We start from the raw sequence: 57,671 nt of genomic DNA on the forward strand, positions 1-57,671 counted from the left end.
CAGGTTACGATAATACCTTTAGTTTACGTCCTAACCGCCTTGGCGGTTGCTATATCTACTTTGGGCTTCGTTTACTTCCTGCAACAGGACTGGAGAAGTCGGCAACAAGACCAGTCCACAGGCGCGAGCTCCGTCTAACTGACGACTTTTGACAAATTGATTGCAGCGTTCAAGTCTCTGTCTAAACTGAATCCGCACTCGGAACATTCAAACACTCGCTCATCCAAAGTGAGTGTTTCTTTTTTAGTTCCGCAGTTTGAACATGTCTTGCTAGACGGAAACCAACGGTCAACTACGACAAGCTTTGAGCCATACAACTCACATTTGTAGGTCAACTGGCGACGAAACTCAAATAAAGATCGATCCGTATATCAGATGAAAACTGACGAAAGCATCCCTCGCTTCGCCCTCAGGACTGAATTTAATGCACAAAAGAAAGCAGCAAGAATATAGTATAAAGTATTTTATACTTCACGGTATACTCCATTTTTGAGAAGATATTATAGCACTTTTCGTTTAAATAAAGTAATTATTTATCTGTGTCCCATGACTGTCCGATGAGCGGTTCTTATTTCTTGATGTATTCCACTCAACTAAAAATTGCTATATCTTTTCCTTAGGTTTTAAAAAAGAAGTGGCAAAGCCACTTCTAAGTAATTCCCAGGTAGAACCTAAAAACTAGTATAACTTTTCTAAAAACTTTAAATAGTATAGTTATACACTTATTCAGTGTTAGTGATATGTTAGTTTTATTTACCTTGGTAATATTGCTGAGGCTGAATGCGGCGGATCATAGACTTAGTTTATTTTGGTTAAAGAGTCAACTAGACTGGCTGTTGGATGTTATTATTCTATTTTGTTAGGGAATTCTCATTACTCTTGTTCAAAGATATCAATTGTTGAAGGGGGAAGGGAGACAAGGGAGACAAGGGTAAGATATATGAACGCAACTTGGTATCAGAACCACAGAAGTCAGAATTGCTGCATGAATTTACAGATCTGGCTAGAGAGTCGGGGTTTGAAGCCCATTGCCGTTTGCATACACGAAGGTGAATCCCGAAGCACTGTCTCCCCAATTCATTCGTGGGCTGCTTAGGAACCTCTAGCGTTCCAAGACTCGCTTTGTTGTCTACCCTATTGTTTGAAAGTTGGCGCACAAGTCCAACAGCTTATTTCATGACTGTAGTGGCGCTGAAGATGAGCAAAAGTTTATGGTTATTATTCTCATTTTATTAACTTTAATTTGACAAAATTGTAGAAATAAAATTTAGCTTGCTTTGTGCTATATAAGGAAAAGTTTATTGGTTGAAAAAATCAGAAGAATTGTTGGTATTCCTGATAAAAAGTTTCTTGACCTGTAACAGTGAATTAGATTATCTTAGCGGTCAGGAAAATTTGCTAAGGACACGAAGGAAATTGATGAACAGAAAACTTATACTTAATTTGCTGTCTAGTTCCTCTATTTTTGTATCGCTGATGTCTACTTTGGCAGCCATTCATCCCGCACACGCTGCTCCTAGCTAGGGATTGATCCACAAAGACGGTCAAACCTGTATAGTTAGTCCCCACGCTGTTAACAAGTTAGTGTGCATCCGGGATTCACAGAGGAAGCAACAATCTCCTTCTACACCTGCATCAACCGTGACGACAGGGGAGGCTGGGCGGAATATTGCTTCGGTAGAATTTACTGAAGAAGAAAGTGATGCTGCGATCGCCAAGTTTGGCTGCGACTGTCCAGCTTGTATAAACTCTTTACGCCAGCTGCGCAACACTGGAAACTTGGTGTATTAAGCTGTTTCCCTTGCCGCAATAACTGTAACTTTGAAATGAAAATTTAGTATTTAGGACTTAGGACTCAGGACTAAAAACTCCCAATTCCTAACTCCTAACTTATTCCACTACTTCATTAACTGGGAACCTATCAATAAGCTGCATAGCACGATGGGCATTACGCTGCAAGGAGTTTGATAAATGCGGTACGTGAGGAATTTGCGACAGTAAATCTAAGGTTCGACGTAATATTCGCACCACATCACCTTCATCCAAACTGGTATTTTCGCAAAGTTCTACCCACTCCATACCCAGCGCCCACTGTTCTACTAGGGCAATTAACTCAAACTCCAACCATATCGGTAAAGCCACATTATAACGACGTTGCAACTGAAACATCTTGCGGCGAATTCCCCGCAATCGTGACAAACCTTCTAGCACTTCCTCACTCAGATCAAAGCGAACCATGCTATCTGGACGTGGAGTTTCTGTCACCAAAGCCGCGATCGCCGCTGCTAAATGGTGTGGATCTAGGTTATCCAATTCTCCACTGGCAAATGCTAACCCCAACCACAATTCATTTTCTCCCCGAATCGCTGCTGCAATTTGCCCTAGCCGCGTGGGAACTAAGTTATCCAGACATTCAAAGTACTGCAAAATTTCAATTAAATTGAGAAACTCTTCCCAATTGCGCTGCGACTGTTGCTCTACTTGTGCCTGCATCTGTTGAATTTCGGCTTCAAGTTCAGCAACCTGTGTTCTGCGTTTGAAAATATTGCTAGCATTGCCTGATTGATGCAGGGGGTGAGCTTCTAATTGCTCTTGCACAGCAACAACACGACGCAGCTGTTCTGCGACTTCTGGAGCCATATATGCAGCTTCCGTGGGATCGGGAATCTGTTGGGCGATCGCTGCTGTTTCCTCGTTACCAGGAACTGACTGTCCCCGTTTTAAAGGCATCTCTGGTGGTGGTACCAGCTGCTCTGGCAGGTCAATTCGCGGCAGTTCTGCATACAAATCCATGACATCAGCGGCTGTCGTGACATACCAGCGATTATCTCGCCCTAAGCATACCAAGTAACAAGTTTGACCAGGATTTGGCGTTTTCCCCACTAACACCGCTGTTATGGGTGCAGGCATTGTGAAGTTTTTACTTTTGAGACTCAAAAGCGTTCCCGACACTGCAAAGTCTAACATCATGCCCAATTCCTCTTGTCGGGCATCCTGCGCTTGCTCTTGCAGCGTTTTCAACAGCTGGCGTTCGACTCGCAGGCGTTGCCGCAATTTCTCATAAACAGCCAATTCGCCTTCGTCAATGGCGGCGATTTGCGCTTGAAGCTGAGCGAGTTGTGTTTGCAAATGAGCTACATACTCGTACTGCGGTCGTAAGTGCAAGGTTGCCAAGTACTGTCCAAAGCTGCGTTCTATCAGTTCCCTGGCTTGCTCCAAAGTGTGGGTTTGCAGTAAGTTCAACACCATGCCGTAACTTGGTGTAAACTGGCTCACTAGGGGATCTGCTTTCGATGTTGCCAAATACGCCGCTTCTTTCGCTCCTTCAAAGGGGGTTTGCAGCGTCACCACATGACCCCGTTCATCCATCCCCCTACGACCAGCCCTTCCTGCCATTTGCAGAAATTCGGAAGCATTCAACAGACGATGCCCGGTATCGGTACGCTTGGAAAGGGTGGAAATGACCGTTGTCCTGGCTGGCATATTAATTCCAGCTGCCAAGGTTTCGGTGGCAAACACGACTTTAATTAACCCTTGCTGAAAGAGTTCTTCGACCAGCACTTTCCACGCAGGTAAAATTCCAGCATGGTGTGCTGCTATTCCCCGGTACAACGGTGCAATCTGTCCAGAACGTCCTGCTTCAGGGTTGCGGGTTAAAAATTCATCAATTTGCCGACGCAACTGCTGCGCCTCTTCCTTATTCACCAACGGAAAATCACCAACATCCGCCACGGATTTATCACATCCCCGGCGGCTGAAGATGAAGTAAATTGCAGGCAGCATATCCCGTTCTTGTAGCTGGCTCAAAACCTGAAGAATGCTGGGAGTCTCGGCTTTTACATTCGCTTTGCTCTTTTCTTTATCTCCTTTTTTCCTCTTTTTCAACAGACGGTGGTTAATTTGGGTTTTGTCATCATTAAGCAGGGGAAATAACCCTTTGACATTGCCAAAGTGAAACTCCAAAGGCACTGGGCGATGATCCGAGTATATGAGGTCGGTAGGACCGTGAACTTGATTTAACCAGTCGGTCAGTTCATCACTATTGGCAACAGTTGCTGACAGGGCTACAAGTTGAACCTCACGGGGACAATAAATGATCGATTCTTCCCAAACTGTTCCCCGTTGACGGTCGTTCATGTAATGGCACTCATCGAGCACCACCGCCTCAACGTCTACTAAAGAAATCCCGATTTGCCCTATCGGTGTGCCATAGAGCATATTACGGAAAATTTCTGTGGTCATCACCAGAATTGGTGCATCTCGGTTAATGGAGGCATCTCCAGTTAACAGTCCAACATGGTCAAAGCCAAATTTTTCGCGAAAGTCACGTAGTTTCTGATTGGAAAGCGCCTTTAGGGGAGTGGTGTAAAACACTCTCTTTCCTCGCGACAGGGCGCGATATATGGCGTATTCCCCTACTAATGTTTTGCCTGAACCTGTGGGTGCACACACCACTACGGAATTTCCAGCATTCAGCGAAGCGATCGCATCTTTCTGGAACTGATCCAGTTGAAAAGGAAATACAGAACTTGGGTCAAGTTCTGGAGACAGCGCAGGGTAATTCACTCAATTACATTTGCAACCAAAACTGTTTACTATATTAACGACTCTTTTGTCAACTTAGTTATTTGTTATTAGCGATTAGGGATTCGGGATTTGGGATTGGGTAATAATCATTACGCATGAAAAAATTCAGCATTGATGAAACACCTAGTTCCTAGTCGCTAATCTCCAATTTCTCACTTTCCCAATTCTTGTGAGCGGGCTGTTGCTGCTTTGACTGCTTCTATTAAAGCTGAGCGAAACCCTGCTCTTTCTAGTTGAGCAATCCCAGCGATTGTCGTACCGCCTGGACTGGTGACGCGATCTTTAAGTTCTGCTGGGTGTAATTTGGTTTCATGTAAAAGCTTTGCTGTTCCTAGTACAGTTTGCAAAGCCAGTTGATTGGCGATCGCCCGAGGTAACCCTGTGGCGACTCCTCCATCAGCAAGTGCTTCCACAAGCAGTGCTACGTAAGCTGGACCTGATCCTGATAGTCCTGTCACCGCATCCATTAAGCTTTCTGAAACTTCCACCACTTCTCCCACTGCTGAGAAAAGTTGCTTGGCGGTTTCCTGGTGACTTGGTTTGGTATAAGCACCTAGAGATATCGCAGTTATCCCCGCCCCTACGGTTGCTGGAGTGTTAGGCATTGCCCGAATCACTGGTAAGTGTCCAAAAGTCGCTTCCAACTGACTCAAAGTCACACCTGCTAATATAGATATTATGAGTGGCTTTGAATCGCCAGCGATGACATCTGCCAATTCTTGGGCGATCGCACTAAACACCTGAGGTTTCACTGCCAAAAACACGACTTCCGTTGTTGGTGTGAATACCACACGATTATCCGCTGTGATCCCAACCCCGTATTCGTCTTCCAAAAAACTTTGCCGTGAGGTTTGCGGTTCACTAACTAGGACTTCTGATGGTTGGTAAATTTTTCGAGCAATAAGGCGGGATAAGAGCGCTTCTCCCATTACCCCGCCACCAATCAAGCCAAATTTAGTAGTCATTACTCATAAGTCATAACTCAAGAGGAGACAGCGCCCTTTGGAGGGTTTCCCGCTCTCACGGCGACTGGCGTTCAAAATTCAAAAGTCAAGAGTCAATGCCTTTGGACTTTAGACTCTTGACTCTTGACTTATCACTAATTTATATTTATTGTGCCATCCTGTTACCTTCATTTCCCCACGCTGGATTTGGTCCTGTGGAACGTGAGGGACGCACTGTAGGTTGAGGTACTTCATGAAGAACTCCTGACTGAGTGCTAACTTGCACACAGCTTGGTGTAAACAAAAATATGCTTTCGCCGATGCGTTCTTGGTGTCCATCAAGTGCGTAAGTGCCACCCGCTACAAAATCTACGGCACGCTGTGCTTGATCCGGATCCATTATTGTCAAATTTAATACTACTGACTTGCGTTCTCGCAACGCTTGAATTGCTTGGGGCATTTCTTCAAAGGTGCGTGGTTCTAGCACCAATACTTCTGAGATCCCATTTATTGCTCCTGGCATACCAATAACATTACTCATCGGCTTTGATCCCGCTGCACTTACATCTCCCATTGTATTCATGGGTTCACGCCACCGTCGATTTTGAGCAGCAGCTTCTTGCTGTGCCCCTTGGGCATTTTGTTCCTGATACACATTTTGGTAATTTTCTGTATCAGGTTCTTCTTCATAATATTCGTATTCTACTTGCTCATTTAGACCTACGAAGTCTCTCAGTTTAGAAAAAATATTGTTCATGGTTTACCCTCCTAGTCCCAATCACTGTAACCAATATGGCAAAAACTGATTCAATTTATTTTTACTCCTGTAAAGACCAGACAATTCAGCCATTTTTTCGCTGTTTGTACTATCTCCTACAGGTTTTCGTTTGAATAAACGCTCCTGGTAAGACCTGTATATGTTTTCTAGGCAACAATGAGTCAAGATTATATCTTAACCACTTGGCTTGGGGAAGTGCTTTCCCCCAATATTCTGTTTACTTTTACTTTTGTCAATACTATATCCTTTGTGACCGATTGAACCAGTATGTTCTGATTTTTTTTCTACAATATTTTATTAAGGAGTTTAAAAGTTCACAATCTCAGTAACTATTGTGATTTATATAACTTTTGAACTCCTTAATTTCTCTGTTTGCGTCGCTAAAGGAGCAAACGCTCTCCAAACAAGATAGTTCCTAATCTCACCATTGTTGCACCCGCTTGCACTGCCAGTTTGTAGTCCCCTGACATCCCCATCGAAAGGTGTTTCATTTGAATATGAGACCAATTTTGTTCTTGGATCTCTTTTGCGAGTTCATGGGTGCGATTGAAGACATTTAGAATCTCTGAATCATTCAATCCCAAAGGTGGAATTGTCATTAAACCCTGAATTTGTAAATTTTTGCATTCATTTAAGGCGCTTAAGTCAGCTAAGAGTTGTGATATGCTCCAACCCGACTTGTTAGGATCGCTAAGTATTTTGACTTGCAGACAAACCTGAGGACTCACTTGTAACTGTTGCGCCAATTGGTTTAAGCGTTGAGCGAGTTTTAAATTATCTACAGAGTGAATCCACTGGAATTGTTCAATGACTTTTTTGGCTTTATTGCTTTGCAAATGTCCAATAAAGTGCCAAGTCAAATCTGATAAGTCTTGCAATTGAGCCTGTTTGCTAGCTGCTTCTTGGATGCGACTCTCGCCAAAATCCCGAATTCCTGCAGCATAAGCACAGCGCATGACTTCAGGGGATACTTGCTTGGTAACAGCAATTAACCGGACTGAATCTGGTAGGGAGGAACGAAGGGCGATAATACGTTCGTGAATCGAACTGTTCATTGGAAGGTGCGTTGGAAAACACTCTGAAGCTGATCGTACTCCTGAGATTGTCCTGTACGGCGCAAATTACGCAAGCGATTTTCCAGCATCATTCTAGCCTCAGTACGTCCAATAGGCTGGAACTTCATACCTTTAATGTCACTTGCTACTAAAAAGAATAAGCGTTGGGCATACAGTGTTGTGAACAACTCTTGGTTCTCATCTACCATACAAATCCTATAGAGCAAACCCCAAGTTGGATGATTTATGTAAGTTTCCGAGTTGTCTGAGTTCATTTAATATCAAGGGATGAGTATAAATATTTTTGCAGTTGAATAGAAAAATTTTGACGATAATGGACACATTTCGCCAAAATCTTGACTGAAAATCCTAAAAAGCCCCAAACCAAGAGCCATCAGTTAATAGCTCTGAACTACAAACTCAGGATTCAGGACTGATGCACTGTTGACTCATAACCATTGTCAGTGCCTTAAGTTGTGCCTGCGCTTTGTGCAAAGACTCATACCATTCTCTCTCGGGATCGCTATCTGCAACAATACCTGCTCCAACCTGTCCCCAAACGGTGTTAAGTAGGGAGTAGGAAGTGGGGGTTGTAGGACAAGGCGTTGCGCCCGTACGGGTGTGGGGAGTCCTCAGATGGGGAAACACAGGAGAATTCCTTATTGTCTTCCTTGTCCCCAAGTCTACCTTATCCCCCCTGTCTCGTCCTGTAGAGGGAGATAATAGCAGGGTGCGGATCAAGATATTTAAGTCTAAGTTACCCCGCCAATCTAAATAACCGCAGGAACCATAGAACAAACTACGCCGCATCGGTTCTAGTTCTTCAATAATTTCCATGCAGCGGACTTTAGGGCAACCTGTGATCGTGCCACCAGGGAACATGGCGCGAATCAAGTCAACGGCGTTGCAATCAGATTTTAAGCTACCTTTGATGTTGCTGACAAGGTGCATAACGTGGCTGTAACGCTCAATTGTTAGCAATTCGTCAACAGCAACACTTCCCCATTCGCACACTCGCCCTAAATCGTTGCGTTCTAGGTCAACTAGCATAATATGTTCAGCGCGTTCTTTGGTGCTGCCCACTAAATCTTGTGCTAGTTGTTGATCGGCGTTTGGAGTGATCCCACGCGATCGCGTCCCAGCAATCGGTCTTGTCGAGACGTGCGATTTCCCGTCTGGACATCTTTGTAATTGCACCAACCTTTCTGGAGAACAGCTCATAACCTCTCCCCAAGGAGTTTGCCAATAGCTTGCAAAAGGAGAAGGATTTATCTGTTGCAAAGCACCATAAATTTCCCAACCAGAAGCAGCAGTCTGTGCTTCAAACCGTAGTGACAGATTCGCCTGAAAGATGTCTCCAGCCTGAATGTATTTTTTGGCACGCTTTACAAGAGTTTCATACTCCTCTTGAGAAGTCCAGAAATGGGGAGGTGGGGGGGATAAGGGAGATGAGGGGGATGAGGGAGATGAGGGGGATGAGGAAAAGATTTTTTCCTGGTGATCTTGTCGTTGCAGCTTGTTCTCCAACTCATCCAATTGTGCAAAGTTACTGGCGGCTAGCCAGAGAATTTGCTCCCAGTGATCTAAGATGGTAAAACAATCGGGTTCGTACCAAAACGCAACTGGAAACGGGAGAGTATCATATTTGGAACGCGGTAGCTGTTCAATTTCCCATGCAATGTCGTAACCTAGCCAACCCAGCCAACCACCAGTGAAGGGAAGGTGGGGAGGAATTTCTGTGCGTCCCGCGATCGCACTGTCGGAGTGTCCTCTTGTGTGTAACAACTGTTCCAGAAACGGTAAAACTTGTCCAAGTGGTGGTGTCCACATTTGCACAACTCCATCGACGAGCCGAGGAGCGCCTGCACAGATAGAATATCGAGCTAGTTGGGAACGGTCAAATTTTGCGTGGGGACTTTCTAACAGAGTGGCAATTTTAGGCAAAGAGGTAGAAGTATGGCGAAATAAGGCTGCAAAAACATCACAGCCAGTACGATTTTTTAAGGGGAGCGATCGCCAATACCAAGGCTTTGTCATCTAAAATCTTCCGGTAGTGTAGAAACCGTGGCGCGACCACGGAGGGTGTTGACAGTGTTTTCTATGCTAAACAAACATTTGTGGACAAAAACGTGCGCCACGTCCCTTGAAACTTAATATCATAGCGGTTTTTCCTTGAGTCAACACATGACCCTATTTTTTCCCTCTGCCCCTTATGCACAAGCTTCTACAACTCCAAATCCACAGAACGCCTATGTCTTCATTAGGTTCTTGTACTTTCGGATTTACCGCTACTTGTGTTATATTAGATAGAATTGGGCGATTAGCACAGTGGTAGCGCACTTCCTTCACACGGAAGGGGTCACTGGTTCGAGTCCAGTATCGCCCATTGATTTATGTGAAATAACTTTATGTTAAATAACAAGTAATTTGTTAGGAGCTTACGAATTGCGGCGATAGCCGTGGTCGTACCCGCTGGGCATAGGAGATATCTGTGCCTCTTGCTCCCTTCGGGAGAGCTTCGCGCTCCAGAGGAGCTAAGTGGAATCAGGCATACGCGCAGCGTCTGGGCAGGAGATACGCTAACGCCCTTGGCATACCGCAGGCTAGAACGCGCCCGAATTCGTAGAGTGTGCGTAAGTCCTAATAATATTGAGGAGTGACAAGCCTGGCTTATGCAAATCTAAGGTTTGGTTCTCATAAGGCTCATAAACGAATGTAGTTTCGTCAACTCATATTTTCAAATAGCAACAAAAGACTGATAAAAAATTAAATCTTTCCATCACTAGCAGATTAATCACTTGAAATAGCGATAATCAAAATGTCTTTAGTTTGAGAAATTATCTGAAATTATCATTTAATAATGAAAACCATTATTTTACGACGTATTTTGCTCATCCAGTTCCTAGTACTTATTGGGTTACTAGGAACTGGATGTAATAATGAAAAAGAAGACATTAGATCAGAAAGACTGACTATAGGTGTGGTAAGTTACGGCGAAGGAGCCGTTTCTCTAGACAAGTACGAGCGCTTCAAAGACTACATAGCAAAACAAACTCAGTCGATTGTAGAACTTGAACCAGCTTATAACGAATTACAAGCTCTAGAGCAAATTCAACACAAAAATTGGGAAATTGTTTTTGCACCTCCGGGCTTAGCAGCAATTGCTATAAGCAAAGAACTCTACACGCCTCTGTTCTCTATGGAGGGAACCACTGGTAGACAACGCTCTTTGCTTATAGTCCGAGATGATAAACCAATAAAAACAATGGCAGACCTAGCTAATAAAACCCTTGCTTTAGGAGCAGCTGGTTCTGCTGCTGGCTATTATGTTCCTTTGTACGATTTGTACGGTTTAACCCTTGCTCAAATCCGTTTTGCTCCCACTCCCAAAACAGTACTACAGTGGCTCAATGACGGTAGCGTTGATGCTGGCGCATTATCGGAAACAGATTTTGAGCTTTATCAGCGAGAGTTTAGGACAACAAAGTTTAGGGTTTTACACACTAGCCGATGGATTCCTCCTGCAGTTGTTATCTTGGCACCGTCCATAGAGCGCAATCAACAGCAGCAAATTCAAAAAGCGATGAGCCAAGCGCCTGGAGATATTACAGCAGATGCTGGTTATGTCCCTCTAGCAAAAGTACCTAACTACGAGCAGTTCATTAAATTAGTCGAGAAAGTCAGACCTATTGAGGCGCAGGTCAAGAAAACACCCGCCGTCTTACTCAATCAACAATCTGCCAATCAACAGAAGGTTGGTGGACAAGCGGTTAATTAATACCACTTGATAAAATTTCATCCTTTCTTTGCGTTTTTTTTGTAAATTCTACCGATAAGTCATTAGAGTCTCAACAGGCTGACCTGATAAGCAATAAACTCGTAAGAAAGAGGTGGTCTATTTTGTAACAGAGTGCTACTAAGCAAAGATACGGGTTGTTATATAGTTATGATAGAAAATCTAGGCTCTGTAAGTCTATTAAAGTTTTTACCTAATAGAGTTTTTTACCTTAAAAAACTCAAAATTATTGATAAACGAAATAGTTAGGATAGTTAGGAGTGCAATGTTATGTCTCAGTCTTTCTTAATCAAACCAGAAATTCCTTCGGGAACGATGATTGATAACCGTTATATCATTCAACAACTCTTGGGACATGGAGGGCTGGGAAGAACATACTTGGCGTTTGATACTCGTCGCTTCAATGAACCATGCGTCCTCAAAGAATTTGCACCCACTGGTTCAGGGGAAAATGCTCTAGAAAAATGTCGCAACTTGTTTAAAAGAGAGGCAAAAATTCTCCACCAGTTGGAACATCCTCAGATTCCTCGTTTCTTGGCTTGCTTTGAAGGAGATGGTCGGCTGTTTTTAGTACAAGAATTTGTTGATGGTAAAACATATTCAGCGCTGTTGCGAGAACGGCAAAACCAAGGACGAGCTTTTTCGGAAGGCGAAGTTATACAGTGGCTAAAAAATCTGTTGCCTGTGTTGGACTATGTTCACCAGCACAACATTATCCATCGAGATATTTCTCCTGATAACATCATGTTGCCTCAGGGCAAAAATTTGCCCGTGCTCATTGATTTCGGTGTCGGAAAGCAGATAGCTGACGTTAACGAAGGTAGCAATGCCTACCACATGAGTTTTGTTGGCAAAATGTCACTTGTGGGCAAAGTGGGATATGCTCCCCGCGAGCAAATTAGCTTAGGATTGTGTTCTCCGAGTAGTGACCTTTATGCTCTAGGTGTGACTGCAGTCGTACTGCTCACAGGTAGAGATCCGTCGTTCCTTATGGATCAGTATTCTTTAGAGTGGAAATGGCATTTTTACACCAATGTTAGCAATGATTTTGCTCAAATACTCGATAAATTGCTAGCCGATACGCCAAAGCAGCGATATCAATCCTCAAAGCAAGTTCTCGCCGAATTACAGCGTCTTGGACAGCCTCAAGTTATACCACAATCAACAATACTTGATTTACCTACGACTGTCATTGCAAATGCATCTGGGCCTGGAGTCACAAGAGGGTACTCACACAACCAAAATTCAGAAACAATAGTGAGTTCGGCTATATCATCTAGCCAGCAACAAACTCCTCAAATGAAGCCACAAGCACAACCACAACAATCCTCACTCAATCCAACTTTCATACAACGTTGTCAGCAAGAGCTAGCTTACTACATTGGACCAATAGCAAGTTTAGTTGTAGAAGAGACATTGGCTGAAACTCCTCACGTCTCACCCTACCAATTTGTTGAATCTTTGGCAGCGGAAATTCCCGATGCAGCAGCAGCTTTTGAATTTAGAAAACGCTTGTTTTCATGAGCCATATCAAGTTGCGTTCATACATATTAACAACAAAGAACTCAGAACACAGTTGTCAGAACTTAGGAGAATCTTCAACCTGAAGTTTGTACGAACTAGGTGGAGAGTAGAAGATCTGAAGTTTTCCACCAAAATCTAGGAATTGATGGTTAACAAAATTGGTAGGCTCATGCATTCCCACCCAATTGCATTCTGTGTTCTTCTTTAAAGCTTAATATCCTGCTGAGCCTCCTGTATTTCCTCCCTGAGTACGTCTGATTCTTTTCATTGCCATTTCTAAACTTAACTTCATTCGTTTGAAAGCTTTGGCAAGATTACCAATTTCATCATTAGAAATCTGTTCAAAGTCAACTTCCATATGCCCCGTGCTGACTTCCTCAGCTACACGGGTTATACGCTTGAGAGGAAGAATAACTTGTCGATTCAAAAAGACGTTGACTAAAAAGATAACAGCTATAAAAACAGTAGAAACCAGTCCCACTATTAATAAAGAAGATTGATAGGCTTTTTCGATGACTTTGCTCGCCGGTAGGGAAACAAATTGAGCAGCTACAATTTCATTCAAATGCCACCCAAATCCATTGACTGCGCCAAAACGCTCAATCATCGTTTTTGGTGCAGCCTCAGGAGTGCTATGACACTGAAGACAGCTTTCTTGGCTAATTGTTAACGGACGAGCAATGTAAAAGATTTCACCACCAGGAAGTGAGCGAAATCCGTTCACCTGTTTTAAATCTTTTTCTTTTCTAAAACGCTCTAAAACTTGTGCTTCAAAACTATCAGCCTTGTCCCGAAGATTAGTGGGATTTATGGCTGCTTCTTTATAAAATAAGTCGCGATATTCTGGTTTTTTTCGTAGGATTTCAAAGACTTGCCGCGCTGAGTATGCGGATACAACTTGGGGCAGAAACTTCTCTTCCAGTTTAAAAGAGAGTTCTGGATAGATTTGAGTAAGTGTGTACTCACGTAGAGAAGTCATTGTGTCAATGAGTGTTAAAGCTCTTGAGGCAATTTCATTTGTGGCGTTCTGCCTCAGTAAAGCAGAAAGAACTAATCCACTTAAGCTTAAACCTACTACAAGAATTACGAGTAGCAAAATTGTAAATTTTTGTTTCAATTTTAAATTTTTTAACATAACCCCAGATTATGTGAAAATAAAAGTACAAGGAGCAAATAATTAAACTCATGCATAACCCGTTGTATGGATGGGCTGAGGGTGAATCTTACTTTACATAATCTTACTTTACATAAGAATATAGGTAGTTACAAAATAACTTGGTGGCATTCCGGATTCTATCCTAACATTTTTGAAACAATTAGATGGCTAGCAAATTATTCTTAATTATTAAATTAATTAAGGCATCTTTCTCGTCATAATTTTGAAGAATTATGTATTGTTCAACCTACAACCTTTTACTTTTGCTAATTGGAACTTTTTCATGTACTTTATTCTTCAGTTTCATAATGAAAACGTAGCTAGTCTTAAAGTTCATTTGTTCAACAAATTTAAGATGCTACCAACTTGCTAGTCAGCTGTTTTTCGAGTTGAGTAAGACGGCTGTTGGCAGTGGGAGAATAAAAGAAGGGGATAAAGTGACAAATAGCCTTGGGGACAGGGGAAGAGAAAAAGTCATTAAAGCCCACCTCCTCATCTTGTCTCCATTGCCTACTCCCCTCCGACCCAGCTTTCATAGCGTGGCAAAATAAATAGCATAATTTAGCAATAAATCTAATGGTCTGGAATCCAGGACAGCCGTTATTTGGGGGACGTTACATCATCGAAAGAAAACTAGGCGAAGGTGGAATTGGTATCACCTATCTCGCCAGAAACGAACGGGATGAATTGCGGGTCATTAAAACTCTTAGAGAAGACATCCTCAATGATTCTACCTGGAAACCTCATCAAACTAAATTAAAGCAAGACTTCCGCGATGAAGCTGTTCGGCTTGCCGTGTGTCGCCATCCTCATATAGTGCAGATAGAAAACATTTTTGATGAAGGAAATTTGCCTTGCATGGTGATAGAGTATATCGAAGGTGAAGACTTAGGCGATCGCCTTCGGCGTATGGGGGTGTTATCAGAAGTTGAAGCGCTTTTGTACATCCGGCAAATTGGCGATGCTTTGAAGGTCATTCACTCTAAAGGCTTGCTGCATCGCGACATCAAACCGCGCAATATCATGATTCGCGCTGGCAAATCAGAAGCTGTGCTCATTGACTTTGGGATTGCCAGAGAATTTATCCCGAATGTTATCCAAAGACATACAGTGTATCGCACTCCTGGTTTTGCTCCTCCGGAACAGTATGAATTGGAAGCAGCACGGGGAGCATACATTGATGTATATGCGCTAGCTGCCACCTTGTATACTTTACTTACCGGATTAATTCCAAGGAATGCTGATGACAGACGACGGCGCAACATTCCCCTAGAACCACCAAAACACTTCAATCCTAATATCAGCGACACAGTCAATCAAGCAATTATGAGGGGGATGGATTTGCAAGCTGATCTCCGCCCCCAGTCCATACAGGAGTGGCTGGATTTATTGGATGGTAAGGTTGAGGAGGTTCCTGTCACGCAGGTGATAACACCCCACTCACCACTCCCGACTCAGCACTTCCCACAGCCCAACCCGCAATCACTCCAACCATCTGTTGTCACTTCTCAAAAGTGGCAAAAGTGGCAATGCGTACATACCCTCAAAGGTCATTCCAGCATGGTTTTTGCCGTTGCTATTAGCTTGGATGGGCAGACTCTAGCTAGTGGTAGCAATGACAACACAATCAAACTGTGGCAACTAGAAACTGGTAAACAACTGCGTACCTTTGGTCGTTGGTTTTCTGGTCATTCCAACATTGTTTATACCGTCGCCTTTAGCCCAGACGGAAAGTTGCTTGCCAGTGGCAGCTGGGATGAAAGCATCAAACTGTGGCAGGTTGCTACAGGAAAAGAAATTTACACACTGACTAGTAATGGCAACTGGATTAATTCCGTAGCCTTTAGTCCAATATTCCCAAACCCCTCTGATCAAGAAGAAGAAACTTACCTGCGGAGATTGCCCTCATCGAGCAAAGGTTCTATAAGGCTAGGGTGGATCTTAGCGAGTGGCAGTGCTGACAGCACAGTTAAGCTTTGGCAAGTGAATACAGGCAGAGAAATTCGCACCTTCACAGGTCATTCCGACTCAGTATGGTCAGTAGCCTTTAGTCCGGATGGGCAACTTTTGGCTAGTGGTAGCGCTGACAGCACAATTAAGCTTTGGCAAGTGAATACAGGCAGAGAAATTCGTACCTTCACAGGTCATTCCTTTTTCGTTCACTCGGTTGCCTTCAGTCCAAATGGACAACTTATAGCTAGTAGCAGTGCTGATAAGACAATCAAGCTTTGGCAAGTGACTACAGGAGAAAAAATTCGTACCTTCATAGGTCATTCCGAGGCAGTGTGTTCAGTTGCCTTTAGCCCGAATGGGCAGCTTCTTGCTAGCGGTAGTTGGGATAAAACTATCAAAATCTGGCAGATAAGTACAGGCATAGAAATCTGCACTCTTAGCGGTCATTCCAACTACGTCAGATCCGTTGCCTTTAGTCCAGATGGGCAGACCATTGTCAGCGGCAGCGATGACGATACTATCAAAATTTGGCGATCCTATTCGTGACACTCCTACACCTCTCTTCGAGTAGCTGTAGGCTTCTGGCAGATTGCTCCTTCCAGAAATTCGTTCTCCCAAGGGGAGACGCTGCGCGAACGTGGTACTCCAACTGTTTCCCACTACCGCAGTTTATGGTCAGGCACGTGCCCCTCCCGACTCGAATGATAAAAAAACCATTCACCTACGTTCCTTAAAGATTTTACGCATTGGAGGCAGTAGTCGGCTATTAATAGCGTATTTAAGACCGCACTTCCCAATGCAACGCCGTATCTTTACTTGTCTAGGTATAAAGTGCAACCAGCATTTTCAGCGAGTGTCAGCACTTCTTTATTTTAACATAGCGGGTAGATATTGCCTACCCATTATAAAAGAATCACGATTGAATTTAAGAATATCAACAAAGTAGGTTAAACAAGTTACGGTCATATACTGCGAGCCGCGACAAGACGGTTACTCAAATTGTCGAAGACGCTTGTTGACAGGTTGCCCAACACGGAGATTGGTACTCAAGGCACTGTCCCCATTCCCTCTTCTAACGACCTAGAAAATCGGTCAGGGGACGTACCTTGAGTGCCCGGGCATTCATCCCACGCTCCCCTATACCTTCGGCACGCTACGCGAACGGGTGAGACGTGGGGCTTTTACCCGAGCTAGCTAATTCAGTCAATGCATTTAATATTTATTAATTATTTATTAATATTTATGTATTATATTTATGTATTCATGATTACTTGAAAAAATATCTGCCACTCGACACATCCTCCGCGTCCTCAGCGCCTCTGCGGTTCAATTCTTCTAACTCTCTAGATAGACTTAATATTTGCCAAAAATTGAAACAATAAGGGCGGTAACCCTAATTTTGGCAATCTATCCTTAGCTGACACGCCTTTACTCAAAGTAAGGAGATAGGACGCTTGCCTAAGTTAGGCATATTAACTTAATTTTGAATAGCATATGGGCTTCGGTATAGGCGATTTATTCTGGATTTTCCTCCTTCTTTCTTCCCTGCAACCCCTGTGGCAGAGACGTCAGATAGAGTATCGGCGCGTTCGCTCTCTACAGGAATTTCAGCAGCAACGTAAAAGCCGGGTGATTTTGCTCATTCACCGCCAAGAGTCTATCAGCTTTCTGGGAATTCCCGTATCACGTTACATCACCATTGAAGATTCAGAACAGATTCTGCGGGCAATTCGCCTCACTCCGCCAGATGTCCCGATTGACTTAATTTTGCATACTCCCGGTGGTTTAGTCTTAGCAACAGAACAAATAGCTAGAGCATTAATTCGCCATCCTGCCAAAGTCACCGTTTTTGTACCTCACTACGCGATGAGTGGCGGCACAATGCTTGCCCTTGCTGCTGATGAAATTGTCATGGATGCTAACGCTGTTCTTGGACCAGTTGACCCACAACTGGGTAACTTTCCAGCAGCCAGCATCATTAAAGTTGTTGAACAGAAGCCCATTGGTGAAGTTGACGACCAGACTTTGATTATGGCAGATTTATCACGCAAAGCGATCAACCAAGTGCAGCGCTTTGTGCGGACTCTGTTGAAAGATACAGTACCCAAACAGAAAGTCAATCCAGAAAACATCGAAAATATTATCGATGCCCTAACAACTGGGCGCGTAACTCACGATTACCCAATCACCGTTGAAGAAGCAACGGAAATGGGGCTGCCCATAACAGCCGGACTGCCCCGTGTGATTTACGACCTCATGGATTTATACCCACAACCACAAGGCGGACGCCCCAGCGTACAGTACATTCCTATGCCTTACGATGACCGCCGCCCAATTTTACCTACTCCCAAAGGTAGACCTTTAGAAGAACCTAGCCCAAGCCAGTTGAGTTAAGCCAATTCATTATCTTCTTGGCATTGGTGTAGGCGTTACTGTCGGTGACACTCTAGGTGTGGACGTAGGACTCACTGTAGGTAACGCCTCTGGTGTAGAAGTAGGCGTCGCAGTTGGCGACGCCTTTGTTGTGGGAGTAGGTGTCGCTGTAGGTAACACCTCTGGTGTAGAAGTAGGCGTTGTGGTTGGTTTTGCTGTTGGCTAAGGTTTTGTCACCTATCTATAAATTTAGTTTTTAAAATCAGCAGGTATAGGTTGGCAAGACCTAAAACCACGTAATTTAGAGATATTGTATTCAAAATCTGTACTTTACTTATTTAAAAGCCAATGGCTAACGTAAAACCTCTAACGCAGCGTAACTTATGGTTTGAGCGATTGATGGCAATTCTTGCCTCTGTTAATTTAGGCTTAGTTTTATTTGATTTAAGTTATGTTCCTTGGCGAGATTTTTATATACGAAATCTGCCGCAAATGACTCGAATATACGACCCAATTAAAGGGATTGAAGCTCATCGAGAAACGGAAAATTATCTGGCAACAGTAGACGCTCTTACAGAACAGGTGAGTCAAACAGGGTTGCGATCGCCTCAGGTGGCAACAGAACTCGAGGCTCTTAGAAATCTTAGTGGTGAGATGATTGATAGTAACCCGTTTGCGGCGGTTGATAAAAGTGGTACCTTGGAAAAAATCAAAAATCGGATGCGCGATCGCATAGGGGTTAAATCTTCCAAGCAAGCCTTTTCCACTTTCTGGAGCCAGGCGTATTTATCAAAACGTGGCTGGAACCAAGAAATTAATTTTTTCAACCAAACAATTCGTCCTTTAATTATCACTAACTACTACCGAAGTATTGGAGAAAATGGTGAACTCATTGATAAATTTTGGAGAATTGACTTACCATTTGTGATTTTATTTGCTGTAGAGTTACTGGCACGTAGCTTTTATATCAAACGTCAGCACCCTGGTTTTAGCTGGTCAAATGCGATTTTGTGGCGTTGGTACGACTTGTTTTTGCTGCTACCATTTTGGCGAACTTTACGAGTTATACCTGTATTAATTCGCCTCGACCACGCACGTTTATTAAATCTCCATCCACTACGCCAGCAAATTCATCAAGGAATTGTCGCGAATTTTGCCGAAGAAATCACAGAAATTGTCGTAGTGCGGGTTATTAACCAGGTTCAGGGGTCTATTCAACGGGGCGAGCTAAAACATTGGCTGTCACAAAACGAAAACCTGCGTTCCTACATAGATATCAATAATATTAATGAAGTAGAAGCAATTGGATCTATTTTGGTAAAAACAATTGTTTACCAAGTGCTGCCAAAAATCCAACCCGAAATAGCTGCTATTTTGCGCCATAATATCGAAAGCGCCATCACACAAGCTCCCATGTATCGCAACCTGCACTCCTTACCAGGGCTAGAGGTGATGCAAACTCAGCTGAGCGACCAACTGGCAACCCAAATCACGGCTAACCTTTATGGTGCGATCGTCAGCGCAACAGAGGATCCAGTTGGAGCGAAACTTTCGAGTCAACTCTTGCAACGCTTTAGCGAAGCTTTGGGAACAGAAATGCAGAAAAAACACGTCCTCTCAGAAATTCAGAACTTACTTATTGACTTTTTAGAGGAAGTGAAGCTCAACTACGTCCAACGCCTGTCACAAGAGGATCTGTGGAAAGTTCTGGAACAAACCAAGCAGCTACGAAGACAGCCGTCAGTTCCGCCTGTACAAGACAAAAACTCTACCGCACTGGTGCGTAGAGAAGGAACCTGATTGTTAACTAAGTCGGCGTAAGTCCCCACTATAACGGTACTCCGTTTAGTGGCGGGATTGCTGTGCCGGACGGCGACGAGGGCATCTCGGATCTATGTTGATCGTCGGTCCAGCTGTGAGGAGTTTGTCTTAAGACATCATAATCATAGACAAAACTAGTCATTTACCGACAACCATCCCCCGTATTTTCAATCAATTCATCAATAAGATTTCTTAGTCGTTCCTGCCAGTTAGGGACGGCTTTTAGTTTCTCTTTAACACCTTCGCGTACTTTCAGGCATAGGGGCGATTTGTCGAAAGGCTCCTCATTAAAAGGAAGTGCACCTAACTTATGTTTCTTTTGAAAAGTCATTGACGGTATCCTGTTTATTGGTATACTGATAGGTATAACACAAGTATTGAGGTCGAACAATGCTTCTATCCATCAAGACTAAGTTAAAACTAACGGTTGAACAGAAAACCGTAATGAGCAAGCACACAGGTATAGCACGCTTTACTTATAACTGGGGATTAGCAACCTGGAAAAACTTATATCAAGATGGATACAAGCCTAATAAATACCTGCTCAAGAAGTTCTTCAACAACTCAGTCAAGACTCAGTTGGGATGGATTAGAGAAAAAGGTATTTGTCAGAAAATAACTCAATACGCTTTCGACCAGTTGGGTGCAGCTTTTGACCGATTCTTTAAAGGACTAGGCGAATATCCGAAGCTTAAAAAGAAAGGTCGAAACGATTCTTTTACTATAGACGCTAGCGGAAAACCCATACCTGTGGGTGGCTTACGGATTAAACTACCCACTATTGGCTGGGTCAAAACTTATGAAGGATTGCCGCATACAACGACCACCAAGTTAACAATATCTCGGATAGCTAATGATTGGTATATCGCGTTTGCACACCGTGTTGAAACCGAAACTACACCAAAATCTGTTGAAGTTGTAGGCGTTGATTTAGGGATAAAAGAACTGGCTACGCTTAGTACTGGTGTTGTATTTCCCAATCCCAAGGCATACAAGAAAAGTATCCAAAAATTAAAGCGATTGTCTAAATCTTTAGCACGAAAAGTCAAAGGTAGCAGCAATCGCCACAAGTCAAAAATTAAGCAAGCATTGCATCATAACCGCGTTTCAAATATTCGTAAGGATTCGCTCCATAAAGTCACCAATTACTTATGCAAAAACCACGCTGTGATAGTAATTGAGGACTTGAATGTTTCGGGCATGATGCAGAACGATAAGCTTGCTCAATCCATAGCTGATTGCGGATTCTATGAATTTAAGCGGCAGCTTGAATATAAGTGCAAAAAGTTTGGAAGCAAGCTAGTTTTAGCAGATAGATGGTATCCGTCTTCTAAAACCTGTAGTAATTGTGGTTGTAAGAAAAAATCTCTGTTGTTAAGTGAACGTGTCTACTCATGTGAACATTGTGGACACGTAATGGATAGGGATTTAAACGCCGCAATCAATTTATCGCGCAGGGCTTTGGCGTGAATGCTTACTGAGGGATAACCGCTCCCATGCTCCCCGTGACGTAAGAAGTAAATGTCTAGATTTGTCTAGGTTTTATATAGCAGATGTCCGTAGAGACGCCCTGCCAAGGCGTCTGTACAATTTCTACGTTCGGCAATCTGTCAACCCAGTCTTCTATCAACTGAGTCATCGTTTTTTGCTTGCTATGTGCATATAGTTTGAGCTTATTATATCTGCGCTCATGCATCCGAAATCGCAATACTTTTTCTTTCACGGTGTTACCCCATTGTTCTACAAATAGGCTAATGTATAAATATATTCAGCAGGTCTACATGGTAATGCATGGGCTGATAACAGTCGCCCTAGGTGATAAGAGAAGTAGTCCTTGCACGTTGATGTTAGCGTTCGCGCAGCCTGTGCCTTTGCCACTCAGCTCCTCACGAAGTGAGGCACTCGCCCACCGTTTGTCTCGGCATCCATAAAACAAGAGTGCAAGATGTCATCAGACATTATTGGGTTGTTATAACAACCTCCATGCTTTGAAAACCAAGTGGCACAAAACAATTTAAACAACCTGCGGGAGACGGGTTGCTGCCAGGGTACACACGGGTGTACGGGAGTAACGACCGAGCCTCAAACCTCCGGACGCCGAGTAAGACCATCATCGGATTTGGTTCCGAATTCCTGAGCTAAGGAATCCCCAACGTGGCATCGACGAATGAAACTGGAAACCCCCACCATAAACAGTACTCCGTTTTGGTGGTGGGTACTTCACGGTCTTGTGCAAAGATAATTTGAGCTTGGTCACAAAGTTTGATACGGCATTTGAGATCAAAGTCTTTGCGACGATTAGCAATGTGATGGTTTCGTCTTGTAACCATCTACTGTTTTCTTTAGTTGTCAGACCGTTGGGTTGAGTCAGAGGCTTGTGCTGGAATTAGCTCAGTACTCAGCACTGTTTTGGGGATGAAAAAGTGTACAATAAAGAATTACAACGTATGATTAAAAATCGGTTTTTGCTTCTCGCTCCAAAAAAAATGCGCTAAACTTAGATCAAAGGCGAACTTATACAAGTTCGTCTGTAGACTTCTTGGAAGATATCTTTATCGCAGGAAGTGGGTAATAGCCCACTTTTTTTGTTGGAATAGCCGCATGACTCACCCTCTCGTCCCACAAATTATTGAATTGGCGACCCCAGTGGCAGAAGAACTGGGATTAGAAGTTGTTGGCGTGGTTTTTCACACGAACCAACGTCCGCCAATTTTACGGGTAGACATTCGCAATCCTCAACAGGACACTGGGTTGGATGACTGCGAAAGAATGAGCCGTGCTTTAGAAGCTACCTTAGATGCGACGGAAATTATTCCAGATGCTTATGTGTTGGAAGTGTCCAGTCCTGGTATTTCGCGACAACTGACAACCGACCGAGAGTTTATTTCCTTCAAGGGATTTTCTGTGATTGTCCAGACTTCGCCACCCTACGAAGGACAGCAAGAGTGGAATGGTCAGTTGATTCGCCGGGATGAGACAGCAGTTTATTTAAACCAAAAAGGTCGTGTCGTCCAAATCCCTCGCTCCTTGATTACCAGGGTGCAGCTGGATGAGCGGCGATAAAAGAGCTATCAGCTACTAACTATTAGCTTTTTGTTCTTCGTCATTTGTCCAACCCTACGGGAAACCCGCTAGGGGTGTGTATGTCATTTGTCTTTTATGGTTCCTAATGACCCATGACTCATGACTCATGACTGCTAACAGCTAAAAGCTGATCATATTTTGCATAGCGTTATAAGGAGATTGCTTATGTCAATGGTTACTCTACCCGGATTAAAAGATTTAATTGAAAATATAAGTCGCGAGCGTAATTTACCTCGTATTGCAGTTCAATCAGCTATAAGAGAAGCACTACTTAAAGGTTACGAACGTTATCGTCGTGCCCAAAACTTGGAGCGAAAACAGTTCGATGAAGATTACTTTGACAATTTTGATGTCCAACTAGACGTTGATGATGAAGGCTTTCGCGTTGTTGCTACCAAAACAATAGTTGAAGAAGTCAGCAACTCTGACCATGAAATTGCTCTGCAACAAGTTCAGGACATGGGAGGAGACGAAGCGCAATTAGGACAGGAAGTTGTATTGGATGTTACCCCGGATCAAGGGGAATTTGGTCGGATGGCGGCGATGCAAACCAAGCAAGTCTTGGCGCAAAAACTGCGGGATCAACAGCGCCAAATGGTGCAAGAAGAGTTTCAGGACTTAGAAGGAACAGTTTTACAAGCAAGAGTTTTGCGATTTGAAAGACAATCGGTGATTATGGCGGTCAGCAGTAGCTTTGGTCAGCCGGAAGTGGAAGCCGAATTGCCCAAGCGCGAACAATTGCCTAATGATAATTATCGGGCAAATGCTACCTTTAAGGTTTATCTCAAAAAAGTTTCTCAAGGTCAGCAACGGGGACCGCAGTTGCTGGTATCTCGAGCCGATGCAGGTTTAGTGGTTTATTTGTTTGCTAACGAAGTGCCAGAAATCGAGGATGAAGTCGTGCGGATTGTGGCTGTCGCCCGCGAGGCAAATCCCCCTTCCCGTCATGTCGGACCTCGGACTAAAATTGCTGTAGACACTCTTGATCGCGATGTAGACCCAGTAGGTGCTTGTATTGGAGCACGGGGATCGCGGATTCAAGTAGTAGTCAACGAATTGCGCGGCGAAAAAATAGATGTGATTCGCTGGTCTCCAGACCCTGCGACCTACATTGCCAATGCCCTCAGCCCTGCACGGGTAGATGAGGTTCGGCTCATGGATCCCGAAACCAGACAAACTCACGTACTGGTAGCAGAAGACCAATTGAGTCTGGCGATCGGTAAAGAAGGACAAAATGTCCGTTTAGCAGCTCGCCTGACAGGTTGGAAAATTGATATCAAAGATAAAGCTAAGTATGATTACGCAGGAGAAGATGCTAAGTTTGCAGCTGCAAGAGCAAAATATACACCAGAAGTAGATGACTTAGACGAAGAGGAATTAGATGATGAAAATCAAGAAGAATTGTTGGAGGAGGAAATTTTTGAGGATAATAATGACGACCAAGAGTAAAGCGAGCAGGACTTCCCCAGTCCTCAATTTTGAGGAGGAGTTTTTAGGAGGAGCATTGCTTGCCTAGAGTCATTTTAAACGACTCAAAAGTAGCAGATCAAGCCTCGCTGATCAAGAGCACCCAGTTATGAAACCAAATTATCGGCGTTGTATGATCTGCCGACAAGTAGGATTAAAACAAGAGTTCTGGCGAATTGTCCGCGTGTTTCCTTCAGGACAGGTACAATTAGATGAGGGCATGGGGCGTTCTGCCTATATTTGTCCGCAACAGAGTTGTCTAGTGGCGGCTCAAAAAAAAAATAGACTAGGGCGATCGCTACGTGCATCAGTGCCAGAAGCACTGTACCACATATTGTGGCAGCGCCTATCTCTAAGCAATAACCAAAAACAAACTTAATTTAAAATAAAACTACGTTGTAGCGGTAATTTCCAGAGGAATTGTGTTGACAGCCGAACAAATCGTGCTAGGAACACACCCTCTTTTATCGCTCATGTAGTGCCAAAATAGTAAATGGGTGTCGTTAGCATTGCTCTTGGTCATCCAAAGGGGCGAAGCAAGACTCCTAACAAGTTTTACTCGATTGTGTCGTGGAAGACTCAGAATCAGCAAAACAACAAAGTACAGAATGGCAACCTGGTAGCGCTCAAGCGCACGGCGTCAACCATCTTTTCTGGTGGGGATGCAAGCAATAACCCGAAACATCTCTCTTTCCTGAATGGAGGCACACCGGCATTCATCAGAAACGGCAACCTAACACAGTAATCGAAGGATGGAGATGTCGCCAACCAGGCAACCATCCGCTAAAACTGTAAATTAAAGGGGAAGAGTGGATGAACAACGGCAAAGTTAGAATTTACGAATTATCAAAGGAATTGAATTTGGATAACAAAGAGCTATTAGCAATTTGCGACCAGCTCAATATTGCGGTCAAAAGTCATAGCAGCACGATTACAGAATCCGAGGCAGAACGCATTCGGACTCAAGCAGAAAAAGTTGCGGCGACCAGTGTGATGCCGCAAAGGGATAATGGCGCACACAGCCATAGACCAAATTCATCACATCATGGTGGACGTAACCGACCAGCTGCACCTAATAAACAACAAATTTTGGAGATTCGCAAACCTAAAGTTTTGAAAAACCCCATCTCTAACGCCCCAGAGGCGTCGGTTGCTACCAATATACAAGCTGCTTCTGAAGTTAATCCTCCTTCACCCCCTAATCCCTTCGCTACCCCAGTCTCACCAATGAAGCCGACGGCACCAATTCGACCTGTACCCCGGAATCAGTCTGAGACCACATCTCAACCACCTGCTGTGACAGACGCGGATAAAGACAAAGCACGCAATACAAATCAGCCGGTTGAAAAAGTCGCAGCGGAAAAACCAGAAAAAGTAGCAGTACCAAAACCAAAAGCGGAAAGACCCCCAAAACCGCAACTGTCTGCCCCGCCGACAAGACCTGCTGCTGTGGACGACACAAACCCTCCAGCAGATGCTCCCCAAGCGACTGTAAGCGAAAAACCGGTTCTCAAACGCGATCGCGACCAACCGAAGCAGCAAAAGGTCAATAAACCAACAACAGGGGAAACAGCACAGACTGCTGCACCGACAAAATCTGAAAAACCTGTGCGTTCTACTCCATCCCCAGCTAGACCTGAGCCAAGGGGAAATAGACCCTCTGCACCTGCAATCGTAGGAGAATCGCAACGACCCGCAAGACCAGTAGTACGTTCGGCTGAACAGCCAGCAGTTGCATCTGCCTCGCCGATTGCTACTCCTCCAAAACCGATGCGCGTCGTCTCACCGACCAAACCGCAGATAGGGCAAGACGAGGAAGACGATGATGTAGTAGCGGCGACTCCGACTGAAGAAGTCCTTGAACTCAAGCGCCCAACACCGCCACGTCAAATTAAAGGCAAGAAGTGGCAAGAAGAAGAAATAGATGAAATTAAAGAGTCAGCTAAGGCTAAGGTAGCCGCTAAAGGCAAACGTCTCAAGCCGATAGTTGATGAGTTTGAGGACGAAGATTTACTAGAAGAAGAGGGACTGGACATACCAGCCACGATCCAAGTCAGCCTCTCTGTCGCCCGTCCGCCCAAACCCAAAGCTGCCAAGCCAACACAACCTGTAGCAGCCACAGCTGTCGCGCCAGTTGCTAAAGGTAAAAAGCCACCTTCCTCTCGCGAGCAAAACCAAAACCGTCGCCGCGAAACGGAACAAAAGCCCGATCGTCCAGAAATACTGGAAGTCACAGGTCCGATGACAGTGCAAGAACTGGCTGAAGCCTTGGCGATGGCTGACACAGAGATTGTGAAAATCCTGTTCATGAAAGGTATGGCGGTGAGTATCACCCAAAATTTGGATATTCCCACAATTACCTTGGTAGCCAACGAGTTGGAAATACCAGTTGAAACCGTCGAACGAGAAGCAGAAGCCCGCAAAGTCACCGAAATGATAGACGTGGCAGACCTGGAATACCTGCATCGCCGTCCGCCAGTAGTGACAATTATGGGTCACGTAGACCACGGAAAAACGACGCTGCTTGACTCGATTCGCAAAACAAAGGTTGCCTCTGGCGAGGCTGGTGGTATTACCCAGCACATCGGAGCTTACCACGTAGATGTGGAACACGATGGCAAGGTTCAACAAGTGGTATTCTTGGATACCCCTGGTCACGAAGCCTTTACAGCTATGCGGGCGCGAGGAGCGCGAGTGACCGACATCGCTATTTTGGTTGTCGCTGCGGATGATGGCGTCCGTCCTCAAACCGTTGAAGCGATTAGCCACGCCAAAGCGGCTGAAGTTCCCATCGTGGTTGCCATCAATAAAGTTGACAAACCAGAAGCACAGCCTGACCGTGTGAAGCAAGAATTAACGGAATATGCTCTGGTGCCAGAAGAATGGGGTGGCGACACCATTATGGTTCCCGTTAGCGCCATTAAAGGTGAAAACCTCGATACACTCCTAGAGATGATTCTGTTGGTAGCAGAAATAGAAGAACTTTCTGCTAACCCAGACCGACTCGCGAAAGGAACCGTAATTGAAGCTCACCTAGATAAGGCAAAGGGACCAGTTGCGACCCTGCTGATTCAGAACGGTAGCCTACACGTTGGTGATTTGTTGGTAGCTGGCTCAGCGTTCGGTAAAGTCCGGGCAATGGTGGATGATAGAGGTAAAAGAGTCGACGCGGCTACTCCCTCATTCGCTGTTGAGGTGTTGGGCTTAAGTGATGTACCAGCAGCAGGCGATGAATTCGAGGTCTTCAGCAACGAAAAACAAGCACGGTCAATTGCTTCCGATCGCGCCGATAAACAGCGTCAATCCCGCCTCATGCAGGGACGCATTACCTTGACAAGTATCTCGGCTCAAGCTCAAGAAGGCGAGTTGAAAGAACTCAACCTGATCTTGAAAGGAGACGTACAAGGTTCCGTAGAAGCCATTGTGGGATCGCTGCGGCAAATTCCCCAAAACGAGGTACAAATCCGCCTGTTGATGGCAACTGCTGGTGAAATTACCCAAACCGATATCGACTTAGCTGCAGCTAGTGGAGCCGTCATTGTTGGCTTCAATACCACTTACGCTAGTGGCGCAAGACAAGCCGCCGATGAAGCTGGTGTAGATGTGCGGGAATACAACATCATCTACAAACTTATAGAAGATATCCAAGGAGCCTTGGAAGGTCTATTGGAGCCAGAGTTGGCGGAAGAACACTTGGGTCAAGCCGAAGTCCGTGCTGTGTTCCCAGTTGGTCGTGGTTCCGTTGCCGGTTGTTACGTGCAGTCTGGCAAACTCACCCGCAACTGCAAAGTGCGAGTGCGTCGTAACGGTAAGGTGATCTATGAAGGCGTCCTTGACTCGCTCAAGCGAATGAAAGAAGACGTCCGCGAAGTTAACTCAGGTTACGAATGCGGTATCGGCATTGACAAATACAATGAATGGGCTGAAGGTGACATCATCGAAGGCTTCCAGATGGTGACCAAGCGCCGTACTCTCTCATCTACTAGACAGGGAGTTAATGAAAGGTGATAGGTGACAGGTGATAGGTGACAGGTGACAGGTGATAGATAAGTTTTACTTCCCTGCACTCTGTCCCCCTCCTAATACCCTGTACCCTTTCCTGTTGGCACTACCTTGTGCAAATATTTGCTATTGCGTTCGTTGGTTTAAAAAAATCTGATTAATAAAGAAACAGTAAAAAATTTTTTGTTTAGGTAATAAAAATTAAAAATGCGTGCTGCTCATATGGCAGCACTATCAAGACCTCAATTGTGGTGGTATTAAGAGCAAGCTTAACCATTAGTCATAAGTGTTATTTAGTTGTATTCCCTAGGAGCTAGGTTTAGCCTAGGTTTTAGCTGATTTAAGCTTTTTTGCTACAATTTATCTATATATTGTGAAATATATGTGAAATTTCCGTGAGTAGGCGCAAGTTTTAGTGACTAATGAGACAGAATTTGCTGCGATACAAGTTTACCCTAGAAAAATGAGTAGGATTTTAGGCTCTTAGAGGAGCGGCTTCTTTAAAGTTTGCTTTATATATTGACCATTGAAACTGAGGAACAAGGAACTATGGCTGGAATTAAAGCTTCTAGCGGTGCCCCATTTACTGGTAATACTGAAAATTGGAATAGCTTAAAGTGCGCGATCGCAGCTAGTTCCGGTTTCCAGCGCTGGCTATTAGAACGCGATGCTCAATTTCAAAAGCTTCGCCTTGAGGAACAGGTACAGCGGTATTTGCGCGAAACATTAGAAACATTAGCATATTAGTTATTAGTGAGAACAAAAGACAATCCCTTAAGTAAGACTAATAACTAAAAACCAAGCAAATCTTGTAAGTTCCCTTGTAAGCGAGCTAGTTGACGATAGGCACTTTCCAAACGTTCCCCGTCAACTTCAACTGCTGAAGTAGGGTAATTTTGCATGATTTCTACCAGTGTCATTTGCTTATCAACGTTAGCAGAAAGTACTAAGGCGGAGCGTAAAGCTTGCCGGTTTGCTTTCTGGGAAGGTGTGTGAATCACTTGACTAAGTTGGTCTAGAATAGCGTTACCAATTGGGCTATTGAGTACCCTGTCTAAAATTACAGGATCTACCTTCACTGGTTGCGATAAATACTTGCGAATGAGTTTAGGATCTTGCCGTGCTAAAGCTAAATTGACTTGCAACGACCTTGAGAGTTTGCCAGTTTCAGCAAAAGTAGATAATTCCTCTACAGAAAGTGATTCGCGAAAAATGCGGTACTTAAGTACCACTCGTTCAGCCGCTTTGACAGGAACACTAGAGAGTAGAAGACAGATAGTAATTACTAAAAATAACGCGCGACGTAGTGACAACAATCGATAGCGCATTACGTTAATTTCGGTAATAGTTTTCTTTTGTTTAGACGACATTTGACTGCAATAAGTTGCAGCTTTATATAACTTCCACAAACCCAGTTTCTTCTTAAAGAAACTGGGTTTGTTTTTCAGTTGTATACGGATGAGGGGTCTTGATTGTAGAAGAAAGGGTTGAGGGTACGGGATCTTGGGTTAGGGAAGCATCAAATATCCCAAAAGTGCGATTCGCCTACACGCTACACCCTCAAACCCACCTCGATATGCAAACTAAATGTGAATGAGTGTAACAAATTCTGTTTTTTACATAGGGAACCCAGATCCCAATCTACTGGTCTTCGGCTATAGTTTGCATGAGTTTTACAGCAACGCCTGCTGTTATTGACACCTTATTCAACTAACACTATTTCAGCACATCATTGATAAGATGACACATCAGGGATTTGATACTCCACAAAAGAAAAATTTTCGTATTCAAACTGGTAGACGTCTTCTGACAATGCCTGCAGGACTCACTGCTTTGTTAGTGGTTTCTGGTGGGTTTATGCTACCAAGTTCACAGGTGAATGCTGGTGCTATCCACACTAAAGAGATTGCCCAAACTGTTACGCCGCAAGCTCCCGCAACTGCAAGCGTTATTTACGTCAATCCACAAACTGGTACAGACAGTGCTGGTGCTGGAAACGCGGAAGCAACGCCATACAAAACCATTACCTACGCTCTCAATCAGGCTCAACCAGGTACGGTTGTCCAACTGGCTCCTGGTACTTATAACCAAGAAAGTGGAGAAACCTTCCCACTTTTTATCAAACAAGGTGTGACGCTGCGGGGTGACGAATCGACCAAAGGTCAGGCAGTATTGATTACAGGTAGTGGCGTTTACATTAGTCCCACCTTTGCCCGACAAAATATGACTATTCGTGCGGATAACGATTCCGTTATCACAGGGGTAACAGTCACCAACCCAGAAAACCGTGGCACTGGTATATGGGTGGAATCAACTAATCCCACAATTACAAATAGTACGTTTACCAACAGTATACGAGAAGGTATTTTTGTCACCGGTAAAGGTAATCCTAAAATTGAAAATAGTGTCTTTGTTCAAAACAAAGGCAACGGGATTTCAGTTGCTAAATCAGCCCAAGGACAGATTCGCAATAATTTGTTTCAGGATACTGGTTTTGGTCTAGCAATAGGTGGTACTTCTACACCCTTAGTAGAAGGAAACCAGATCATCGAAAACCAAGATGGTCTGTTTATCTCCGAATCCGCTAAGCCTGTACTGCGTAAGAATGTGATTCAAAAGAACAAGCGCGATGGCATAGTCGTGATTACTAATGCTTCACCTGATCTTGGCACCACTGAAAATCCCGGCGGTAACCTGATCCGCAGTAACACTCGCCATGACGTGAACAACAGCAAGGGTAATAATACAATTGTCGCTATTGGCAATGATATTGATCCCAAGCGTATACTTGGTCAAGTCGAATTTGTTGCCGCTACTGTTGAGCCACCAGCCGGCGGTCCAGTCGCCTTCAAGGATCTGCCTGCAAATTATTGGGCGAAAAGCTACATCGAAGCTCTAGCCTCTAAGAATATTATTGCTGGATTTCCCGATGGGACTTTTAAACCCAATGAACCTGTTACCCGTGCGCAATTTGCCGCTATTGTAACCAAAGCCTTTACACCATCAGGGCAACGCCAAGCCATTAACTTCAACGATGTTAGCAGCAACTTCTGGGCTTCCAAGGTGATTCAATCTGCCTACCAAGGCGGCTTTGTTTCTGGATATCCTGACCGTACCTTTAAACCAGAGCAACAAATTCCGCGAGTGCAGGTACTCGTCTCATTAGCAAACGGTTTGGGTTTATCTGCGAATACTCAGAATGTCCTTTCCGTATACAGCGATGCTTCCCAAATTCCTAACTATGCTACCAATTCAGTAGCAGCAGCCACTGCACGGCAACTCGTGGTAAATTACCCCGCAGTCGGGCAGTTAAATCCTAATCGTCAGGCAACTAGGGCAGAAGTTGCTGCCTTTGTTTACCAAGCATTGGTTAGTAAAGGGAGCGCTCAAGCCATTCCTTCACCGTATTTGGTAAGAGTACCGTAATTTAAAAGTTAAAAGCGCCATGACTGACAGTGAGTCTGGCGCTTGGTATATTATCATTTTTACCGACATTGGGGTCTTTAAATTTATAGTTTGACCCCTTTTAAATATTTCAGGGTTATAATCAGGGTCTTTATATAAGCTGACCCCGTTTGAACAATATTTAGTTTCTCAGTAAATTCGCTGAAGTTGAGATTTTCTAATAATTTTTTTATTTTTTCTCTCTTTATATTTCACAAATTGAATAAATATTAATTTTACTGAAGCACCCCAACTTGGGTATGCCAGACGGCACGTTGCGCGTTGGCGGAGCCTGCGCTTTGCGCTTACGCCTTTTGCTGATCCGGCGATTAATCCTATGGGTGAATAAAGGGCAACCTTACATAGAATTGGTATCACAACTGTAACGCCCAAAATCCCCCTAAAGAAATAGCAAGAATATGACAAGAACCACAAGAATGGACAAGACAATGAAATGCCAAACCTCTACTTTATTGTGATTAGGTGTAGAAAGACAAAGTTCCCGCTCCTCGCCTACAAACCTGATTAGCAGCCGCAGTTGCTAAAATTTCTGCCTGAGTGTTGCTCGACCAGCCTTGGTAATGAAAGATAAATACTCCTTTGCTCATCAATCTATGCCAACTGCTTTGGCTTGTGCTGATTCTCTCCTTAAAGAGGTTGTACTCACAGCCAATCCTTTGTGTGGTTCCAGCAACCTCCTCCTAGGACCATCAAATTATCAACGGTTGAGACAGACACCGTTGTCATACTTGAGAGTACATAGCAACCAAGGAAAACTCCTAGGGATGAGCCGTCTGTTTTTCATTGCACATAACACGACGAGCAACAAGACACAATGAGTACTGCTTAAAGCGCTGTTTAACAATAGACCTTTTGCACGAATAGTGTGAAGATAGAAACAACTAGGTCAAAATACGTGTTATTAGCCAACACATTAACCGTTTGAAGATTTTTTACATCCTGGCACAGCGCTATCGTAATCGGGGAAAATTATTTCGCTGGCGATGCAATTTGATTGCTGGTTTACTCAACGTAAGGGATCCCTCTTTTGTTGATTTATGCAATCTTGTGTACTAGTACACAATTATGAGAAGGCTATAGCAATTAAAGAACTCGGTATGACCAAATCTCGCCGTCATTTGTCGCTACCTATGAAAGAATAAATAATTTAGCTATTGACAAGTAAAGTTGAAAACACCCCTTCTTTGTGAGGAATTCAATGTCTAATGAAGTGCATGAATCGGAAGTCACGACTCGTTTAAGTGCGATCGAACAGCAGCTACAACAATTTAATCAGCTCTTATCAAATCTTAGCGATCGCATTGCCAAATCAGAAGAGAGTTTCCTACTGGTTGCCGATATCCACAAATACAAAAAGCTACAGGAGTTGTTAGCAGCAGGAAATCTACGAGAAGCAGACTGGGAAACGATTCGGGTCATCCAAGCAATCACAAAAGAGCCAGACTTGGCAGCGATCACTCCGGATGATATGAGGGAGTTTCCCTGCGAAGAACTACGGGTGATAGACAGTTTGTGGAGAAAATATAGCCAAGGTCGCTTTGGTTTCAGTGTGCAAATACAGAGATATCAAAGTGTTGGAGGTTCGTTCGATACCACCATTAATCAAGATAATACAGTGATTGAGAAATTCGGCGAGGTTGTAGGCTGGCGCGTGAACGGCAAATGGCTAAAGTGTGATGACCTAGATTACACCCTGGCTGCACCGATTGGCTGTCATCCTTCACGGTGGTGGAATTCTCCCTTTGGTTCAAAAATGACGAATTATTTCTTCAACCGTCTGCTTGTATGTAGTCTTTAAACTAGACGAAACCTTGTTGCCATCCAAGCGGTTGGGCAACCAACGTTCTTCTCAAGAGCAAAACTTAAGCATTCAAAATTCATAAAACTTGCAAGAAGTATTCATTTTTGCCTTCACCTCACTTAAATTCTTTTGAGGTTAAAAATATGTTTAAAAAAGCTGATGTCTTACTCGCAAGTAAATTATTATTTCCAGCGCTTTTAGCTTCTGTCTTCACCAGCGCCTGCGGTAAGAGCAAACCCTCTGCCGCAGCTAGCGAACCGCCACCAACTCCGGTCAAGTTGCAGTTATTGAAGTCTACCACAGTGCAAGACGTGTCAGAGTTCGTGGGTAGGCTGGAAGCTCAGCAGAGAGTCTCACTGCAGCCGGAGATCCAAGGTCGGATAGAGTCGATTCCCGTCTCCTCAGGAGATCGAGTGCAGCAAGGAACGCCGATTGTGCTGCTGCGTCCTGATCGCAGCGGTCCGGAATTGAATAGCGCCATTGCCAGAGTCAACTCAGTCAAATCTGCTTATGGAACGGCACAGGCGCAAGTGAAAGCACAAGAAGCACAACGGCTGAGGGATGCGGCAAACGTAGAACTTCAAAAACTTCAGTTCCAAAGGGCGCAGCAACTGGTATCTGCTGGGGCACAAGCAAAACAGCAGTTAGACATTGCCCAGAGAGACCTAAACACGGCGATCGCCACCCTCCGCGCCACTGAGGAACAGGTACAAGCTGCCAAAGCTAGCTTAAATCAAGCACAAGCTAACGTCCGAGAAGCTGAGGCAGATACAGCGAGTGCTCGCGTGTCGCTCCAGTTTAAACGGGTGCTGGCACCAATTACTGGAGAGGTGGGTGATTTTCCCGTTAAGGTGGGAGACTACGTTAACACTGGTCAAACCCTAACGACTATTACTCAAAATGATAATCTTTACCTGCGAATCTCAATTCCCAACAACTACCTTTCACAACTGCGACGCGGGCTACCAGTGGAGCTGATTGATCCCAATACCAAAAAACGCTTGGTCAGCGGCAGTATTAACTTTATCTCCCCAGAGGTAGACACAGGTGCCCAAGCTGTCTTAACCAAGGCTCGCTTTTCCAACAAGGGGGGCAGCTTACGCGAGGGGCAGTTTGTCCGCGCACGAGTCATTTGGAACGAACGTTCAGGTGTTTTGCTTCCCACGGTAGCTGTCTCTAATATCGGGGCGCAGAGCTTTGTCTTTGTAGCCCAGAATGCAGGGTCAAAACAGACTGTACGCCGCGTGCCAGTGAAGCTGGGAGCCATTCAAGGTCAAAGCTACCAAGTGCTCGATGGAGTCAAGCCAGGCGATCAAATTGCGGTCACGCGAATCCTGACCCTGAGAGATGGTTCTCCGATTCAGCCTGAGTCTTAAGTCAGCACAATGAGATTTCTATTGAGCTTAATCATCAATAGCTATTGATCGCACTCTCAACTTGATCCCTATCACTCCTAGGTTATGCTCCTAAGTATTGCGGATATTTTCATTAAGCGACCAGTCTTCACGACAGTTTGTACTGTACTTATTCTATTGGTCGGAGGAATCTGTATTCCCCTCCTCCCTTTAGATAAGCTACCAGAAATGGCTCTCAAGCAGGTGACTGTTACTGCTAACTATCTCGGGACTGATGCCAAAACAGCAGAAGAAAACGTCACCACCGTGCTAGAGCGGGAAATCAACGGCACGGAGCGGGTGGTGTATATGTCCTCGCAGACGACGAATGATGGCAACAGCACGATTAACGTCTCCTTTCCCACGGACACGGATAGGAATACGGCACAAGTCCTCGTGCAAAATAACGTAGCGATCGCCTCAGCCAGCTTACCAGAGGAAGTCAACCGCATTGGTGTGATTACCCAGAAGCAGTCTCCAACCATTACTCTCGCCTATGCCTTTTATTCAGAAAAAGACGAAAAGGGTAACTTCATCTACGATAACGTCTTCCTGAGTAACTACGTTGACCGACAAATTTTTGATGAAATCAAACGGATTGAGGGCGTAGGTTCGATCAGAATTGTCGGGGAACGGAAATATGCCATGCGTATCTGGCTTGATCCCGATACCTTGGCTGCCAGAAATTTGACGGCACAGGACGTCATCAATGCCGTTTCGGAACAGAATATCCAGGTTGGATCGGGGAGAATTGGTCAGCAACCTACCCCAACCGATCAGCAGTATGAAATTGCTCTGCGAGCCAACGGTCGGTTTACCACTCCCGCAGAAGCGGAAGACATCGTGGTGCAAACAGGCAAGGATGGCACGCTAATCCGGTTAAAAGATGTCGGTCGCGCCGAAGTTGGGGCAGAAAACTATAGCGCAACGACGCTCTTTGACGGTTCACCAGCAGTTATTTTGTTAGCCTACCAACTGCCCGGCACGAATGCCTGGAATACAGCCAGCGCCATCAAAGCAAAAATGGCGGAGTTGCAACCGAATTTTCCGCCAGGATTAAAGTCGGCGGTCGGCTTAGATAATACTTTGTTCGTCGCAGCTTCTCTCGATGAAGCCTTCAAAACTTTGATGGAGGCGATCGCGCTCGTCTTCCTAGTCATCTTCATCTTTTTACAAGATTGGCGCACCACCATTATTCCCTCCCTTGCGATCCCCGTATCGCTGATTGGAACGATGGCATTTGCCTATGTGTTTGGGTTTACCCTCAATCAGTTGACGATATTCGGCATCATCCTGGCAACAGGTTTGGTGGTGGATGATGGAATCGTCGTCGTAGAGGCGATCGCTGCCAAACTCGATCAGGGCATGAAACCAATGCAAGCCGCCCTAGATGCGATGGAGGAACTCACCGGGGCAATCATTGCAACATCAGTGGTACTGATGGCAGTATTTATCCCCGTGACCTTCTTTCCTGGCACAACCGGCATCGTTTACAAGCAATTCGCGCTGATTATCGCTTTCTCGATTGCCATTTCGACCTTCAACGCCCTCAGCTTCTCTCCCAGTATGTCAGCCATCATCATGCGGCGACAGCAGGAAGTCCACGGTCCCTTGGGCTTGTTTTTCCGCTGGTTTAATCGGGTGTTTGATTGGCTCAAGGGGGGATACGTCAAGATTGTGGAATTCCTGATCCGGGTTCGCTGGCTCGTGATTCCAGTGTTTATTGCGGGTTTAGTCGCGACAGGTTGGATTTACCAGACAACTCCTCAAGGGTTTATCCCTGAAGAAGACCAAGGCTATTTCTTTGCGATTGTCGAAGCGCCACCAGGTGTGTCTCTCAACTACAGCGTTGATCTCGTTAAGAAGATTTCTGAGGAAGTGGTGCAGCCACTGCCTGAAGTGGAACATGTTGTCGGTAATGCTGGCTTTGGATTTGAGGGGAACGCTAGTAACAAGACGCTATTTTTCGTCAAGTTGAAAGATTGGGAAGAGCGCCGTGGTGCTGAGCATTCAGTCTTTGGCATTCTGCAAAAAATCAATAAAGGGTTGCAGGAAAAAATTCCTGGAGCAGTAGCGATCGCCGTTAATGCACCACCTGTGGATGGTTTGGGTAGTACAGGTGGCTTCGAGATGTATATCCAAAATAGACAAGCCCTGCCGATGGAAGCGCTGATCGAGAATACCCGAAACGTGATTGCTGCGGCTCAAAAGCGACCGGAACTCGGAGGTGTCTTTACCCAATTCACCTTTGATACCCCGATGATGCAAATCTCCATCGACCGCAACCAAGCCAAGGCACAGAACATCCGGATCAGTGATATTTTCAGCACTATGCAGACCTATCTGGGTGCAAGCTATGTCAACCAATACGTGCTTGGTGGACGACTGTATCGGGTTTACGCCCAAGCAGAGGGGACAGTGCGCTCCAATCCTGAAGACCTCAGTCGTTTGTACGTGCGCTCCCAAGATGGCAATCTCGTCCAACTGAGTTCTTTGGTGCAATTGGAAAGAATGACCTACCCGCCTGTCGTCACTCACTTCAACGTCTATCCGTCAATCAAAATTCAAGGAGGTCCAGCAGCAGGCTACAGTACCGGACAGGCAATCCAAGCAATGGAAGCGGTTGCCAACGAAGTTTTGCAACCGGGATTTGGCTTCGCCTGGACAGGGACTGCCTTGCAGGAGAAATCTTCTGGCGGTGCAGCACCCATCATTTTTGGCTTAGCCTTTGTCATGGTCTTCTTGGTGTTAGCGGCGCAGTACGAAAGCTACGTCGATCCCACCATCATCATGATTACCGTACCTCTGGCAATCTTGGGTGCGCTTGGTGCAGTCGTGTTCCGCGCTAATGTTTTCCAAGCAGGTGGCGTTTGGCCCACGCTTAACAATAATATCTATGCCCAAGTCGCGCTGGTGATGCTCATTGGTTTGGCAAGTAAAAACGCGATTCTGATCGTGGAATTTGCTAACCAGTTGGTAGAGTTAGGGATGAATATCACTAAGGCTGCAATCCGCGCTTCAGAGGAACGCTTGCGACCAATTCTCATGACTGCTATCTCTGGTTTCGTTGGTTTTTGGCCCTTGGTGATAGCTTCTGGCGCTGGGGCAATGAGCCGTTGGTCTTTGGGAACAGCGCTGTTTGGTGGTTATCTGATTTCGACAATCTTAAGTTTGTTTTTAGTTCCAGTGCTGTATGTCGTGATCAAGAACCAAGAAGAGCGCTTCTTGAAACCGGGCAAACCTGGCAAGCCCAGCCCGACAGAGTATCCACAGTCTCAGCAGGACAAGGAACAAGCTCTTTCTACATTTCAGGCTAGTCCACAAGAGGAGTAAGGTGTTGATGGCGTCACGCAGCCCCGGTTGAACACTCAGGCTGTTCTTTTTTCATATTGGCTGAAATTGTCATGCAACTTCGACATTATTAACATTATTAACTGTAAAGTTAGCAGTTCCACAAAAAGCCTTGAATGTAGAATAATGTCATGGGGTAGAAGAAGATTCACGTTTGTCTATAGAGGTAACACGGATGTTCAAAAAATGGAATTTAGACGATTGGATAAACCACATTTTGTTTACGCTCACTGTTGCCTTTCTGTTTTACTCTTTCTTCTTGCACCACTAGTCCTCTTATCAGTTATCAGTTATGGGTAAACAACCACGTGTTGACTGTTAACTGATAACTGCTAACTGTTCACTATTTACTGTTTACTGTTCTATGAATATCAGGTTAATCATCTTCTCAGGTGTTATGACTGGTCTAATTGGCGCAGTTATCGGTTTGGCTGCTGCTCAAATTGGTCAGCGTGGCTTTAATCAACCTAAATTTGAAGGTCAGTACTACCAAGACTTGCACAATAGATATACCTTAATTGGTGCCAGCTTGGGACTTGTTGTGGGTGTTGCACAAGAATGCGTGCGTGAGCTTAAGGCTGATAGAGAAGAGAAGTAGAAGTCACTAAAACCAGGCTGAGTCGAGAGTACTTGTCTCTTTAACTTGTGGACATGCACGAAAGTTCAAAGAAAACGTGTTAGTTGTCAATAAGCTTATCAAAACCTTGAGCGTATCTTAGGTATTTTGATAAAAGTATATTCTGCGCTTTTTATCTCCAAGTGTCTCAGCCATTCATTTTTATAACTAGTTTACATTGGTGACCTTTGCTGGAATAAGCTTGAATATTTTGTTTAGAAAAAAGTAAGTACGAATGAAGGTTAAATACAGCTTATTTTGCTTGCTCGTTATCGGCACAACTGCTCTAACTACAACTTACTGGAATTTGGGTATGATGGCGATAACAACATTTTTATTAGCTTACTTTTCTAAAGGTATAAGACGCGAACGTAAAAGCTTGTAATTCATCTCATGAAAGGGTTTTAGGGGCGTCGTTGCCTGCGCTGCTCCCAACGCCAAAGAAAAACCATTAAAGTGATAATTCCTATTTGAAGTGCCAAGTTAGGCAAAGCGCTGTCAACATCACGTCCCGCAAGTAGCTGAGAAAAAAAGATGAGTGCACCGATAAAGCCAGAAGCACCACAAGCAATGTAGATAAATTGCCGTAAGCCACGATAGGGGGCTGCTATTTCTGCCTTAAGACGGGCATATTGTTCTGATTTCATACGATTTTTGCTATTTGGTTGTGTCATAAGCTATTATGTTTTAATGTGTGCCGATGTGGCTCAGTGGTAGAGCACTCGATTCGTAATCGAGCGGTCGCGGGTTCAAATCCCGCCATCGGCTTTTGATCAGAGATTACCAGAACTTTAGCTAGTTCGCCAGAAGCTCCACATCTCACCTGCTTTGGGGAGTGTGGGATTCATGGCGGAGATGGTATCCTTCATCCAAGACTTGCTCTTGTTGTGGTCATGTACAGCCAATGCCTTTGTCTGAGCGCGTGTATGTGTGTCAAAGCTGTGGGCATACCCAAGACCGCGATTTGAACGCGGCGATTAACTTAAAGAATTGTCCGACGGATAGAGTACGTGCGGCAAGCGCGGAATTAACGCCTGTGGACAGGTTAGGAGCCGACTCCCCTGACAGAAGCAGGAAGCAAACTTCAAAGTGTTCGAGTTATGCGATTTGAGCGTTTTGTGTAAGTTTTGTGTTGCACAAGAACTGGGACATTCTCCACCGAGGGTGTCAGCGCTTAATGATAGATATCATGTCCGATTAAATAACCAAACTCAAGTTTGTAGTGAGGAATGCGCGTCCTCTTCCTTTAAAAACAAGGACTCAAGTCCTTACGACATATAAGTTTTATTATGGGTGATTTGCCGGACTTGATATGAGTTCACGCTCACTTACTCCTTGTTCCTTGACACGTTCCTGTAATAGACTTCTTGCATTCATTCCAAAAAAAAGAATAATTAACCACAGATGGACACAGATGGAACTCACATTCCGCAATCTTGTCTAATGTTTGCCATGCACTAGGAGTGAGTGTTATGTACTGCTTTGTCTTTAGACTCATTTCGTCCCAGCTTTTTACAAAGTCCCACAAGTTCGATGCGAATCACATATCTTCTAACTCAATTCCTTTGGTTTCCTTAATAAAAAAGAGAACGAAAAACAACGAGATAGCCGCCGCAGTTGTATAGAGACCATAAGCAGCGCCTAGCCCCAAATATTGCAGTATGGGAGGAAATGTCGTGGAAACGACGAAATTCGCAATCCATTGCATTGCAGCAGCAACTGAAAGTGCAGCAGCTCGGATCTTGTTATTGAACATTTCTCCCAACAGCACCCAAACCACTGGTCCCCAGGAGAAACCGAAGCAAAACACATAGAGGTTGGCTGCTAAAAGAGCCACAATACCCGCTGAACCGCTTAAAGTAGGGTTGCCAGCAGGATCTAACTGAGCAGTTCCAAAAATAGAAGCCAACGTCCCCAAGGTCAAGGTCATGCCGATTGACCCTAGAATGAGCAAGGGCTTGCGACCAAATTTATCAACGAAAGCGATCGCCACTAGCGTAGTAATAATGTTTACGGCTCCTGTGATCACCGTGATCGTTAGGGAATTTTGTTCTGAAAACCCGACTGCGCGCCACAAAATACTGCTGTAGTAGAAGATTACATTAATACCAACCAATTGCTGGAGTACAGATAAGCCTATTCCTATCCAAACAATACGGAGCAGTCCGCCATTTCTCCCTAAGAGGTCAGAAAACCTAGGCTGGCGCTCTCGCATAACTGTTTGCCGAATTTCTTCGATTTTTGAGCGCACGTCACCTCCCAAAATCTTGGTCAGAACGTTAGCAGCTTCTGGCTCCCGTCCTTGGGCAACCAAGTACCGGGGCGATTCGGGAATCATTAAAGCTGCCATTCCGTAAAGCACAGCTGGAGCGATTTCCGTCCAAAACATCCACCGCCAAGCGGCTATTCCAAACAAAAATGGCGACTCAGCTGAACCTGCTGATACAGCGATAAAGTAGTCGCATAGCAGTGCAATGAAAATACCAACCACAATCGCTAGTTGCTGGAGAGATCCCAACCTTCCCCGCAAATGAGTGGGAGAACATTCTGCAATGTAAGCTGGCGCGATGACGCTGGCAGCGCCGACTGCAAGCCCACCCAAGACTCGCCAAAAGATAAAATCCCAGATTCCGAAGGCAATCCCAGAGCCAATGGCACTGATGGTAAAGAACACCGAAGCTACTACCATTGCCTTGACTCGACCATAACGGTCTGCGATTTTCCCGGCATAAAAGGCTCCTACCGCAGACCCCAACAATGCCAGGGACACGGCAAGACCAGTCAGTACACTGTTGGCGTTAAAGGCTTTGGAGAGAGCTGCAACCGCGCCGTTGATCACAGCAGTGTCAAAACCAAACAAAAAGCCGCCAAGAGCGGCAGCACCAGCAATCAGGATGACATAGAACGTGTTGGATTTACGACGAGTAGTAGTGGAGGACATGGTTGTATCTCGATGTAGGAGGATGTCACGATGACATGAACAGGAATCCGCTCAAGTAGACAATTCATCTGCCTTTTGTGCAGCAATGCTTGCATGAAATTCTCTTGCTGCATGAGGAGTAGAATCTTGGCAGCAATGCCGTTCGCTATATACAGGTCGCCCTAGGGCAGGAGTCTGAGAGCCAGATTTCCTGCTTCTGCACCATAAGTTTGCACTCAACAACTCCATCGTTTTTTGGCTAGATTCAGTAGCCAATATTTAATTTTCCTGCTGGAATTGTTCAGTGTAAGGAATCTAGCCCACAAAAAGTGCAAGTTAAATGCACTTGTCAGCTTGTAACGTTATAGACAATTGTCTACACGTTTAAGTCATTGGAGATGACATGGTAGGAAATAGCAAGTAAACCTATCGCTTGCTCCAATTTTTTGACTAACGGTTTGTCTTAATCAACCTATACTAACGTTTATTTAATATCAATAAAATCTAAAAATAATTGGTTTTCTATCACTCTAAAGTTAGATGTTCTTAAGATATAATTTTTTTTATATCTTAAGTAGAAAAGCAAATACAACTCTTGAAAATATAACAAGATTTTTTAAGAAATGTAACGGGGTCAAGCTAGATTTATTGAGTCTCGAATTTGCTGATAGCTTCACTGGATAGTCATTGATCCAGCGATTTCCCCAAGCTAAATCAATAGTAAACCTCATCTTCAGTAACTGCCAATTAGTCATTAAAGGTGAAGTTTTCTGTTGGAGTGTAAGCGGTCATTTGCTCGGTGAATGTTTAGTGGGACAATAGACAGTTTCTGGGACTCAAAACCTTTATAAATAAGGCAAAGATGTCAACAGGGGCAAAAGTGACTCAAACGAGCGTGACAATAGACAAAATTAATATCAAAGGCTTGCCCCTTCTAAAATTGAGACGATTTTGAGCCTAGTTTTTTAAAAAGTCCTATTAGAAAGAAGATAAGACTTATTAAGTCAAGGCTAAAAAAATGAGAAAAACGCATAAAATAATGCAACTGATTGTGGCAAGCCTGACAATCAATTTAATTGGTATTGAGACGTTATGTGCTCAAGACATTGATGGAAGAATTGAAGTTGTAAATAACCCGATTACTGTTCATAAACAAAATACTGATTTCGTTAAATTAGCCCAAAGAGTTGACTCTAACTCTGCAACTAATGCAAACACTAAAGAGCTTGTAGCTGACAATCTTTTAGTACAAACTGATATTTCTGCCAGCCTGATGCCAGTGGCAAATTCCCCAAAGGTGTCAGAGAACGCCGTCAACAATAAGGCAATGGCTCAATTACCTTCTGTTTCTCAGTTATCAGATGTGCAACCTACTGATTGGGCATACCAAGCATTACAGTCTTTAGTTGAGCGTTATGGTGTCATTGCTGGTTATTCTGATGGCACATTCCGGGGAAACCGATCGCTAACTCGCTATGAGTTTGCTGCTGGTTTGAATGCTGCTTTAAATCGGCTCAACGAATTGATTGCTGCGGGTACTGCTGATTTAGTCAGGCAAGAAGATTTGGCAACACTGCAAAAATTGCAACAGGAGTTTGCGCCAGAACTGGCAACTCTCCGCGGGCGGATAGATACCCTGGAGGCACGTACAGCAACGCTGGAAGAGCAGCAGTTTTCCACCACGACCAAGCTGAATGCTCAAATTATTATCGCCGTCAGCGACACCTTTGGTAACAGAGTGGGCGGCGATGCTCCCAGAGGGAGCCGCGCAAGGCGCGATCGCGATGAATCCCAAACCTATTTGGCAGATCGAGGTCGTCTCAACTTTGAGAGCAGCTTCACAGGCAAAGATTTGTTGCGAGTTCGTCTGGAGTTCGGGAACTTCTTGAATTCCAATGCCACCAGTCAGATTGCGTCGGTAACCGGCACCGGGATGACGCGACTGAACTTTGACACTGACAGCAACAACGATCTCTCTATTCCCCACGTCCGTTACTTCTTTCCTGTAGGCGAGTCTGTTTCTTTTGTAATAGGTCCCACAGGCATCGGTTACACCGACATCACAGAAACCGTAACTCCTGCCTCTATCGCAGATGACGGAAACGGAATCCCCTCACTATTTGGGGAATACAGTCCCCTCTTCCGGCGAGGCGGCGGTGGTGCAGCTGTTAATTGGAACATCAATAAAGACCTGATTCTGACTCTGGGCTATTTGGCAGATAACCCAAATCTTCCATTTGAAAAAAATGGGGTATTTAATGGTGGTTACAATGCGCTAGCGCACTTGGTGTATCACGGCAACCAAGGGGCGATTGGCATCGCTTACTCCCATAGCTATACCCCTGGTGGTAAGGTTGGTCTTACAGGCGGGACAGGTAGCCTCCTGGCAAACTCTCCCTTTGGGAACAGCATTGCCACTTCCGGCAACATTGTCGGTGCGCAGGGATACTATCGCTTTTCGCCGAATTTCCAGATGCACGCCTGGGGTGGATATATTTGGGCAACTGCTGAGAACTCTGGTTTCAGTGACATTTCTAATGGTACGGGTGGAACTGATTCCCTCTTGGTAAACAAGGGTGACAATGCCAATGTGTGGTTTGGAGCGATCGGCGTGTCGTTTCCAGATGTGGGCGGTAGAGGCAATCTGCCGGGAATTCTCTTTGGTGTGCCACCACGCGTGTCTAGTAGCGATGTCCGTACAGAGGGAGACAACGCTTACCACATCGAAGCATTCTACCGCTGGCGACTGAACGACAACATTTCGGTGACTCCTGGTTTCTGGGTCATTCTTAACCCGGAAAACAACAGCAGAAATGATACCCAGTATGTGGGTGTGCTTCGCACAACATTCGATTTCTAAATCCACTTTGCAACACAAGCGACACAGGGCGATGGCAAGGAAGTGCCCGCAGTCATGCGATCGCCTACGGCGGGAGAAAAGCGCGATCGCCCTGCAACACCTTGCGTTCAACACAACACTTATAGGAGGCACTTGACACTCCTCAGCCGTCATGCTGAGGATTCTTGCTTCATCCGTCCTCCCTAGATATCCGAATGCAAGCATTCAAATATCCCCGTTTGGATACGTCCACAAGCGTACACGGACTGTCCGACCGCGTTTGAAAAGGTTTATTCAAATTTTTTATTTTCTCATTCCCACAGTATGTCGCACGAAGCTGAGCATTGTGGATGGTGAAGCAGCGCGGTCTTGGGGGTTTCCCCCATGAGCGACTGCTGAACCCGAAGGGCGAGGTACTAACCTTGGCTATCTTGGCGTATTACCGCATTGCCATGAGTATAATCTCATGTATCATGTTAAAAATCAATAAAGCCGTCCTAGAAGAACGGGGATTTAGACCCAAATTTTCGGTAAACACCAAGATACCGGACTTCTTTAAGAAGTCCGGTATCTAAGCTTTTTCTTTTCACAAATCAAATAGGACTGCTATATTATTGTATAAATGCTAAATCATTTTAAAAAACAGATAAAAAGTTATAAAAGACATCTTGTCTTAAAAAAAACATATTTAAAAGTAATGAAACTTTGTGTATGCCAGATTCATTAATGTATCAGCAGGATTATTTTGTTCTTTTAGAAACGAACCAACCAGAACAAATTCTTTCTGCTCCAGAGTTGTTAGAGAAGCTTAAGAGAGTTTTAGAAAAATTTCAATTTGAGGATTTGCCACTCGATTTACGCTCTTTTGATTCAACAGAGGCGCAAGCAAAATATTTAATCGACACAAGTTGCGAGTTGGATGTTGGTTCAGGGCAGTATTTGCAATGGTACGCAGTTCGCCTAGAAAAGTAAAGATGAGTCATTAGTCGTTAGTAAACAACTAAAAACTAATGACCAAGAAACACCACAGAATAGGAACTCAGGAGTCAGAATATTAAACGCGTTTTCTCGTTACGAATTAAGAACTCTGGTTCCTGAGTATTGGTAGGTGTGCCCCCGAATTGAAACGCGAGAGAAAAAGAAAGTTTTCCTTCTCAAATCAAGAGGGTTCTCCTTGTGGGGATATTCTGATTACTGAGTTCTGCGTTCTGCATTGTTCTTAATCATAACTATTTTTTATTCGCAATCAGCGCCAGTTCAATTCTTTCTGATTCTGGCTGTGTCACTTTTACCTCTACTCCAGGACCAAAAAAACTGGTCATTTTTTCCTGTTTTTGTTGCCATACGTCAATCGGTAGCAATGGCGAATCAAATTCCAAAATTAAAGTATAAGCTCCATTGATTTCTGTTTCTCGCAACCCTGTGACAACTGGTATTTCATTGTCTGTGGAACCAAGCTTTAGAAATGAAAGCGCTTTATCTAAATGCCCGTCTTGACCGTAGCAATATCGAGTAATGTCTAGGCGAATTTGATTTTGAGTAGAAGTTGCTTGCTGATTTCTCAGTGCTAACACTTGTGGCGTCGTAGGTTGACTGAAGGGCACAGGCTTAAGTTCGTTAGCTTTGAGTGCAAGTCCTCCTAGTAGAAGAGGAATTCCGTAAAAAAAACCTGCAAGATTTAGTGTGGCATAGTCAGCAGCGTAGGCAGCAAAACCCATGATAGTTAAAAGACCGCCTATGGTTATACCTAGTGTTCCCAAAGAAAATTGGCGTAACATGATTTTAGTTCGTGATGAATTCCTAGTACCTTAGTTTTTCTATCATCGGTGATCACGAACAAGTTAGGGAAGACCATAGGTGATTCAACGGCTGGTTTGCGCTACACTTCAAAAGGCGGCTTACCGTAGATTAAAGTAGAGGAGACTTGAAGACAGGAAGATAACAATGGATGCACAAACTATAAAACAACGAGTTGTTAAAGTTCAAAATCAACGAGATTATTTACTGAATCTCCTAGAACAGCCAAACCTGGGAACTTTAAGAATTGACGTGAATCAGGCTTTGGAAGAAATGGATGAGCTTATTGATGAGTTTAGACGCACCTTTGGGCAAACAGAAATTTAGTTGAGTCTCAATAAGCGACACAATTGATAAAAAACTGCGTCGGCAAACCGTCAATTTACGGTTTTACCGACGCCTTTAAACACTTTGATATTCCCTATACCACTGAGTTGACCTTGTTTTAGATTTCCCAAGCTACTTTGCTGTATCATTTATCCGGCTACTGAACGATTAGCTGCACCCTGTCCTAACTTTTTAACCAAAGCAATGAGTTCGGTTGTTGGTGTATCTTTTTTACAAAAAGCATCCAAGCTGTCTACTTCCTTCGTTTCTTGACACTTAGTGTCTTCCACTGACGAGTAAGCAATGATTTGGGTATTTGGAGCAATTGCTTTAATATGACCAGAGGCGCTCCAACCATCCATGACTGGCATATGTAAATCTAGTACTATCACGTCGGGGTGACAGCGTTTAACCATTTCTACCGCTTCTTTACCATTACTAGCTAAACCAACAACTTGAAGATTTTTCTGGCTGGAAAAGGCTAACTTTAGGGTTAAACGAGTCAGTTCGTGATCGTCAACTACTAGAACACGCAATGTAGAAGGCTCACAAGACAACATCAACATCCATGTAAAAGAATAACAACTTATGATAACCTTTACAGTTTATGGGAATTGATGCCTCGACTCACTCTATCCAATGGTTGAATAAATTGTATTGATCCTATGGCAACGAGTTGGATAATTTAGAATCAGGAGAAATTTTAAGAAAACTTATAATAAGCTAGCCGTCAACATCTAAGGAACTTTTTTTTGTATCCACTATATTTGAAGTGGCGATTCCATTCGAGTTTAAAGCCATAGACATCAGTATTTTTTGCGAACTGGCTTCTGGGCTGTCTTCACCTGGGCGTCTTTGAATGTAACTGCCATCTGGCTGTAACTCCCAAGCTTGGCGATTATCTGCTAACATAATTCCTAAAATTTCTTGCAAATCCTTAGCAATATCTCCATCTATGATTGGGGTAATCACTTCTACCCGACGATCTAGATTACGCCGCATCCAGTCGGCACTGCCAATATAGATTTCCTCCTGTCCATTGTTATAGAAATAAAAAATACGGGAGTGTTCTAAAAAGCGACCAACGATACTAATAACGCGGATATTTTCACTAATATCTTTGATCCCTGGTCGTAAACAGCACATTCCACGTATGATCAGGTCAATTTGCACGCCCGCACGGGAAGCTTCATATAATTTGCAGATAATTTGCGGGTCTACCAATGAATTCATTTTGGCAACAATCCGCCCACTCATGCCATTGTGAACATTTTCAATTTCCTGTTGAATTAGGGAAATGAAGCGATCGCGCATCGTCACAGGTGCAACCAGCAGTTTTCGGTATGACTTTTGCCGCGAGTATCCTGTCAAGAAATTGAAAACATCTGTAACATCGGCTCCCAATTCTTCGTTACAACTGAACAATCCTAAGTCTGTGTACAGTCGCGCTGTTTTCGGGTTATAATTACCAGTGCCAATATGCACATAGCGATGAATGCGGTCTTGTTCGCGCCGCACCACCATCACAAGTTTGCAGTGAGTCTTCAAACCGGCTAGACCATAAACTACGTGAACTCCAACGCTTTCCAGGCGCTTTGCCCAGTAGATATTATTTTCTTCATCAAACCGCGCCTTAAGTTCCACTAGTACAGAGACCTGCTTACCATTTTCTGCAGCAGCAATCAAGGCATTTACTATCGGCGAGTCAAAAGAAGTCCGATAAAGAGTCATCTTGATTGCTAGCACATTTTGATCATGGGCAGCATAGGTAATAAAATGTACAACAGATCTCGAAAAGGATTGATAGGGATGGTGTACGAGTAAATCCTTTTCCCGAATGACTGTAAAAAAATCTTTTCCTTCTTCTATCTCCCGTACATTTGGGTTTATGTTTGGCTCTTTAATCCTTTGTAAGCGGGGATGTACGACAGATTGCCACGGTGGGTCTTTGAGTTGTGGGACGGGCAATGACATGAAGTACATTAAATCCTTCAGTCCTATAATACCGTCTACTTGGTAAACATCATTTTCTTCTAATTCCAAATCCTCCAACAGTCGTTTTTTGATGGATTCAGGAGTTTGAGAATGTATTTCTATACGTAACGCAGACCCCCCAACGCGCCGTTTTCGCAATTCCTGCTCAATAGCCAACAGCAAGTCATCAGCTTCATCTTCTTCTAATTCCAGATCAGCATCACGGGTAATACGGAAAGTATGGTATTCCTGTATACTCATTCCTGGAAAAAGGGACTCTAAGTTATGGGCGATCGCCTGTTCCAAAGGGACACCAGTCCAGACTGCTGGTTTTCCGTCATCATGAATTCCCAAATCTGGCGGTAGAGCCAAAAATCGTGGCAAAACTGTGGGAACTTTGACTCTTGCAAACAATTCTTCTTCAGTTTCTGGGTTTTTGACCACAACAGCCAAATTCAGGCTGAGATTAGAAATGTAGGGAAAAGGATGCGACGGATCAACAGCAAGGGGAGTCACGACGGGAAAGATTTGCTCTTCGTAGTATTTGTCTAAATAATTTTTCTGCCTTTCGCTTAAATCTATGTAATCTAATATATGTATACCGTGCTTTGCTAGCTGAGGTCGCAAAACTTTCTCAAATTGTTCGTGTTGTTTAGCTACTAACGGACGCAGTGTCGAGCTAATTTCATCGAGTTGTTGTTGTGGCGTGCGACCATCGGAAGGTAACTGACTAACCTTCGCTTCTACCTGTTCCTTGAGTGCTGCAACACGCACCATAAAGAACTCATCGAGGTTAGAGCTAAAAATTCCCAAAAACTTGAGGCGTTCTAGGAGGGGAGTACGCGAGTCGCAGGCTTCATGCAACACCCTTCTATTAAACTCCAACCAGCTTAACTCTCGGCTGAAATAGTATTGCGGGTCATTAAGATTGATTTGATGATGTGCGTTCTTCTTTGATTTTGGCATGATGACCTGGATACAGGCGGGTGTAGGCGATGGAACTGGGATGGCATACTAAACATACTAGAGTAAAAAATACCTTGCTTCTATCTCAAGGCAAAGAGAAAGGGAAATTTGCGGACGGATTGGGAAAGTTAGGTTGAACGATACGGACACCCGAGTCAAAACGGCTAGATAGACCGTTTCAGTAAGTAGAGATGCTTGCTGGCTAGGTTGAAAACTTTGCGGCACTAGTCTCAATTCTAGAGAGCGATCGCTTTTTCTTGAAAATTCATTATCAAATGATTGTCACAGTTGAACCAGTTGGACAGTCTCAGACAAATCATTGGCGACTAACTGCCCTAGATGAAGGAGATTGGAAGATTCATTTAGAAGTAGCAGAGTTAGACCAATCCATCACCCGCTTAATTCGTGCCTATCCATCTACTCAAAAACGCATTCATGAAATAGAACGAAATATCATAATCCCATTGACAGCAGAAGTTCATCATCAAGTTTCTCAACTGCGTCGGGAGCTAGCTTCACCAGTCATCCAGAAAATCCCATTCCGTCTATTAACTCCAGAAGACCAGGTGCGTCTGTTAGAGCCACCTGATGTGAGAGACTATCTATTAGAAGTTTTACGAGCATCTCGGAAAGAGGAAGATACAAATCGACCTTTAGTTCAGGAACTATTACTAAATATTTCTCCTATTTACTCCCCTGTCCACGGTTGTTGTATTCCGTACGATCCAAAGCTGGCTGACCATTTAGTTGCAATTAGAAACCACGCACCTTTTGAGGAACATTTGGCTTACAACTTAATGGGCATAGACGGTGATGATCGCTATGGTCAGACTTGGTTTAAGCAAAATATCGCCGCGCTGTTGCTGCATGAAAAGTACGGTCATGGCTTCTTCTTCTCTGAGACTACGCTTGGCAAGCAACTCGCAATTCTTTATCGTCATGGTTTAGAACCTGGTGCGGATAGCAAACAGTTGCGATCGCCCTATCCACGTTCACTCTACAGTAATTACGAATCAGTTATTGATTTGATTTACGATAGCGTAACCATTGTCAACGAAGGTTTTGCCACCTGGCTCGAACAAATAATCCTACCTCGACTCTCAGATCTCATTGGTCAAGCAGCTTACCGACGCAGAGACTTTTTGTTCTATCGGGATAGCAGCATGGCTGATTTGGCACAAGAAAGCGAATATTTTCAGAGGTTTAAACCACAACGAGTTTCTAAGTATCGGGAGGGATGCGAGTATCTTGAACTAATCCAAGGCTACTTTGAACCAGATTGGGGTCCTAAGTGTGCGGTTCAGGCAATGGTTAAAGCTACTGATGTTGACTTAGGTATCACTGAGTCTGGTGGGCAGGTGCAATTTGGCTTACAAGCAGAGCAGTTAAAGGCGACATTACTGAATGAGCAGAGCAAAGATGCTCAATCAGATGAGCGCCTGAGAGCAATTCATGACGTTTTACGCGACCATATAGATGAAATCACGCAAGAGCAAGAAAAATTACAATGTCATCGTAGTTGCTTGCACAGTGACTGCCCAATCAATGGTATAATATGTACCAAATTGGGCTGGTAGAGAAAACAATGACAATCGAGAATGAGGACAACTGGGAACAGACGAGACTTACGAAGCGAAAACCTACTAAACCACGTAAGCCTCAGTCTAATCCCTCTGGTCCAAGTCCAAATGAACCCCGCGCACCTATCGATGAGCCACTGGATGATCCGAGAAGAAAGCGCAAACCAAATTAAATGCAGTTTAACTTCAATACATGGTGAGTAATAAATGTAGTCTGAAGACTGCTGAGTCACCAATTCTTTTATTTCTCAAGCTATTGTCTATAATTTTAGACGTAGTATTTGTAACTAGAGGAGCTAGCTCTTGGCTGAGCAAAATCCAGAGGTTGTGCTTGAAGCTTCAGGTCAAAATCAAAAAATATATTTGGAAATCTCCAAAGCAAGCGATAGTCTATGGCAGGTTTCACTAGCTTTTCCACCAGTAAAAGAAAGCCAACCATCGAGTCTACCTACTGCGGATTCATCAATGTCATTAGAATCCAATGTCACACCTTTATCAAGTAATTCAGTAACTACACCCGATACAGATTCAGCAGAGCAATCATCAACTTCATCTGATTCTTCCGCTCCAGATTCACCAGTTCAACCATCAAATCTAAATCCTAAAGAATCACAAAGTAACCCAACAGATTTACCTGACACTACCTCATCAGATAAATTATCAACTGCCACTGCCATTACTATAACATCTCAAGGTAATCAGGAAAATCTAGTTCATTCAAATTTAGAAGTTCATCGCTCAATTCAAAGTTCTCAGAGAAAATCAAAGAGGCCTTCTCAAAAAAAATTTGATGTCTTCCTGTCCTATAACACCAAAGATAAACGTCTAGTCGAGGCGATTGCAGTAGAGCTAAGCAAAAGAGAAATTAAACCTTGGCTTGATGTTTGGTACCTACGTCCAGGTACTTCCTGGCAAGATACGTTTACAAAATTGCTTCCAAATATTAGAGCAGTAGCTGTATTCTTAGGACCAAATAAAATCGGTCCTTGGCAAAATGAGGAGGTAAAAGTTTTTATACAGAAATGTAAGGAACGAAGAAATTTATCTGTCATTCCTGTGACTCTTGAAAATTGCACCAAAGATCCAGAAATTCCTCCATTTCTTGGAGATCGGATAGGGGTTGATTTTCGAAATCAAGACTCCGAGCCAATGGTGCAATTAATTTGGGGCATTAAAAAAACTAAACCACTAGAGCATGGAATCTGATGTTTTTCCGGAATGCACCCTCGAAATTGCTCTTCATATTTGTCAAAGCAAATTCAATTAGAAATTTGTAGGAATGTAGATTTGGGTTTTTGAGTATTTTTCAAGATTACTCAAGTATTTATCTACTGCTTAAAATAAGTAAAGTGATTACGATAATCACTAAATAAGGCAAATTTGCCCAAGATTTAAAAGTAGTTGTATACATTTGAAATTCTTTAGCAGTAGTAAGAGATTCCAGCTTTATAAAATTTCCCTTCAATCGCTGCATATTATCTAACGCACTATCATCAAAACCGCACAACAACTCAGTCAAGCGGTTGAAATTACCCCGAAATCGCCTTTCTAGGTATAGGTAATACATATCGAGCAAGCCTACAATAGTCAGGGAAATGATTGCTAGAAGAAACAAAGATGGATTCTTATTAGTAAAACCAAATCCCATTAAAGCAGTCCAGATACTTAATCCTAGTTGTTTCACTGCAAGCGAATTACTAGCCATTCGATTAATTATTGCTTGTAGCATTTCGCTTTGCTTTATAAGATAATCTCGATTCTCTTTAATTGAGTTTTTGTTTCCTGCTGTCATAGCTCTAACTGTAAAATTTAGTTTCTTATCAATCAGAGATTACCATTGTTTTTTGTGTTAATGATAAAAATTAATATCTTATATATAAAGAATATCTCGCAATCTGAAATAGCCTATCTGACAAGCTGAATAATCACAATGATTTAAATACTCGAAAGGACGCCATTCATTTTTACTGATAGATTCATGATAAGTACCATCCTGCTGAGCGTTATCTGGCTCTATACCAGTTACATCGGCATAATACATATAGCAAATTTCATTGGTTTGAGTCCCAACGATGTACTTACCAAGTGATAAAACCTTAACAGAAAAACCTGCTTCTTCATAAACTTCTCTAATTGCTGCTTCTTCTGGCGATTCATCTTCATCTAACGCGCCAGTGATAGGACAAGGAAAAAGCTTCATTTGTCCGTCAATTTCTGTGCTATCAATACAAAGAGGTTGCTGTCTAATTAAAACTTCATTTGTTTCAGGAGAAACGTCTTTTCTTCTCAACAGAAATACTGCAACTGAGTCTTTCCCCTTTCTTTCTAAATAATGAAATCCTCTGGGTGTTTTCTTGACAGTAACCCAATCGGTAGTGAAAATCGTCTCGTCAGTATCCATATACCTAACTCCTTATTTGCGAAATATTCTCTTACTTTGCCGCTACAGCAAGGTTATTCTTGAAATCATAAATCTTATTGTTATTTTTAAGTCGGAAGCATCTATGTTTCAAGCTACTCGTCGCCGTCTTGCCCTATGGTACACAGCCATAACCGCTATACTACTGCTGCTCTTTGCTAGTGGGGTGTACTTGTACGTCCGCAGCACATTAATTGAGCGGATTGATGATACCTTGAATCATGTTGTGGAAGTGGTAGAGCGATCGCTTGTCATCGAACCTGTTAAGTCAGACTTGGGTCAACTCCGTGTAAATGTAGAAGCCAGTTTTCGTGACAATACTGACACAGCAGAAGATGACCGCATTGACCTAGAATGGTTTAGCCCTACTGGAGAATTGCTTTGGTCTACTTTTTCACAACCTCTCAATATTCCACTGCACCCCAACCAGACAGGTGAGACTGTCAAAGTTTTGAGGAAAGAGGAGGGAGAGAGGGACACAGGGATAGAGGGACAGAAGGATAGAGGGAGTGAGGGAGAGAAAGTACTCTCACTCCCTGACTCCGTCACTCCCTCACTCTCCTCAATTCCCCCCACTCCCCCACTCCTACTACGACAAGTGACAGAACGGGTGCAAATTGGTCGGCAAGTATTGGGATATTTGCGTGTTAGTCATCCCTGGTTTGAAGTCACAAAACCCAGTCGTCAGTTGATTTTAGATTTAGCATGGGGGACTGGATTGATGGTACTTTCTGTTGCAGCAAGTGGCTGGTTTCTGTCAGGTAAAGCAATGGAACCAGTGCGCGAGTCTTATCAACGTCTTAAACAGTTTACTGCTGATGCTTCTCATGAACTCAGAAGTCCAATTACCTTGATTCAAACTAATGTGCAAGTGGCCCTGACTGAGTTGGAATTAGCAGGGACAGATGGCACTCTTCCTTCGCACTTTCGGCAACAATTAAAAGTGGTGGAACGGCTGACGCAACGCTTGGGCAAGTTAGTCAACGATTTACTGTTTCTGGCAAGACAGGATAGTGGTATCAGCAAAGAAAGTTTTTCTCCTTGTCCTGTTGATGCTTTGTTAATGGAAGTGGTTGAAGAACAACAACTGTTAGCCGTAGAAAAGGGTATTATCCTCTCTCTAGATTTCATTGACCCTCCTCCTTCGGAAACTGATCCCGAATTACTTGACAATTGGTTCACAGTTGTTGCCAACTGGGATCAACTGGTGCGTCTGGTTACAAATTTGATTGGCAATGCCTTGCAATACACTCCATCTGGAGGGCGCGTAGATGTGGAATTGGCACGTATTGAGGCAGCAAATCGTGTTTCTGGGCTGCGTTACAACTCCGCCCAATTGCAAATTAAGGTGAAGGATACCGGAATTGGTATCGCTGCGGAGGAACTACCGCGTTTGTTTGACCGTTTTTATCGGGTCGATCCAGCCCGTACTCACACGGCTGAAACTAAAGCAACACAAAGTGCAACTGGTTCAGGATTGGGACTGGCGATCGCCCTAGCTATAGTCGAAAAACACCACGGTCAAATTCAAGTAGAAAGTACTCAAGGCATGGGGACTACTGTCACGGTCACTTTACCCGTGACTCTTGAGTCTTAATTGAACTTTGTTCTGTATAACACCTAACAAATGTTTCTTCTGGTAGATTTAGGGCTGTTTCCTCTGGCAGATGCAGGGGAGTATCTTTACCTACTAATTTAGTGGCAATGCTTGATTGAAGTGAGCACAGCAAAAAATATATTCTAGCAGTTTGATCTGACGACTTTTAAAAGTTTCTTAAGGAGTTCTACAAACTGCTAGTTTGCTATTTGCACTTATTCACTTCTACCTTCATACATTATATAAAAATAACTGCTTTGAGGAGGATTAATGGAGGCAAATACTCCAAAAATTTTAGATGAAGCACAATCATCTCCTATCGATCCAAAAGATAGACCCTTTTTAGAAAAGGTAATGGTCAAAGCCAAGCTGGGAGATGTGTTCGACGCCAGGGACATAACCGAAGTTGTGTATCGGGTGATGCGCGATTTGATGACCACGGAAGCTGCAGACCGAGTTGCCGAAGAACTGGGCAACAAACCAGCTGAAATAAGTGATGATAAAGCGCTGCAAAACACAATTGTAGACCTTTGGAAAGATACAAATCCGATTGTGGGCTTCTTAAGTCGGGTTCGTCCACCTTGGCAAGGTCCTGGCATTTTTAAGATTGATTCTGATCGGTTTTTATTTCGGGTAGCAAATGAAGGTGGATTGCAGCCTGAGCTAGACCGAGAAGAGGTGGTTAAGGCAGTATTCTCTGCTACGAAAGACGAATTATCTCCAGAAAGAATTCAGGAAATTGCTAGTTGGTTGCCTGATCACGTTCGCAAACTTTGGGAAGAAGCTTAACAAATTTAAGAGTTAGGAGTTAGGAGTTAGGAGTTAAATTCTAACTTGTGACTCCTGACTTTTCACTTAATTATCTTAATTATACAAAATATTTATTAAACAATATCTATTTATATACGACTTCTGGCAGAAATGTAGAGCCAATCTGCTATTACTTTTCACGTCTATAGTTAGAGTACGAAGTTATTAGTAATTGTTATATTTTAATTGTTAAGTTTTAAAACTTTATTAAAAAGCAAGCACAATTTGGCAACAGGCAAATTAGTATTCATTTTGCCCAAATGAAGCTGTTGTTTATTGCAAAAATTTTTGTGTTTAAAAAATTTTGGCTCTTCTTAATTTAGATTATTCACCAGGAGGTCAACATGAACCTGAAATATCAAAAACTCAGTAAATCTGCTAAACTTTTTGGGGCTATTTGCGGAGGATTACTAATTGGTTTGCCTGCAATTTCTCAAGTAGCAGTCGCTCAGCAATCAGCACCTCGGCAACCCCAGCAACAAGCTAATTCCAAAACTAACCGTTGTCCCAGCATTTTCTACGAAGAACCCCACAACAATAGAGTCTTCACTCCAGCAGGATGTCCACCCAATGCTTTCACTCGACAATCAGCACAGCAAGGGGGTGTGACTCCAGGTAGTGCTTCTGTTAACCCAACACAAGAACAAATTAGGCAGGGTGTGGGCGGTGAAACACCAGACAACCGTTCTGATAGTAGCTCCCAAAGCTACAACTATAGCAGCCAGACACAGTCAACGCGTTCCGGACAAGACGTAAACAGTTCATCCTCAGAAACTCGGACGTATACCAGTCAAGGACCTGCAGGTGGGTACACTGTCAGCACAAACTCACAATCTCAAAGTAACCCCAGCACTCAACAAAGACAAAGTTCTGTGATCACACCACCAGCGCCAGAACAACGTCAAGCCCCCAGTAGCATAATTGCGGTGAGAGATGGTAGGGTAAATGTCAGGCTGGTGAACGATACAGCGGCACCTATTAGTTATCAAGCCATTGGTGATACAGCACCGCGAACCTTACCAGGTAAATCAGAAGTGCTGTTGCAACGTTTAGCTACACCAACAACCGTGACATTCCAACGGCAGGATAACGGACTATTGATGGTAACAACACAACCTTCTTCTCAAGCTGGAGTTTTGGAAGTCAGGTTGGATGAAACAACCGACTTGCAAATGGATACAAAAGCAATGAGTATTCAACAAAACGGTCAAGTTTTCTTGAATTAGTCACCAAGTTTCCAAACTAAGATCTTGTATCTGTTGCAACAGTGAGTCG

At 43.9% G+C, this 57,671-nt stretch carries 48 protein-coding genes, 2 tRNA genes and 2 pseudogenes; 31 read left to right on the forward strand and 21 right to left on the reverse strand.

Annotated features, from left to right (window positions below):
• Positions 1-134: 134 nt before the first annotated feature.
• From ACM0OZ_RS00005 to ACM0OZ_RS00040, 8 genes and pseudogenes are all read right to left on the reverse strand, one after another.
• Positions 135-338, reverse strand: a pseudogene (locus tag ACM0OZ_RS00005) (zinc ribbon domain-containing protein); the annotation flags it as partial.
• A 1,206-nt stretch (positions 339-1,544) separates the two neighbouring features.
• Positions 1,545-1,772: a hypothetical protein gene (locus tag ACM0OZ_RS00010; RefSeq protein WP_414580704.1), complete on the reverse strand. Its 228-nt coding sequence runs from the start codon at positions 1,770-1,772 to the stop codon at positions 1,545-1,547.
• A 118-nt stretch (positions 1,773-1,890) separates the two neighbouring features.
• On the reverse strand, positions 1,891-4,566 hold the full coding sequence (locus tag ACM0OZ_RS00015; RefSeq protein ID WP_414580705.1) for a DEAD/DEAH box helicase: 2,676 nt from the start codon (positions 4,564-4,566) through the stop codon (positions 1,891-1,893).
• A gap of 173 nt (positions 4,567-4,739) precedes the next feature.
• The gene (proC, locus tag ACM0OZ_RS00020; protein WP_414580706.1) at positions 4,740-5,552 is read right to left on the reverse strand and encodes a pyrroline-5-carboxylate reductase; all 813 of its coding nucleotides are present in this window, start codon (positions 5,550-5,552) and stop codon (positions 4,740-4,742) included.
• A 145-nt stretch (positions 5,553-5,697) separates the two neighbouring features.
• Positions 5,698-6,288 carry a cell division protein SepF gene (locus tag ACM0OZ_RS00025; protein ID WP_414580707.1) on the reverse strand — a complete coding sequence of 197 codons (591 nt, stop codon included), beginning with the start codon at positions 6,286-6,288 and terminating at the stop codon, positions 5,698-5,700.
• A gap of 401 nt (positions 6,289-6,689) precedes the next feature.
• Positions 6,690-7,364 (reverse strand): YggS family pyridoxal phosphate-dependent enzyme, encoded by a 675-nt coding sequence (locus tag ACM0OZ_RS00030; protein ID WP_414580708.1) that lies wholly within the window; start codon positions 7,362-7,364, stop codon positions 6,690-6,692.
• Positions 7,361-7,639: a transcriptional coactivator PipX gene (gene pipX, locus ACM0OZ_RS00035; RefSeq protein ID WP_041037012.1), complete on the reverse strand. Its 279-nt coding sequence runs from the start codon at positions 7,637-7,639 to the stop codon at positions 7,361-7,363. Before pipX ends, ACM0OZ_RS00030 begins: the two co-directional genes overlap by 4 nt.
• A 145-nt stretch (positions 7,640-7,784) precedes the next feature.
• On the reverse strand, positions 7,785-9,401 hold the full coding sequence (locus tag ACM0OZ_RS00040; protein ID WP_414580709.1) for an anthranilate synthase component I: 1,617 nt from the start codon (positions 9,399-9,401) through the stop codon (positions 7,785-7,787).
• A 277-nt stretch (positions 9,402-9,678) separates the two neighbouring features.
• Here ACM0OZ_RS00040 and ACM0OZ_RS00045 point away from each other — a divergent pair.
• The 3 genes from ACM0OZ_RS00045 to ACM0OZ_RS00055 all read left to right on the forward strand — a co-directional run bounded on the left by ACM0OZ_RS00045 (position 9,679) and on the right by ACM0OZ_RS00055 (position 12,684).
• Positions 9,679-9,750: transfer RNA gene (locus ACM0OZ_RS00045), tRNA-Val, on the forward strand.
• A gap of 474 nt (positions 9,751-10,224) precedes the next feature.
• Entirely contained in the window at positions 10,225-11,142 is a 918-nt protein-coding gene (locus ACM0OZ_RS00050; protein WP_414580710.1) for a phosphate/phosphite/phosphonate ABC transporter substrate-binding protein, read from the forward strand.
• Positions 11,143-11,430: 288 nt separating this feature from the next.
• Positions 11,431-12,684 carry a protein kinase domain-containing protein gene (locus tag ACM0OZ_RS00055; RefSeq protein WP_414580711.1) on the forward strand — a complete coding sequence of 418 codons (1,254 nt, stop codon included), beginning with the start codon at positions 11,431-11,433 and terminating at the stop codon, positions 12,682-12,684.
• 211 nt (positions 12,685-12,895) lie between these two features.
• Here the strand turns inward: ACM0OZ_RS00055 and ACM0OZ_RS00060 are convergent, their stop codons facing one another.
• Complete coding sequence (locus ACM0OZ_RS00060; protein WP_414580712.1) at positions 12,896-13,819, reverse strand: c-type heme family protein; 924 nt, start codon at positions 13,817-13,819, stop codon at positions 12,896-12,898.
• Between the two features lie 597 nt (positions 13,820-14,416).
• Here ACM0OZ_RS00060 and ACM0OZ_RS00065 point away from each other — a divergent pair.
• The 4 genes from ACM0OZ_RS00065 (at position 14,417) to ACM0OZ_RS00080 (ending at position 19,966) form a co-directional block, all read left to right on the forward strand.
• On the forward strand, positions 14,417-16,339 hold the full coding sequence (locus tag ACM0OZ_RS00065; protein WP_414580713.1) for a protein kinase domain-containing protein: 1,923 nt from the start codon (positions 14,417-14,419) through the stop codon (positions 16,337-16,339).
• A 948-nt stretch (positions 16,340-17,287) separates the two neighbouring features.
• The gene (locus ACM0OZ_RS00070; protein ID WP_414580714.1) at positions 17,288-18,187 is read left to right on the forward strand and encodes an SDH family Clp fold serine proteinase; all 900 of its coding nucleotides are present in this window, start codon (positions 17,288-17,290) and stop codon (positions 18,185-18,187) included.
• A gap of 58 nt (positions 18,188-18,245) precedes the next feature.
• A complete protein-coding gene (locus ACM0OZ_RS00075; protein WP_414580715.1) occupies positions 18,246-18,392 on the forward strand; it encodes a hypothetical protein in 147 nt (48 codons plus the stop codon).
• A 122-nt stretch (positions 18,393-18,514) separates the two neighbouring features.
• Entirely contained in the window at positions 18,515-19,966 is a 1,452-nt protein-coding gene (locus tag ACM0OZ_RS00080; protein WP_414580716.1) for a hypothetical protein, read from the forward strand.
• A gap of 163 nt (positions 19,967-20,129) precedes the next feature.
• Here the strand turns inward: ACM0OZ_RS00080 and ACM0OZ_RS00085 are convergent, their stop codons facing one another.
• A complete protein-coding gene (locus tag ACM0OZ_RS00085) occupies positions 20,130-20,318 on the reverse strand; it encodes a hypothetical protein (RefSeq protein WP_332991446.1) in 189 nt (62 codons plus the stop codon).
• Positions 20,319-20,377: 59 nt separating this feature from the next.
• On the opposite strand from ACM0OZ_RS00085, the gene ACM0OZ_RS00090 reads away from it, so the two are divergent.
• Positions 20,378-21,457, forward strand: a complete 1,080-nt coding sequence (locus ACM0OZ_RS00090; RefSeq protein ID WP_414580717.1) for an RNA-guided endonuclease InsQ/TnpB family protein — start codon at positions 20,378-20,380, stop codon at positions 21,455-21,457.
• Between the two features lie 668 nt (positions 21,458-22,125).
• On the opposite strand, the gene ACM0OZ_RS00095 is transcribed toward ACM0OZ_RS00090, so the two are convergent.
• On the reverse strand, positions 22,126-22,317 hold the full coding sequence (locus ACM0OZ_RS00095) for a hypothetical protein (RefSeq protein WP_414580718.1): 192 nt from the start codon (positions 22,315-22,317) through the stop codon (positions 22,126-22,128).
• 271 nt (positions 22,318-22,588) lie between these two features.
• Here ACM0OZ_RS00095 and rimP point away from each other — a divergent pair, with 271 nt between their 5' ends.
• From rimP to ACM0OZ_RS00125, 6 genes are all read left to right on the forward strand, one after another.
• On the forward strand, positions 22,589-23,050 hold the full coding sequence (rimP, locus tag ACM0OZ_RS00100; protein ID WP_073632735.1) for a ribosome maturation factor RimP: 462 nt from the start codon (positions 22,589-22,591) through the stop codon (positions 23,048-23,050).
• Positions 23,051-23,242: 192 nt separating this feature from the next.
• On the forward strand, positions 23,243-24,520 hold the full coding sequence (gene nusA, locus ACM0OZ_RS00105; RefSeq protein ID WP_414581034.1) for a transcription termination factor NusA: 1,278 nt from the start codon (positions 23,243-23,245) through the stop codon (positions 24,518-24,520).
• A 127-nt stretch (positions 24,521-24,647) separates the two neighbouring features.
• Positions 24,648-24,917 carry a YlxR family protein gene (locus tag ACM0OZ_RS00110; RefSeq protein ID WP_414580719.1) on the forward strand — a complete coding sequence of 90 codons (270 nt, stop codon included), beginning with the start codon at positions 24,648-24,650 and terminating at the stop codon, positions 24,915-24,917.
• Between the two features lie 114 nt (positions 24,918-25,031).
• A complete protein-coding gene (locus tag ACM0OZ_RS00115; protein WP_414580720.1) occupies positions 25,032-25,283 on the forward strand; it encodes a hypothetical protein in 252 nt (83 codons plus the stop codon).
• A 68-nt stretch (positions 25,284-25,351) separates the two neighbouring features.
• Positions 25,352-28,546: a translation initiation factor IF-2 gene (gene infB, locus ACM0OZ_RS00120; protein ID WP_414580721.1), complete on the forward strand. Its 3,195-nt coding sequence runs from the start codon at positions 25,352-25,354 to the stop codon at positions 28,544-28,546.
• 543 nt (positions 28,547-29,089) lie between these two features.
• Entirely contained in the window at positions 29,090-29,287 is a 198-nt protein-coding gene (locus ACM0OZ_RS00125) for a hypothetical protein (RefSeq protein WP_414580722.1), read from the forward strand.
• A 44-nt stretch (positions 29,288-29,331) separates the two neighbouring features.
• Here ACM0OZ_RS00125 and ACM0OZ_RS00130 read toward each other — a convergent pair whose 3' ends face one another.
• Positions 29,332-29,868, reverse strand: coding sequence for an alpha/beta hydrolase (locus ACM0OZ_RS00130; RefSeq protein ID WP_414581035.1), 537 nt, complete (start codon positions 29,866-29,868; stop codon positions 29,332-29,334).
• A 412-nt stretch (positions 29,869-30,280) separates the two neighbouring features.
• Here ACM0OZ_RS00130 and ACM0OZ_RS00135 point away from each other — a divergent pair, with 412 nt between their 5' ends.
• The 6 genes from ACM0OZ_RS00135 to ACM0OZ_RS00160 all read left to right on the forward strand — a co-directional run bounded on the left by ACM0OZ_RS00135 (position 30,281) and on the right by ACM0OZ_RS00160 (position 39,149).
• Positions 30,281-31,966 (forward strand): DUF1565 domain-containing protein, encoded by a 1,686-nt coding sequence (locus ACM0OZ_RS00135; protein ID WP_414580723.1) that lies wholly within the window; start codon positions 30,281-30,283, stop codon positions 31,964-31,966.
• 599 nt (positions 31,967-32,565) lie between these two features.
• Positions 32,566-32,823 (forward strand): hypothetical protein, encoded by a 258-nt coding sequence (locus ACM0OZ_RS00140; RefSeq protein WP_414580724.1) that lies wholly within the window; start codon positions 32,566-32,568, stop codon positions 32,821-32,823.
• A gap of 380 nt (positions 32,824-33,203) precedes the next feature.
• Positions 33,204-33,803, forward strand: coding sequence for a GUN4 domain-containing protein (locus tag ACM0OZ_RS00145; RefSeq protein ID WP_414580725.1), 600 nt, complete (start codon positions 33,204-33,206; stop codon positions 33,801-33,803).
• A gap of 146 nt (positions 33,804-33,949) precedes the next feature.
• Positions 33,950-35,182, forward strand: coding sequence for an efflux RND transporter periplasmic adaptor subunit (locus ACM0OZ_RS00150; protein WP_414580726.1), 1,233 nt, complete (start codon positions 33,950-33,952; stop codon positions 35,180-35,182).
• A gap of 84 nt (positions 35,183-35,266) precedes the next feature.
• Positions 35,267-38,533, forward strand: a complete 3,267-nt coding sequence (locus ACM0OZ_RS00155) for an efflux RND transporter permease subunit (RefSeq protein ID WP_414580727.1) — start codon at positions 35,267-35,269, stop codon at positions 38,531-38,533.
• 415 nt (positions 38,534-38,948) lie between these two features.
• Positions 38,949-39,149, forward strand: a complete 201-nt coding sequence (locus ACM0OZ_RS00160; protein ID WP_414580728.1) for a hypothetical protein — start codon at positions 38,949-38,951, stop codon at positions 39,147-39,149.
• Positions 39,150-39,571: 422 nt separating this feature from the next.
• Here the strand turns inward: ACM0OZ_RS00160 and ACM0OZ_RS00165 are convergent, their stop codons facing one another.
• Entirely contained in the window at positions 39,572-39,841 is a 270-nt protein-coding gene (locus ACM0OZ_RS00165) for a DUF3493 domain-containing protein (protein WP_073632755.1), read from the reverse strand.
• Between the two features lie 22 nt (positions 39,842-39,863).
• On the opposite strand from ACM0OZ_RS00165, the gene ACM0OZ_RS00170 reads away from it, so the two are divergent.
• Both ACM0OZ_RS00170 and ACM0OZ_RS00175 read left to right on the forward strand, forming a co-directional pair.
• Positions 39,864-39,935, forward strand: a tRNA-Thr gene (locus ACM0OZ_RS00170).
• Positions 39,936-40,020: 85 nt separating this feature from the next.
• Positions 40,021-40,152 (forward strand): annotated as a pseudogene (locus tag ACM0OZ_RS00175) (zinc ribbon domain-containing protein); the annotation flags it as partial.
• Between the two features lie 555 nt (positions 40,153-40,707).
• Here the strand turns inward: ACM0OZ_RS00175 and ACM0OZ_RS00180 are convergent.
• From ACM0OZ_RS00180 to ACM0OZ_RS00190, 3 genes are read right to left on the reverse strand one after another with little or no spacing between them, the layout of a single operon-like run.
• Positions 40,708-42,108 carry a sugar porter family MFS transporter gene (locus tag ACM0OZ_RS00180; protein WP_414580729.1) on the reverse strand — a complete coding sequence of 467 codons (1,401 nt, stop codon included), beginning with the start codon at positions 42,106-42,108 and terminating at the stop codon, positions 40,708-40,710.
• Positions 42,057-42,221, reverse strand: coding sequence for a hypothetical protein (locus ACM0OZ_RS00185; protein WP_414580730.1), 165 nt, complete (start codon positions 42,219-42,221; stop codon positions 42,057-42,059). The genes ACM0OZ_RS00180 and ACM0OZ_RS00185 overlap by 52 nt, the downstream gene beginning before the upstream one ends.
• On the reverse strand, positions 42,160-42,363 hold the full coding sequence (locus ACM0OZ_RS00190) for a hypothetical protein (RefSeq protein ID WP_414581058.1): 204 nt from the start codon (positions 42,361-42,363) through the stop codon (positions 42,160-42,162). Before ACM0OZ_RS00190 ends, ACM0OZ_RS00185 begins: the two co-directional genes overlap by 62 nt.
• Positions 42,364-43,360: 997 nt before the next feature.
• On the opposite strand from ACM0OZ_RS00190, the gene ACM0OZ_RS00195 reads away from it, so the two are divergent.
• Both ACM0OZ_RS00195 and ACM0OZ_RS00200 read left to right on the forward strand, forming a co-directional pair.
• Positions 43,361-44,947 carry an iron uptake porin gene (locus ACM0OZ_RS00195; protein WP_414581037.1) on the forward strand — a complete coding sequence of 529 codons (1,587 nt, stop codon included), beginning with the start codon at positions 43,361-43,363 and terminating at the stop codon, positions 44,945-44,947.
• 690 nt (positions 44,948-45,637) lie between these two features.
• A complete protein-coding gene (locus tag ACM0OZ_RS00200) occupies positions 45,638-45,898 on the forward strand; it encodes a chlororespiratory reduction protein 7 (protein ID WP_414580731.1) in 261 nt (86 codons plus the stop codon).
• A 257-nt stretch (positions 45,899-46,155) separates the two neighbouring features.
• Here the strand turns inward: ACM0OZ_RS00200 and ACM0OZ_RS00205 are convergent, their stop codons facing one another.
• Positions 46,156-46,704, reverse strand: coding sequence for a DUF2854 domain-containing protein (locus ACM0OZ_RS00205; protein WP_414580732.1), 549 nt, complete (start codon positions 46,702-46,704; stop codon positions 46,156-46,158).
• Between the two features lie 166 nt (positions 46,705-46,870).
• Between ACM0OZ_RS00205 and ACM0OZ_RS00210 the strand changes: the two genes are divergently transcribed.
• Positions 46,871-47,050 carry a hypothetical protein gene (locus tag ACM0OZ_RS00210; protein ID WP_414580733.1) on the forward strand — a complete coding sequence of 60 codons (180 nt, stop codon included), beginning with the start codon at positions 46,871-46,873 and terminating at the stop codon, positions 47,048-47,050.
• Positions 47,051-47,199: 149 nt separating this feature from the next.
• Here the strand turns inward: ACM0OZ_RS00210 and ACM0OZ_RS00215 are convergent, their stop codons facing one another.
• Together ACM0OZ_RS00215 and ppk1 are read right to left on the reverse strand one after the other, a co-directional pair.
• On the reverse strand, positions 47,200-47,616 hold the full coding sequence (locus ACM0OZ_RS00215; protein WP_414580734.1) for a response regulator transcription factor: 417 nt from the start codon (positions 47,614-47,616) through the stop codon (positions 47,200-47,202).
• A 157-nt stretch (positions 47,617-47,773) separates the two neighbouring features.
• Positions 47,774-49,990: a polyphosphate kinase 1 gene (gene ppk1, locus ACM0OZ_RS00220; protein ID WP_414580735.1), complete on the reverse strand. Its 2,217-nt coding sequence runs from the start codon at positions 49,988-49,990 to the stop codon at positions 47,774-47,776.
• Positions 49,991-50,265: 275 nt separating this feature from the next.
• Between ppk1 and ACM0OZ_RS00225 the strand changes: the two genes are divergently transcribed.
• From ACM0OZ_RS00225 to ACM0OZ_RS00235, 3 genes are all read left to right on the forward strand, one after another.
• Complete coding sequence (locus ACM0OZ_RS00225; protein ID WP_414580736.1) at positions 50,266-51,567, forward strand: hypothetical protein; 1,302 nt, start codon at positions 50,266-50,268, stop codon at positions 51,565-51,567.
• Positions 51,568-51,575: 8 nt separating this feature from the next.
• On the forward strand, positions 51,576-51,743 hold the full coding sequence (locus ACM0OZ_RS00230; protein WP_414580737.1) for a hypothetical protein: 168 nt from the start codon (positions 51,576-51,578) through the stop codon (positions 51,741-51,743).
• Between the two features lie 130 nt (positions 51,744-51,873).
• Positions 51,874-52,776 carry a toll/interleukin-1 receptor domain-containing protein gene (locus tag ACM0OZ_RS00235; RefSeq protein ID WP_414580738.1) on the forward strand — a complete coding sequence of 301 codons (903 nt, stop codon included), beginning with the start codon at positions 51,874-51,876 and terminating at the stop codon, positions 52,774-52,776.
• A 118-nt stretch (positions 52,777-52,894) separates the two neighbouring features.
• Here ACM0OZ_RS00235 and ACM0OZ_RS00240 read toward each other — a convergent pair whose 3' ends face one another.
• Both ACM0OZ_RS00240 and ACM0OZ_RS00245 read right to left on the reverse strand, forming a co-directional pair.
• Positions 52,895-53,362, reverse strand: coding sequence for a hypothetical protein (locus ACM0OZ_RS00240; protein WP_414580739.1), 468 nt, complete (start codon positions 53,360-53,362; stop codon positions 52,895-52,897).
• A gap of 78 nt (positions 53,363-53,440) precedes the next feature.
• Positions 53,441-53,971, reverse strand: a complete 531-nt coding sequence (locus ACM0OZ_RS00245) for an NUDIX hydrolase (RefSeq protein ID WP_414580740.1) — start codon at positions 53,969-53,971, stop codon at positions 53,441-53,443.
• Positions 53,972-54,074: 103 nt separating this feature from the next.
• On the opposite strand from ACM0OZ_RS00245, the gene ACM0OZ_RS00250 reads away from it, so the two are divergent.
• From ACM0OZ_RS00250 to ACM0OZ_RS00260, 3 genes are all read left to right on the forward strand, one after another.
• On the forward strand, positions 54,075-55,586 hold the full coding sequence (locus ACM0OZ_RS00250) for a sensor histidine kinase (protein ID WP_414580741.1): 1,512 nt from the start codon (positions 54,075-54,077) through the stop codon (positions 55,584-55,586).
• Positions 55,587-55,856: 270 nt separating this feature from the next.
• On the forward strand, positions 55,857-56,375 hold the full coding sequence (locus ACM0OZ_RS00255; protein ID WP_414580742.1) for a DUF2267 domain-containing protein: 519 nt from the start codon (positions 55,857-55,859) through the stop codon (positions 56,373-56,375).
• Between the two features lie 365 nt (positions 56,376-56,740).
• Complete coding sequence (locus ACM0OZ_RS00260; protein WP_414580743.1) at positions 56,741-57,622, forward strand: hypothetical protein; 882 nt, start codon at positions 56,741-56,743, stop codon at positions 57,620-57,622.
• Positions 57,623-57,671 lie beyond the last annotated feature (49 nt).

Origin of the sequence: Scytonema sp. PCC 10023 (genome assembly GCF_963920835.1) — a bacterium.
Taxonomy (GTDB): domain Bacteria; phylum Cyanobacteriota; class Cyanobacteriia; order Cyanobacteriales; family Nostocaceae; genus Kalymmatonema.

Coding starts and splice junctions, on each gene's coding strand:
- proC (WP_414580706.1), bottom strand. CDS start 5,552: ATGACTACTAAATTTGGCTTGATTGGTGGCGGGGTAATGGGAGAAGCG.
- ACM0OZ_RS00025 (WP_414580707.1), bottom strand. CDS start 6,288: ATGAACAATATTTTTTCTAAACTGAGAGACTTCGTAGGTCTAAATGAG.
- ACM0OZ_RS00030 (WP_414580708.1), bottom strand. CDS start 7,364: ATGAACAGTTCGATTCACGAACGTATTATCGCCCTTCGTTCCTCCCTA.
- pipX (WP_041037012.1), bottom strand. CDS start 7,639: ATGAACTCAGACAACTCGGAAACTTACATAAATCATCCAACTTGGGGT.
- ACM0OZ_RS00040 (WP_414580709.1), bottom strand. CDS start 9,401: ATGACAAAGCCTTGGTATTGGCGATCGCTCCCCTTAAAAAATCGTACT.
- ACM0OZ_RS00050 (WP_414580710.1), top strand. CDS start 10,225: ATGAAAACCATTATTTTACGACGTATTTTGCTCATCCAGTTCCTAGTA.
- ACM0OZ_RS00055 (WP_414580711.1), top strand. CDS start 11,431: ATGTCTCAGTCTTTCTTAATCAAACCAGAAATTCCTTCGGGAACGATG.
- ACM0OZ_RS00060 (WP_414580712.1), bottom strand. CDS start 13,819: ATGTTAAAAAATTTAAAATTGAAACAAAAATTTACAATTTTGCTACTC.
- ACM0OZ_RS00065 (WP_414580713.1), top strand. CDS start 14,417: ATGGTCTGGAATCCAGGACAGCCGTTATTTGGGGGACGTTACATCATC.
- ACM0OZ_RS00070 (WP_414580714.1), top strand. CDS start 17,288: ATGGGCTTCGGTATAGGCGATTTATTCTGGATTTTCCTCCTTCTTTCT.
- ACM0OZ_RS00080 (WP_414580716.1), top strand. CDS start 18,515: ATGGCTAACGTAAAACCTCTAACGCAGCGTAACTTATGGTTTGAGCGA.
- ACM0OZ_RS00085 (WP_332991446.1), bottom strand. CDS start 20,318: ATGACTTTTCAAAAGAAACATAAGTTAGGTGCACTTCCTTTTAATGAG.
- ACM0OZ_RS00090 (WP_414580717.1), top strand. CDS start 20,378: ATGCTTCTATCCATCAAGACTAAGTTAAAACTAACGGTTGAACAGAAA.
- ACM0OZ_RS00095 (WP_414580718.1), bottom strand. CDS start 22,317: ATGGTTACAAGACGAAACCATCACATTGCTAATCGTCGCAAAGACTTT.
- rimP (WP_073632735.1), top strand. CDS start 22,589: ATGACTCACCCTCTCGTCCCACAAATTATTGAATTGGCGACCCCAGTG.
- nusA (WP_414581034.1), top strand. CDS start 23,243: ATGGTTACTCTACCCGGATTAAAAGATTTAATTGAAAATATAAGTCGC.
- ACM0OZ_RS00110 (WP_414580719.1), top strand. CDS start 24,648: ATGAAACCAAATTATCGGCGTTGTATGATCTGCCGACAAGTAGGATTA.
- ACM0OZ_RS00115 (WP_414580720.1), top strand. CDS start 25,032: ATGGGTGTCGTTAGCATTGCTCTTGGTCATCCAAAGGGGCGAAGCAAG.
- infB (WP_414580721.1), top strand. CDS start 25,352: ATGAACAACGGCAAAGTTAGAATTTACGAATTATCAAAGGAATTGAAT.
- ACM0OZ_RS00125 (WP_414580722.1), top strand. CDS start 29,090: ATGGCTGGAATTAAAGCTTCTAGCGGTGCCCCATTTACTGGTAATACT.
- ACM0OZ_RS00130 (WP_414581035.1), bottom strand. CDS start 29,868: ATGCGCTATCGATTGTTGTCACTACGTCGCGCGTTATTTTTAGTAATT.
- ACM0OZ_RS00135 (WP_414580723.1), top strand. CDS start 30,281: ATGACACATCAGGGATTTGATACTCCACAAAAGAAAAATTTTCGTATT.
- ACM0OZ_RS00140 (WP_414580724.1), top strand. CDS start 32,566: ATGAAAGATAAATACTCCTTTGCTCATCAATCTATGCCAACTGCTTTG.
- ACM0OZ_RS00145 (WP_414580725.1), top strand. CDS start 33,204: ATGTCTAATGAAGTGCATGAATCGGAAGTCACGACTCGTTTAAGTGCG.
- ACM0OZ_RS00150 (WP_414580726.1), top strand. CDS start 33,950: ATGTTTAAAAAAGCTGATGTCTTACTCGCAAGTAAATTATTATTTCCA.
- ACM0OZ_RS00155 (WP_414580727.1), top strand. CDS start 35,267: ATGCTCCTAAGTATTGCGGATATTTTCATTAAGCGACCAGTCTTCACG.
- ACM0OZ_RS00160 (WP_414580728.1), top strand. CDS start 38,949: ATGACTGGTCTAATTGGCGCAGTTATCGGTTTGGCTGCTGCTCAAATT.
- ACM0OZ_RS00165 (WP_073632755.1), bottom strand. CDS start 39,841: ATGACACAACCAAATAGCAAAAATCGTATGAAATCAGAACAATATGCC.
- ACM0OZ_RS00180 (WP_414580729.1), bottom strand. CDS start 42,108: ATGTCCTCCACTACTACTCGTCGTAAATCCAACACGTTCTATGTCATC.
- ACM0OZ_RS00185 (WP_414580730.1), bottom strand. CDS start 42,221: ATGCAGCAAGAGAATTTCATGCAAGCATTGCTGCACAAAAGGCAGATG.
- ACM0OZ_RS00195 (WP_414581037.1), top strand. CDS start 43,361: ATGCCAGTGGCAAATTCCCCAAAGGTGTCAGAGAACGCCGTCAACAAT.
- ACM0OZ_RS00200 (WP_414580731.1), top strand. CDS start 45,638: ATGCCAGATTCATTAATGTATCAGCAGGATTATTTTGTTCTTTTAGAA.
- ACM0OZ_RS00205 (WP_414580732.1), bottom strand. CDS start 46,704: ATGTTACGCCAATTTTCTTTGGGAACACTAGGTATAACCATAGGCGGT.
- ACM0OZ_RS00210 (WP_414580733.1), top strand. CDS start 46,871: ATGGATGCACAAACTATAAAACAACGAGTTGTTAAAGTTCAAAATCAA.
- ACM0OZ_RS00215 (WP_414580734.1), bottom strand. CDS start 47,616: ATGTTGATGTTGTCTTGTGAGCCTTCTACATTGCGTGTTCTAGTAGTT.
- ppk1 (WP_414580735.1), bottom strand. CDS start 49,990: ATGCCAAAATCAAAGAAGAACGCACATCATCAAATCAATCTTAATGAC.
- ACM0OZ_RS00225 (WP_414580736.1), top strand. CDS start 50,266: ATGATTGTCACAGTTGAACCAGTTGGACAGTCTCAGACAAATCATTGG.
- ACM0OZ_RS00230 (WP_414580737.1), top strand. CDS start 51,576: ATGACAATCGAGAATGAGGACAACTGGGAACAGACGAGACTTACGAAG.
- ACM0OZ_RS00240 (WP_414580739.1), bottom strand. CDS start 53,362: ATGACAGCAGGAAACAAAAACTCAATTAAAGAGAATCGAGATTATCTT.
- ACM0OZ_RS00245 (WP_414580740.1), bottom strand. CDS start 53,971: ATGGATACTGACGAGACGATTTTCACTACCGATTGGGTTACTGTCAAG.
- ACM0OZ_RS00250 (WP_414580741.1), top strand. CDS start 54,075: ATGTTTCAAGCTACTCGTCGCCGTCTTGCCCTATGGTACACAGCCATA.
- ACM0OZ_RS00255 (WP_414580742.1), top strand. CDS start 55,857: ATGGAGGCAAATACTCCAAAAATTTTAGATGAAGCACAATCATCTCCT.
- ACM0OZ_RS00260 (WP_414580743.1), top strand. CDS start 56,741: ATGAACCTGAAATATCAAAAACTCAGTAAATCTGCTAAACTTTTTGGG.